General features: G+C 66.7%; 51 protein-coding genes and 3 pseudogenes (2 of these 54 cut by a window edge). 33 read left to right on the forward strand and 21 right to left on the reverse strand.

The genetic code is table 11. From position 1 onward, the window contains the following. Positions 1-140, reverse strand: partial view of a DUF3375 family protein gene (locus ACHMXB_RS16200; protein ID WP_395399942.1) — the beginning only. Its footprint begins 1309 nt before the window's first position; the window shows 140 of its 1449 coding nt (coding positions 1-140); its start codon is at positions 138-140; its stop codon lies off the left edge, out of view. Between the two features lie 320 nt (positions 141-460). On the opposite strand from ACHMXB_RS16200, the gene ACHMXB_RS16205 reads away from it, so the two are divergent. From ACHMXB_RS16205 to ACHMXB_RS16215, 3 genes are all read left to right on the forward strand, one after another. Continuing rightward, complete coding sequence (locus ACHMXB_RS16205; protein ID WP_395399944.1) at positions 461-763, forward strand: hypothetical protein; 303 nt, start codon at positions 461-463, stop codon at positions 761-763. Between the two features lie 178 nt (positions 764-941). Next, positions 942-2915 carry an acyl-CoA dehydrogenase family protein gene (locus tag ACHMXB_RS16210; RefSeq protein ID WP_395405310.1) on the forward strand — a complete coding sequence of 658 codons (1974 nt, stop codon included), beginning with the start codon at positions 942-944 and terminating at the stop codon, positions 2913-2915. A gap of 257 nt (positions 2916-3172) precedes the next feature. Beyond that, positions 3173-4144 (forward strand): TIGR04086 family membrane protein, encoded by a 972-nt coding sequence (locus tag ACHMXB_RS16215; protein WP_395399946.1) that lies wholly within the window; start codon positions 3173-3175, stop codon positions 4142-4144. Between the two features lie 45 nt (positions 4145-4189). Here ACHMXB_RS16215 and ACHMXB_RS16220 read toward each other — a convergent pair whose 3' ends face one another. Then, the gene (locus tag ACHMXB_RS16220; RefSeq protein WP_395399948.1) at positions 4190-4594 is read right to left on the reverse strand and encodes a YchJ family protein; all 405 of its coding nucleotides are present in this window, start codon (positions 4592-4594) and stop codon (positions 4190-4192) included. 218 nt (positions 4595-4812) lie between these two features. On the opposite strand from ACHMXB_RS16220, the gene ACHMXB_RS16225 reads away from it, so the two are divergent. From ACHMXB_RS16225 to ACHMXB_RS16240, 4 genes are all read left to right on the forward strand, one after another. Beyond that, positions 4813-5595: a hypothetical protein gene (locus tag ACHMXB_RS16225; protein ID WP_395399950.1), complete on the forward strand. Its 783-nt coding sequence runs from the start codon at positions 4813-4815 to the stop codon at positions 5593-5595. A 120-nt stretch (positions 5596-5715) separates the two neighbouring features. After that, positions 5716-6720, forward strand: a complete 1005-nt coding sequence (locus ACHMXB_RS16230) for an aldo/keto reductase family protein (RefSeq protein ID WP_395399952.1) — start codon at positions 5716-5718, stop codon at positions 6718-6720. 8 nt (positions 6721-6728) lie between these two features. Further along, positions 6729-7580, forward strand: coding sequence for an SDR family oxidoreductase (locus ACHMXB_RS16235; protein ID WP_395399954.1), 852 nt, complete (start codon positions 6729-6731; stop codon positions 7578-7580). A 118-nt stretch (positions 7581-7698) separates the two neighbouring features. Next, positions 7699-8823, forward strand: coding sequence for a sulfite oxidase (locus ACHMXB_RS16240; RefSeq protein ID WP_395399956.1), 1125 nt, complete (start codon positions 7699-7701; stop codon positions 8821-8823). A gap of 31 nt (positions 8824-8854) precedes the next feature. On the opposite strand, the gene ACHMXB_RS16245 is transcribed toward ACHMXB_RS16240, so the two are convergent. Beyond that, positions 8855-9628, reverse strand: coding sequence for an SDR family NAD(P)-dependent oxidoreductase (locus ACHMXB_RS16245; protein ID WP_395399958.1), 774 nt, complete (start codon positions 9626-9628; stop codon positions 8855-8857). Between the two features lie 92 nt (positions 9629-9720). After that, complete coding sequence (locus ACHMXB_RS16250) at positions 9721-10545, reverse strand: sugar phosphate isomerase/epimerase family protein (protein WP_395399960.1); 825 nt, start codon at positions 10543-10545, stop codon at positions 9721-9723. Positions 10546-10735: 190 nt separating this feature from the next. On the opposite strand from ACHMXB_RS16250, the gene ACHMXB_RS16255 reads away from it, so the two are divergent. The 6 genes from ACHMXB_RS16255 to ACHMXB_RS16280 all read left to right on the forward strand — a co-directional run bounded on the left by ACHMXB_RS16255 (position 10736) and on the right by ACHMXB_RS16280 (position 16249). Beyond that, positions 10736-12073: an MFS transporter gene (locus tag ACHMXB_RS16255; RefSeq protein WP_395399962.1), complete on the forward strand. Its 1338-nt coding sequence runs from the start codon at positions 10736-10738 to the stop codon at positions 12071-12073. Positions 12074-12138: 65 nt separating this feature from the next. Continuing rightward, a complete protein-coding gene (locus tag ACHMXB_RS16260) occupies positions 12139-13005 on the forward strand; it encodes a transketolase (protein WP_395405312.1) in 867 nt (288 codons plus the stop codon). Beyond that, positions 13002-14012: a transketolase family protein gene (locus tag ACHMXB_RS16265; RefSeq protein WP_395399964.1), complete on the forward strand. Its 1011-nt coding sequence runs from the start codon at positions 13002-13004 to the stop codon at positions 14010-14012. Before ACHMXB_RS16260 ends, ACHMXB_RS16265 begins: the two co-directional genes overlap by 4 nt. 135 nt (positions 14013-14147) lie before the next feature. Continuing rightward, complete coding sequence (locus tag ACHMXB_RS16270) at positions 14148-14801, forward strand: GntR family transcriptional regulator (protein WP_395399966.1); 654 nt, start codon at positions 14148-14150, stop codon at positions 14799-14801. Positions 14802-14937: 136 nt separating this feature from the next. Beyond that, a complete protein-coding gene (locus ACHMXB_RS16275) occupies positions 14938-15831 on the forward strand; it encodes a glycosyltransferase family 2 protein (protein WP_395399968.1) in 894 nt (297 codons plus the stop codon). Positions 15832-15865: 34 nt separating this feature from the next. After that, positions 15866-16249: an RNA-binding S4 domain-containing protein gene (locus ACHMXB_RS16280; RefSeq protein WP_395399970.1), complete on the forward strand. Its 384-nt coding sequence runs from the start codon at positions 15866-15868 to the stop codon at positions 16247-16249. A 39-nt stretch (positions 16250-16288) separates the two neighbouring features. On the opposite strand, the gene ACHMXB_RS16285 is transcribed toward ACHMXB_RS16280, so the two are convergent. From ACHMXB_RS16285 to ACHMXB_RS16295, 3 genes are read right to left on the reverse strand one after another with little or no spacing between them, the layout of a single operon-like run. Next, positions 16289-16939 carry a dihydrofolate reductase family protein gene (locus ACHMXB_RS16285; RefSeq protein ID WP_395399972.1) on the reverse strand — a complete coding sequence of 217 codons (651 nt, stop codon included), beginning with the start codon at positions 16937-16939 and terminating at the stop codon, positions 16289-16291. Then, positions 16936-18654 carry a DUF4389 domain-containing protein gene (locus ACHMXB_RS16290; protein WP_395399974.1) on the reverse strand — a complete coding sequence of 573 codons (1719 nt, stop codon included), beginning with the start codon at positions 18652-18654 and terminating at the stop codon, positions 16936-16938. The genes ACHMXB_RS16285 and ACHMXB_RS16290 overlap by 4 nt, the downstream gene beginning before the upstream one ends. After that, positions 18651-19277 (reverse strand): hypothetical protein, encoded by a 627-nt coding sequence (locus tag ACHMXB_RS16295; protein ID WP_395399976.1) that lies wholly within the window; start codon positions 19275-19277, stop codon positions 18651-18653. The genes ACHMXB_RS16290 and ACHMXB_RS16295 overlap by 4 nt, the downstream gene beginning before the upstream one ends. Before the next feature lie 504 nt (positions 19278-19781). On the opposite strand from ACHMXB_RS16295, the pseudogene ACHMXB_RS16300 reads away from it, so the two are divergent. The 3 genes and pseudogenes from ACHMXB_RS16300 to ACHMXB_RS16310 all read left to right on the forward strand — a co-directional run bounded on the left by ACHMXB_RS16300 (position 19782) and on the right by ACHMXB_RS16310 (position 22814). Further along, positions 19782-21076: pseudogene (locus ACHMXB_RS16300) on the forward strand (amidohydrolase). 107 nt (positions 21077-21183) lie between these two features. Further along, the gene (locus tag ACHMXB_RS16305; RefSeq protein ID WP_395399978.1) at positions 21184-21801 is read left to right on the forward strand and encodes a uracil-DNA glycosylase; all 618 of its coding nucleotides are present in this window, start codon (positions 21184-21186) and stop codon (positions 21799-21801) included. Between the two features lie 17 nt (positions 21802-21818). Then, positions 21819-22814, forward strand: a complete 996-nt coding sequence (locus tag ACHMXB_RS16310) for a hypothetical protein (RefSeq protein ID WP_395399980.1) — start codon at positions 21819-21821, stop codon at positions 22812-22814. Here ACHMXB_RS16310 and ACHMXB_RS16315 read toward each other — a convergent pair. Next, positions 22783-24063 (reverse strand): type II toxin-antitoxin system HipA family toxin, encoded by a 1281-nt coding sequence (locus ACHMXB_RS16315; protein ID WP_395399982.1) that lies wholly within the window; start codon positions 24061-24063, stop codon positions 22783-22785. The two genes, ACHMXB_RS16310 and ACHMXB_RS16315, sit on opposite strands and share 32 nt — an antisense overlap. After that, positions 24060-24413: a type II toxin-antitoxin system Y4mF family antitoxin gene (locus ACHMXB_RS16320; RefSeq protein ID WP_395399984.1), complete on the reverse strand. Its 354-nt coding sequence runs from the start codon at positions 24411-24413 to the stop codon at positions 24060-24062. The genes ACHMXB_RS16315 and ACHMXB_RS16320 overlap by 4 nt, the downstream gene beginning before the upstream one ends. 209 nt (positions 24414-24622) lie before the next feature. Between ACHMXB_RS16320 and ACHMXB_RS16325 the strand changes: the two genes are divergently transcribed. The 9 genes and pseudogenes from ACHMXB_RS16325 to ACHMXB_RS16365 all read left to right on the forward strand — a co-directional run bounded on the left by ACHMXB_RS16325 (position 24623) and on the right by ACHMXB_RS16365 (position 34888). Continuing rightward, the gene (locus ACHMXB_RS16325; protein ID WP_395399986.1) at positions 24623-25339 is read left to right on the forward strand and encodes a FadR/GntR family transcriptional regulator; all 717 of its coding nucleotides are present in this window, start codon (positions 24623-24625) and stop codon (positions 25337-25339) included. Positions 25340-25428: 89 nt separating this feature from the next. Next, positions 25429-26487, forward strand: a complete 1059-nt coding sequence (locus tag ACHMXB_RS16330; protein ID WP_395399988.1) for an asparaginase — start codon at positions 25429-25431, stop codon at positions 26485-26487. Positions 26488-26496: 9 nt separating this feature from the next. Further along, entirely contained in the window at positions 26497-27930 is a 1434-nt protein-coding gene (locus ACHMXB_RS16335; RefSeq protein WP_395399990.1) for an aspartate ammonia-lyase, read from the forward strand. A gap of 38 nt (positions 27931-27968) precedes the next feature. After that, positions 27969-29487, forward strand: a pseudogene (locus ACHMXB_RS16340) (amino acid permease). Between the two features lie 208 nt (positions 29488-29695). Next, the gene (locus ACHMXB_RS16345) at positions 29696-29944 is read left to right on the forward strand and encodes an SCO4226 family nickel-binding protein (RefSeq protein WP_395399992.1); all 249 of its coding nucleotides are present in this window, start codon (positions 29696-29698) and stop codon (positions 29942-29944) included. Between the two features lie 233 nt (positions 29945-30177). Beyond that, complete coding sequence (locus tag ACHMXB_RS16350) at positions 30178-31548, forward strand: rhodanese-like domain-containing protein (RefSeq protein WP_395399994.1); 1371 nt, start codon at positions 30178-30180, stop codon at positions 31546-31548. Positions 31549-31588: 40 nt separating this feature from the next. Further along, positions 31589-32101 carry a universal stress protein gene (locus ACHMXB_RS16355; RefSeq protein ID WP_395399996.1) on the forward strand — a complete coding sequence of 171 codons (513 nt, stop codon included), beginning with the start codon at positions 31589-31591 and terminating at the stop codon, positions 32099-32101. 109 nt (positions 32102-32210) lie between these two features. Continuing rightward, positions 32211-33527 carry an ATP-binding protein gene (locus tag ACHMXB_RS16360; protein ID WP_395399998.1) on the forward strand — a complete coding sequence of 439 codons (1317 nt, stop codon included), beginning with the start codon at positions 32211-32213 and terminating at the stop codon, positions 33525-33527. A 110-nt stretch (positions 33528-33637) separates the two neighbouring features. Next, a complete protein-coding gene (locus ACHMXB_RS16365; protein WP_395400000.1) occupies positions 33638-34888 on the forward strand; it encodes a low temperature requirement protein A in 1251 nt (416 codons plus the stop codon). A gap of 9 nt (positions 34889-34897) precedes the next feature. Here the strand turns inward: ACHMXB_RS16365 and gluQRS are convergent, their stop codons facing one another. Further along, positions 34898-35779, reverse strand: coding sequence for a tRNA glutamyl-Q(34) synthetase GluQRS (gene gluQRS, locus ACHMXB_RS16370; RefSeq protein ID WP_395400002.1), 882 nt, complete (start codon positions 35777-35779; stop codon positions 34898-34900). A gap of 371 nt (positions 35780-36150) precedes the next feature. On the opposite strand from gluQRS, the gene ACHMXB_RS16375 reads away from it, so the two are divergent. The 3 genes from ACHMXB_RS16375 to ACHMXB_RS16385 all read left to right on the forward strand — a co-directional run bounded on the left by ACHMXB_RS16375 (position 36151) and on the right by ACHMXB_RS16385 (position 39520). Next, positions 36151-36609: an Lrp/AsnC family transcriptional regulator gene (locus ACHMXB_RS16375; protein ID WP_190243046.1), complete on the forward strand. Its 459-nt coding sequence runs from the start codon at positions 36151-36153 to the stop codon at positions 36607-36609. 186 nt (positions 36610-36795) lie between these two features. Continuing rightward, positions 36796-38730, forward strand: a complete 1935-nt coding sequence (locus ACHMXB_RS16380) for an FG-GAP-like repeat-containing protein (RefSeq protein ID WP_395400004.1) — start codon at positions 36796-36798, stop codon at positions 38728-38730. Continuing rightward, on the forward strand, positions 38708-39520 hold the full coding sequence (locus ACHMXB_RS16385; protein ID WP_395400006.1) for an FG-GAP repeat domain-containing protein: 813 nt from the start codon (positions 38708-38710) through the stop codon (positions 39518-39520). Before ACHMXB_RS16380 ends, ACHMXB_RS16385 begins: the two co-directional genes overlap by 23 nt. Positions 39521-39644: 124 nt before the next feature. Here the strand turns inward: ACHMXB_RS16385 and ACHMXB_RS16390 are convergent, their stop codons facing one another. Further along, complete coding sequence (locus tag ACHMXB_RS16390) at positions 39645-40100, reverse strand: Lrp/AsnC family transcriptional regulator (RefSeq protein ID WP_111903033.1); 456 nt, start codon at positions 40098-40100, stop codon at positions 39645-39647. 104 nt (positions 40101-40204) lie between these two features. Here ACHMXB_RS16390 and ACHMXB_RS16395 point away from each other — a divergent pair, with 104 nt between their 5' ends. Continuing rightward, positions 40205-40852: a LysE family translocator gene (locus ACHMXB_RS16395; protein WP_395400009.1), complete on the forward strand. Its 648-nt coding sequence runs from the start codon at positions 40205-40207 to the stop codon at positions 40850-40852. An 84-nt stretch (positions 40853-40936) separates the two neighbouring features. Here the strand turns inward: ACHMXB_RS16395 and ACHMXB_RS16400 are convergent, their stop codons facing one another. The 6 genes and pseudogenes from ACHMXB_RS16400 to ACHMXB_RS16425 all read right to left on the reverse strand — a co-directional run bounded on the left by ACHMXB_RS16400 (position 40937) and on the right by ACHMXB_RS16425 (position 46495). Further along, complete coding sequence (locus tag ACHMXB_RS16400; RefSeq protein WP_395400011.1) at positions 40937-41296, reverse strand: nuclear transport factor 2 family protein; 360 nt, start codon at positions 41294-41296, stop codon at positions 40937-40939. A gap of 62 nt (positions 41297-41358) precedes the next feature. After that, positions 41359-42321 carry a hypothetical protein gene (locus ACHMXB_RS16405; protein ID WP_395400013.1) on the reverse strand — a complete coding sequence of 321 codons (963 nt, stop codon included), beginning with the start codon at positions 42319-42321 and terminating at the stop codon, positions 41359-41361. 26 nt (positions 42322-42347) lie between these two features. Continuing rightward, positions 42348-42851: a DUF456 domain-containing protein gene (locus ACHMXB_RS16410; protein WP_395400015.1), complete on the reverse strand. Its 504-nt coding sequence runs from the start codon at positions 42849-42851 to the stop codon at positions 42348-42350. Between the two features lie 139 nt (positions 42852-42990). Next, positions 42991-44196 (reverse strand): NADP-dependent malic enzyme, encoded by a 1206-nt coding sequence (locus ACHMXB_RS16415; RefSeq protein ID WP_395400017.1) that lies wholly within the window; start codon positions 44194-44196, stop codon positions 42991-42993. Positions 44197-44484: 288 nt separating this feature from the next. Beyond that, positions 44485-45066 carry a TetR/AcrR family transcriptional regulator gene (locus ACHMXB_RS16420; RefSeq protein ID WP_395400019.1) on the reverse strand — a complete coding sequence of 194 codons (582 nt, stop codon included), beginning with the start codon at positions 45064-45066 and terminating at the stop codon, positions 44485-44487. 128 nt (positions 45067-45194) lie between these two features. Beyond that, positions 45195-46495, reverse strand: a pseudogene (locus ACHMXB_RS16425) (MFS transporter). A gap of 160 nt (positions 46496-46655) precedes the next feature. Here ACHMXB_RS16425 and rraA point away from each other — a divergent pair. The 3 genes from rraA (at position 46656) to ACHMXB_RS16440 (ending at position 50623) form a co-directional block, all read left to right on the forward strand. Continuing rightward, complete coding sequence (rraA, locus tag ACHMXB_RS16430; protein ID WP_395400021.1) at positions 46656-47144, forward strand: ribonuclease E activity regulator RraA; 489 nt, start codon at positions 46656-46658, stop codon at positions 47142-47144. A gap of 120 nt (positions 47145-47264) precedes the next feature. Continuing rightward, positions 47265-48917, forward strand: a complete 1653-nt coding sequence (locus ACHMXB_RS16435) for an MDR family MFS transporter (RefSeq protein ID WP_395400023.1) — start codon at positions 47265-47267, stop codon at positions 48915-48917. Between the two features lie 269 nt (positions 48918-49186). Next, positions 49187-50623: a sugar porter family MFS transporter gene (locus ACHMXB_RS16440; protein ID WP_395400024.1), complete on the forward strand. Its 1437-nt coding sequence runs from the start codon at positions 49187-49189 to the stop codon at positions 50621-50623. 95 nt (positions 50624-50718) lie between these two features. On the opposite strand, the gene ACHMXB_RS16445 is transcribed toward ACHMXB_RS16440, so the two are convergent. After that, on the reverse strand, positions 50719-51099 hold the full coding sequence (locus ACHMXB_RS16445) for a winged helix-turn-helix transcriptional regulator (RefSeq protein WP_395400026.1): 381 nt from the start codon (positions 51097-51099) through the stop codon (positions 50719-50721). A gap of 97 nt (positions 51100-51196) precedes the next feature. Here ACHMXB_RS16445 and ACHMXB_RS16450 point away from each other — a divergent pair, with 97 nt between their 5' ends. Continuing rightward, positions 51197-52069, forward strand: a complete 873-nt coding sequence (locus ACHMXB_RS16450; RefSeq protein WP_395400028.1) for an SDR family oxidoreductase — start codon at positions 51197-51199, stop codon at positions 52067-52069. A 274-nt stretch (positions 52070-52343) separates the two neighbouring features. Here ACHMXB_RS16450 and ACHMXB_RS16455 read toward each other — a convergent pair whose 3' ends face one another. The 3 genes in view from ACHMXB_RS16455 to ACHMXB_RS16465 are tightly spaced (at most 53 nt apart) and all read right to left on the reverse strand, a layout consistent with a single transcriptional unit that may run on beyond the window. Then, the gene (locus tag ACHMXB_RS16455; protein WP_395400030.1) at positions 52344-53507 is read right to left on the reverse strand and encodes a mannitol-1-phosphate 5-dehydrogenase; all 1164 of its coding nucleotides are present in this window, start codon (positions 53505-53507) and stop codon (positions 52344-52346) included. Then, positions 53507-55543 carry a PTS mannitol transporter subunit IICBA gene (locus tag ACHMXB_RS16460; protein ID WP_395400032.1) on the reverse strand — a complete coding sequence of 679 codons (2037 nt, stop codon included), beginning with the start codon at positions 55541-55543 and terminating at the stop codon, positions 53507-53509. Before ACHMXB_RS16460 ends, ACHMXB_RS16455 begins: the two co-directional genes overlap by 1 nt. A gap of 53 nt (positions 55544-55596) precedes the next feature. Next, a protein-coding gene (locus ACHMXB_RS16465; protein ID WP_395400034.1) for a TetR/AcrR family transcriptional regulator crosses the window boundary here: on the reverse strand, positions 55597-56128 show its 3' portion. The gene runs 197 nt beyond the window's last position; 532 of the gene's 729 nt are visible here — the last part of the coding sequence; the start codon falls outside the window, past its right edge — the gene reads right to left on this strand; its stop codon occupies positions 55597-55599.

The following is a 56128-nucleotide window of genomic DNA, read 5'->3' on the forward strand; positions in this document are numbered from 1 at the left end:
CGGGTGAAGGATGCCTGCAGGACCGCGATCACCCACGGGGCGGAACGGGTGAGGGCCCATGCCGGCCCCTTGGTGAGGAGCTCAAGGTCCCTGAGCCTGGCGCTGATCGCGTCAGCGGAGGACGTAGCGGACCGGGGCACACACTCTCCTTCGGCAGCTTGGGGGATGGTCTGGGCAGCGGAAACCCGAAAACTGCCAACTACAAGGTTAACGCAGAGCCCCGGGCGGCCCGCACTGCGGTCCCCCACAACCCCCGAGGGGCTCCACCTGACGGCCAAGCAACGTTACGGGTGTGACTGATGAGGTTTTCGCAATCACTCCGTGACCTACGGCGCAGTATTGTCTCGATCCCGTATCAACGCGGCCACAGCATGGCCGAGGCGCTAGAGGAAGCTCCGCCCATGGCCCTAGTCTCGAGCTACTGATCTGATCCATCCGCAGCAACGGCGCAGGGGGAAGCATGCAGTTCGACTTGAGTGCAGTGGAGACAGGCACCTTGGTGTTCATCGGAACGCTGATGGTTGCCTTGGCACTTGTCCTCTTCGTGGCGGCGGCGGCATTCGCCGCGCTGGTCCTGGTGGGTGTGGGGAGGCTGGCCTGGATTGTCGTTGCCGGTGCCCTGCTCAGGACCGTCCACGGGATCAACCACGCCTGGGACAGTCTGGTGCACCACGCGTCTGCAGTCGAGTTTCCCTCCGAGTTTCAGGGGCAGCCGTCCCCTAGCACCGGAACCTACCCGCGGGTAGCATTGAGGGACAGCTGAAGGGTTCTCCACCCGCGGCGGACCCAGGGCTTTGAGCCGGTGATCCGGTCAGAGGAGATGCCCCGTGAGCTCCGCCACTGACAGCCAGGCTACTGAACGCCAGGCCCCTGACAGCAGGGCTGGTCGCAGCACAGCCACCGCCAACACGGCTGCGGACGGCACTGGCGCCATCCCGCCCGTGGACAGTCCCGCGTCCGAAACACCCGTCGCTCCGGAGAAGATCGGCGCGGGCGCATCCGCAGAGGACGCCCGTGCCATTGCCGAGGCAGCGCGCGAAACCGAGTGGGCCAGGCCCAGCTTCGCCAAGGGCCTGTATCTCGGCAGCTTTGACCTGGCCCTCATCCATCCCTGGCCGGCCGCCAAACCCGATGATGTGGAACGCGGCGAGGCCTTCATGGCACGGTTGACGGAGTTCTGCCGCACCATGTCCGGACGGACCATCGAACGCGACGCGAAAATTCCCGACGAGTACCTCCGCGGCCTGGCAGAGCTGGGCGTGTTCGGCATGAAAATTCCGCAGGAGTACGGCGGCCTGGGCCTCTCCCTGGTCTACTACGGGCGGGCGCTGGCGCTGCTGGGATCGGTGCACCCGAGCCTGGGCGCCCTGCTCTCGGCCCACCAGTCCATCGGCGTGCCGGAACCGGTGAAGGTTTTCGGTACCCCCGAGCAGAAACGCAGGTACCTGCCGCGCTGCGCGGAGGGGGCGGTTACCGCGTTCCTGCTGACCGAGCCCGACGTCGGCAGCGACCCCGCGCGGATGGGCAGCACCGCTGTCCCCGATGCCGACGGTGGGTCCTACGTTCTGGACGGCGTCAAACTCTGGACCACCAACGGCGTCATCGCCGAGCTCGTGGTGGTGATGGCAGTGGTGCCGCAGCATACCGACGCGGACGGCGCCGTCCACAAGGGCGGCATTACAGCGTTCGTAGTGGAAATGGACTCCCCGGGAATCACAGTGGAGAACCGGAACACCTTCATGGGCCTGCGTGGCATCGAGAACGGCGTGACCCGGTTCCATCAGGTCCGGGTGCCGGCCGCCAACAGGCTCGGCCGCGAAGGCCAGGGGCTGAAGATAGCGCTCACCACGCTGAACACCGGCAGGCTTTCGCTGCCCGCGCTGTGCGTGGCGACAGGCCGCTGGAGCCTCAAGATCGCACGCGAATGGTCCAACGCGCGCACTCAGTGGGGCCGCCCGGTGGGCAAGCACGAGGCAGTCAGCAAGAAGATCGCATTCATCGCCGCCACCGCCTTCGCCCTGGACGCCGTGTTCGAGCTCTCCGCCGAAATGGCCGACGCCGGGCAGAAGGACGTCCGCATTGAGGCGGCGCTGGCTAAGCTGTGGTCCACCGAGATCAGCTACCGGATCGCGGACGAACTTGTGCAGATCCGCGGCGGCCGCGGCTTCGAAACGGCCGAGTCACTGGAGGCCCGCGGCGAGCGGGCCGTCCCCGCCGAGCAGCAGCTGCGCGACCTGCGGATCAACCGCATCTTCGAGGGCTCGTCCGAGATCATGCGCTTGCTGATAGCCCGCGAGGCCGTGGACGCGCACCTCGCGGCGGCCGGGGACCTGGCCTCCGCGGAAGCGAGCCTTTCGGACAAGGCGCGGGCCGCCGTCGGAGCCTCCGGCTTCTACGCAAAATGGCTACCTAAACTGGTGGCCGGCGCCGGCATGGATCCGCGGTCCTACAGCGGTTTCGGGCGGCTGGCCAAGCACCTCCGTTTCGTGGAGCGGTCCTCGCGGCGGCTGGCACGGCAGACCTTCTATGGCATGGGCCGCTGGCAGGCCAGACTGGAACACAAGCAAGCCTTCCTTGGCCGGATCGTCGATATCGGAGCCGAACTGTTCGCCATGGCGGCCTGCTGCTCGCGCGCCGAGATGCTGCTCCGGACCGCACCTGAACGAGGCGCCACCGCGTTTGAACTGGCCGACGCCTTCTGCGAGCAGGCACGCGTGCGGGTGGACGAATATTTCGACCAGCTGTGGCGCAACACCGACGACGGCGACCGCGACCTCGCGCGCAAGGTGCTGGCCGGCGACTACACGTGGCTGGAGGCCGGCGTGCTGGACCAGTCCGAAGGGACCGGCCCGTGGATCGCCGATGCCTCCGCCCGCGAGTCGACCAAGGAGAACCTGCACCGCGCCTACCGCTGACCGCACCAGCCGCCGGACTCCTGATGCCGGACTCCTGATGCCGGACACCCGAACACCGGGGACACCCGAACACCAGCTCTGACCGCCCACACCGCTGTGACAAGGGGAGACGCGCCAAAACCAAGATACTAAGCATCCTTGCTAATGCCCATTGAACGGAGTTAGCTAGAAACTGAGGCCAGTGCCTTGGCCTCAGGCATTGCGTTGCCCGGCTTAGGCCCCTGAGTCCGGGTCCGTTCAATGAAAGCGAGTCGCTGATGAGCAGCCCAACCGGCTCCGGGGACAGGCGCCCCCGGCGCACTTCCCCTGAATCAGGCACGTCCGAACCCAACAGGCCCGAACGCAGCAGGCCTGAACACAGCGCGGCAGAGCCTTACCCTGCCAACTACGGCACCGCAGAGCGTAGTTCAACAGACGCTCCCACGGAGGCAACTCCGGTCTACGATGCCACCCAGACCCGGCGTTCCGCCGTCCGCCCCAGCGCCACAAGCACTGGCGCCACCAGCACCAGTGCCTCGACTGACACGCACACCCGGGCCCTCAACACCACGGAAGCAGACGCCCCGTACGCAGAGCGCGATTACACCCCGGACAACGAACGGGACGACCGCACGGACACGGCACGCTCCGACGACCCGGCCTTTGCTACCCGGGAAATGGCCGCGGCACGCCAAAAGGAGGCGTTCGGCGGCGTCAAGATTGGCTCGGCGTTCTTTGGCTGGCTGGCCGCCACGGGCATGGCCGTGCTGCTGACTGCCCTGGTCGCCGCAGCCGGCACGGCCGTTGGACTTGCCACGAACGCCGATGTGAACGCCGCAGTGGGCCGGGCAGCCTCGAACCAGACAGTGGGAATCGTGGGCATCATCGTCCTGCTGGTCATCCTCTTCGCGTCCTACTACAGCGGCGGCTACGTCGCCGGCAGAATGGCCCGGTTCAATGGCGCGAAGCAGGGGTTCGCCGTGTGGATCTGGGCCCTGATCGCAGCTGTGCTGGTGGCCGTGCTCGGCATGATAGCCGGCGAGCAGTTCAATATCCTGGCCCAGCTGAACAGCTTCCCGCGGATTCCAGTCAATGAAGGCCAGGTGACCACCACCGGCATCATTGCCGCCGTCGTGGTCGCCCTGGTGGCGCTGGTGGGTGCCGTCCTGGGCGGCATGGCCGGCATGCACTTCCACCGCAAGGTGGACCGCGCCGGTTTCACTCCCACGGCGGATTACGAGGAGCACTGAACCAGGAAGGCAAGTGACCTGTGGCCGGCGCGGCCCCCGGTTCTGCTACCGGTAGAGCGCGACGGCGTCCACGTAGAACCAGCGCCGGTCCACCCTGAGGAAGCGGCTGGTTTCGTGGTGGACGCCCCGCTCGCCGTCCTGGCGGAAGTGCGCCTTAAATTCCACGGTGCCTTCGGTGTCGAGCGGGCCGCCCCGCTCGACGGACAGGATGTCCAGCCGCCGCCATTCCAGGCCCGGATCAAAATCCAGCCCGGAGGGCCGGGTGCTGGGATGCCATGTTTTCAGGAGGTATTCGGGATGGAGCAGGACGAAGGCGGAGTAACGGGAACGCATCAGCTGCTCGGCGGTGGCTGCGTCTGCCGAACCGGAGTGGAACCGGCCGCAGCAGTCCGTGTACTGCTCGCCCGAAAGGCACGGGCAGTTACCGGAAAAGGGTTCTGGCTCGGTCATGGCATCCCTGGGAACGTGGCGGTCGCTTGCTGGATCAGCCTATCGGCGCCTGCGGGAGGCCGCCTCCTATAACAGCTTTGAAACAACAGTTGCCGCTACTTGCCATGCGGGCATGTCGGCAGTAAATAGTCCGTATGGTGGTTAGGGGCTGTTTTCCGGCGTAATCACCGGCTCGATTACTGGGGGACGAGCCGGGCGCCGATGGTAAGGAGGGTGAAGTGGAAGATCCGACAACGATTGCACTGAACCTGACATTTTTTGGCACCCTGGGCGTTGCCTTCCTCATGTTCATCGGCCTGTGCATCAGTGTCATGCTCACGCTGGTGATTGCAGGGCTGGGACGCCTTGTAGCGCTGATCGTGATGGCGCTGTTCGGCCGCCTCCCCAAGAACGAAACCATCGAGATCGTGCGGCTCGCCGCGGACGGCAGCCCGCTGCCCGCCGAGACGGAAACGGTGCCGGCAAAAGCCAAGGCGAAAAAGGCCCCCAAGGCCCTTAAGGTCCCCCGCCCGGTCCGCGAGCCCCGCGCGCCCATCGACTGGAACAAGCTCCGGACCCGCACCGGCATCCAGGAGGCGCTCCGCAACGCCGTCGTCCATCACCCCCTGGTGACCGCCGCCCGGCCGGTACCGCCGGTTCTCTCGAAAGGCTGGGCCGACGCCGTGGCTGCCGCTGACGCCCGCGCGGTGGCGCGCGCCCGGGCCGCGGCGCCGGATATAAAGGTCACCGCGCGGGACCTGCCGCCGCCTGACGTGGCCGCGGCCAGCGTGACGGAGGTGGCGCCGCTCGTAGAGTCCGCCCTGCGCCACGATGCAGTGCCGGCCGAACCGGCCAGCACGGGCGCCACCAGCAAGGGTGAAACGGTCCGGTCCGCACTGGCCTTGTCCGCCCAGCCGCCACGGCCCGCGCGGAAACCGGCCGTTGCCGGACGTGTCACCGTCCTGGACACCGGTTCCATGACCTCGCTCGCGCAGCACCCGGACGCCCGCACCCGCGCCTGACCACGCTGGTTCCCGAGACCGCCAGGCGCCTGGCGCCCTCCGTTCGGCGGTGAGCACCGGCTGCGGATTAGCCGCCGGCATCCCTTACCCTGAGCAACCATCTCCGCTAGCGTGAAACCCATGGAATTCAGATACCTCGGAAACAGCGGCTTCAAGATTTCGGAAATCACGTTCGGCAACTGGCTCACGCATGGCTCCCAGGTGGAGAATGACGTCGCCACGCAGTGCGTGCGGGCGGCGCTGGACGCCGGCATCAGCACCTTCGACACGGCAGACGTCTACGCCAACACCGCGGCGGAAACCGTTCTGGGCGAAGCGCTCAAGGGTGAACGCCGGCAGTCCATCGAGATCTTCACCAAGGTGTTCGGTCCCACCGGCCCCAAGGGAAAGAACGACCTCGGCCTGTCCCGCAAGCACATCATGGAATCCATCGACGGGTCCCTGAGCCGGCTGCAGACGGACTATGTGGACCTCTACCAGGCGCACCGCTACGACTTTGAGACGCCGCTCGAAGAGACGATGCAGGCCTTCGCGGACATCGTCCGCCAGGGAAAGGCCTTGTACATCGGGGTCAGCGAGTGGACCGCTGACCAGCTCCGCAACGGCCACGCCCTGGCCAAGGAACTGGGCTTCCAACTGATCTCCAACCAGCCCCAGTACTCCATGCTGTGGCGCGTCATCGAGGAGGAAGTGGTTCCGGCATCGGAGGAACTGGGCGTCTCCCAGATCGTCTGGTCACCTATGGCGCAGGGCGTGCTGAGCGGCAAGTACCTGCCCGGCCAGCCGTTGCCGGAGGGCAGCCGCGCCACCGACGACAAGGGCGGCGCGAGGATGATCCAGCGCTGGATGCGCGACGACGTCCTGGCCGCCGTGCAGGAGCTGCGGCCGGTCGCTGAAGAAACTGGGCTGACGATGCCCCAGCTGGCAGTGGCCTGGGTGCTGCAGAACCCGAACGTCGCCTCGGCCATCGTGGGCGCCTCCCGGCCGGAACAGGTGGCCGACAGCGCCGCTGCCGCCGGCGTCCGCCTTGAACCGGACGTCCTGAAGAAGATCGACGCCGCCGTCGGCTCCCTCGCTGAGCGGGACCCGGCCCAGACAAAGTCCCCTGCAACCCGCGAGGCCTAGGAGCGCAAATGACTGATCTTCCAGACCTTGCCGTCACCGGCGCCACGGGGGTCCTGGGCGGCATGGTGGCCCGGCAGCTGTCCGACGCCGGGTTCTCCCAGCGCCTGCTGGTGCGCGACCCCCGGCGGGCGCCGGACCTAAAGGACGCCCCGACTGTGGCGGTTAGCTACGGGGACCCCGTACTGTCACGCCCGGCACTGGAAGGGGTCAAGGTCCTGTTCATGGTGTCGGCGGCGGAGGCCGAGGACCGGCTGCAGCAGCATTACGCCTTCGTGGACGCCGCCGCGGATGCCGGCGTGCGCCACATTGTGTACACGTCCTTCTTCGGTGCGGCGCCGGACTGCACCTTCACGCTGGGCCGCGACCACTACGCCACGGAGGAGCGGATCAGGACGTCCGGCATGGGCTTTACGTTCCTGCGGGACAACTTCTACCTGGACTTCCTGCCCATACTGGCCGGGGCGGACGGCGTCATCCGGGGCCCGGCGGGCGACGGCGTGATGGCCGCCGTCGCCCGGGAGGACATTGCCCGGTCTGCCGTGGCGGTACTTCGTGACCCGGCGGTCCACGCCGGGGCAACCTACGACCTGACCGGCCCAGAGGATATCTCACTGGCGCACGCCGCCGAGGTGCTTTCGCGTTCCACAGGCCGGACCGTCACGTACCACCACGAAACTGTGGAGGAGGCGTTTGCCTCCCGCGCCTCCTACGGCGCGCCGCCGTGGCAAGTCGAGGCCTGGGTCAGCACGTACACGGCGATCGCCGCCGGCGAGCTAGCAGGGGCGACGTCTGACGTGCACGGCCTCACGGGCCAGGACCCGATGGCACTCGAGGATCTGGTGAAGCTGCCGCAGCTATAGGGCCCCGGCTGTTGACGGTCATCTGAGCCCGGCGTAAACCTGTGAGGAGGAGCACGCCTATTCGCAGCTGCATCCCGCAGCCCAGAGAAACCGCAGCACCGAGCAGAATCGCAAGGCCATGTCCAAGCTGATCTACCGACGCCGACCGTCCGCCCGCCCCGCACCCCACACGGGTGTAGCAGCGCATTCCGGTGAACCGACGCATGGCCCGCTCACCAGCGAAGAGCTGCAGCTTGCCGTGCGGAACCACTCCATGCCGCTTGAGGCCCTGCGCGAGGACGTGACTCCTCCCGGGCTGCATTACGTGCTGACCCACTTCGACATTCCGCAGGTCAGCGGCGCGTGGCACCTGCGGATCGGCGGCGCCGTGGAGCGGGCAATGGAACTGAGCCTTGCGGCGCTGAAGCGGGATCCGGCCATCAGCGTCCAGGTGACCCTGGAATGCGCCGGCAACGGGCGTTCGCTGCTGAGGCCGCGGCCGCTCAGCCAGCCCTGGACGCTGGAGGGCGTGGGAACGGCCGTGTGGACGGGTGTTCCGCTCGCGTACCTGCTGGCCCAGGCCGGCGTCGAGCCCGAAGCCGTCGAGGTGGTTTTCACCGGCCTGGATGCCGGAGTCCAGGGCGGCGTCCGCCAACAGTACGCCCGGAGCCTGCCGATTGCGGAAGCCTCCCGGGCCGACGTCGTCCTTGCCTACAAGATGAACGGCACCGAACTGCCGCCCCAGCACGGCTACCCGCTACGGCTCGTCGTCCCGGGCTGGTACGGCATGGCCAGCGTCAAGTGGCTGCAGTCGATCCAGGTGGTCACGACGCCGTTCACCGGGTTCCAGCAGTCGGTCGCCTACCGCTACCAGCACAACGCGGACGACGCCGGCACGCCGGTTTCGCGGATCAGGGTGCGGTCCCTGATGCTTCCGCCGGGCATTCCTGACTTCTTCACCCGCCGCAGGTACCTGTCCCGCGGGCCCGTCATGCTCCAGGGCCGGGCGTGGTCCGGTGAGGGCGCCGTGACGAAGGTGGAGGTCGGCATCGACGGCAAGTGGGCTCCGGCGCAGCTGGACAAGCCTGCCGGTGCCTTCGCCTGGCGCGGCTGGAGCATGCCATGGGTGGCCGACCCCGGCCACCACGAACTGGCGTGCCGGGCAACCGACGCGACCGGCTCCACCCAGCCGCTGGAGCAGCACTGGAATTACCAGGGCATGGGCAACAACACGGTGCAGCGGGTCCGGGTCATCGTCGAGTAGCCCGCTGTGAGCTTGTTTGGCCGGCGTCCTCCTAGTGCATGTGGCTTCCGCCGTTGATGTCGATGGTGGTGCCGGTCAGGTAGGCGGACTCCTCGGAGGACAGGAAGGTGATGACGGCGGCGACTTCTTCCGTGGTGGCGTTGCGACCCAGCGGGATGCCGGCGTTGATGGCGGCCTCCTGCTCCTCGGTGCTGCCGACGCGGATGTTGGTGTCCACGGCGCCCGGGGTGATGGCGTTGATGGTCACACCGGAGTCACCGAGCTCACGGGCGAGGGCCTTGGTGAAGCCGAGGATGGCGGCCTTGGCAGCGGAGTAGGGGACCTTGCCGAAGACGCCGCCGCCGCGCTGCGCGGAAACGGAGGACATGTTGACGATCCGGCCCCAGCCGTTGTCGATCATGTCCGGCAGGAAGGCCTTGGTGACGAGGTAGGTGCCGGTGGAGTTCACGGCCATAACCTTGTTCCAGAGGTCAAGCGTGGTTTCCAGGAAAGGCACCGGCGAAGTGATGCCCGCGATGTTGGCCAGGGCGCCGACGGCCGGAAGGGCGCCGCTCTTGACCTCGGCTGAAACTGCGGTGTACGCGGCGTTGACGGAGTCCTCGTTGGCGACGTCGATCTCGTAGCCGAACGCAGGAACGTTGAATTCGTTGCCGATTTCGGTGGCAACCTTCGCTGACTTCTCGCCGTCGAGGTCCAGGATCACCACGCCCCAGCCCTGGCTGGCGTAGCGGCGGGCGGTGGTCATGCCGATGCCCCGTTCCGAGGTGGCTCCGGTGAGGACGGCGGTGCGCTGAATGGCGGTCATGATGGTGCTCCTTGGGTGTGTGTTATGTGGATCGAGTGCTCCGTAGGCGCCGTTGTGAAGGGTCAAAACGGCAGTTACGGAACAACCGATGGTCAGATGAGGTCGGTGATGAAGCTGGCTGCCTTGGCGGCGGCCGCCGGGCGTTCGTCGTGGGTGATGTCCCGGGTTTCCAGTTCCAGGCTGAAGTGCCCGGTGTAGCCCTGCCCGGCCAGCCCGCGCAGCCCGGCGGCGAAATCGGCCTGGCCGTTGCCGATGCTGAGGTTGATGTTTCCGGGCACCGCATCACGCAGGTGCACGTGGGCTATCCGGCCCTCATGGCGTGCCAGGTATTCCAGCGGGTCCTCGCCGGCGGCGACAATATGGCTGAAGTCCATGACAATCCCGACGCCGGAGCCCGCCAGTCGCTGCGCCAGCAGTTCCGCGCGTTCCAGGTTCCAGCAGAACCGCAGGAAGTGCAGCGATTCGGTCCAGAGTTCGACGCCGAATTCAGCCGCACGACCCTGGGCTTTAATCAGCTGTGCCGCGACGGTGTCCAGGTCCTCTTCGAGGCTCTTGACCGGCTCGTGGCTGAGCGCACCGCAGGGCAGGACCAGCGCCTTGGCCCCAGTCTTAGCGGTGAGGGTGAGCAGGGCATCAAGGTGCCTGTCCCGCTCAGCCTGCCGGCTGGCGTCGAGCACTGCGTTGAGATCCCCGATGTCCCCGTTGACGGAACGCACCCGCAGTCCCGATGCCGCCACATCACCGGCCACAGCTGAAACGGCGCCCGCGTCGAGCTCATACGGAACGTGATCGCAGACGCCGGGAAGGGCGCCCAGGTCGATATCGGCGAAACCCAGCCCGGCAATGGCACGCAGGGCTGTCGGCAGGTCCTGGTGGCGGAAGCTGATGGATGAGCACCCGAGTCGGGAATGGAACATCGTTGTTGATCCTCTGGTCGTACCCGGCAGGCTGTAGTGATGGACACCACACTAACGCTGGCGACTGTTAACAGTCAACTCCTGACGGCGACTGTTGACAGTCAGCATGACGTCGGTCACACTGGGACACATCTTGTTAACAGTCGACAGCGCTGGAGCTTCTTCAGCCGCTCTTCGAAAGGGAACCACCATGAGCAACGATGCTCTGAACATGCGGGGGCCGGTCCACGGCACCAAGGATGCCCGTCGGGTCGCCATCGGCTCGGGCGTCGGTGCCGTGATCGAGACGTACGACTTCATCGGCTTTGGTACAGCGGCCGCCCTCTACTTCGGAACTGCGTTCTTCCCCACCGGTGACCCGGTAACCGGAACGCTGGCCGCCTTCGCCACCCTCGGTGTCGGCTTCGCCGCCCGCCCGCTGGGCGGCATCATCGGCGGCCACCTGGGCGACAAGGTGGGACGCAAGCCCGTCTTGGTCACGTCACTGATCCTCATGGGCATCGCCACCTTCTTCATCGGCCTGCTGCCCACCTACAGCCAGGTGGGCCTGCTGGCTCCGGCGCTGCTGGTCTTCGTCCGCATCGTCCAGGGCCTGGCCTTCGGCGCGGAATGGGGCGGAGCCATCCTGATGAGCTACGAGCACGCGCCGTGGAAGTCCAAGGGCAAGTACACGGGCATCGTTCAGGCCGGCTTCCCGGTGGGCCTGCTGCTGGCCAACCTGGTGTTCCTGGTCAGCGTGAACCTCGGCGGCGAGCTCGCCTGGCGCATCCCCTTCCTTGCCAGCATCGTGCTCGTTGTGGTGGGCCTGATCATCCGCTCCAAGGTCCCCGAGTCCCCCGTCTTCGACGAGGTCAAGGGCCACGGCGAGATCGTCAAGTCCCCGATCGTTGAGGTGATCAAGACCGACTGGCGCAACATCGTGAAGGGCATCGGCCTGCGCATCGCCGAGACCGCCGGCTACGCCGTGTCCATCACCTACATGATTTCCTACCTCAACAGCCAGCACCTGGCCGACAAGACCCAGACCCTGGTGGCCCTCTGCATTGCGTCCGCCATTGGCATCTTCGCCACCCAGGCCTGGGGCCGCCTGACCGACCGGATCGGCCGCCGTCCCCTGTACATCTGGTCCACTGCCTTCGCCGCACTGTTCGCCATTCCCATGTTCCTGCTGGTCAACACCGGCCTGTTCGTCTTCATCATCGCCACGATCGTGATCTCCTACGCGGTCTGCCAGAACTCCCTCGCCGGTTCCCAGGGCGCTTGGTTCCCCGAGCTCTTCCAGGCCAAGACCCGCGCCTCGGGCGCCTCACTGGCCTACCAGATCTCGGCCATGGTCTCGGGCTTCACCCCGTTCATCACCACCCTGCTGTTCGTCAGCTTCGGCTGGATGGGCCCGGCCCTGCTGTTCGGCGCCTACGCCCTGATCGGCCTCTGGGCAGCGGTCGCCACCCGGGAAACCTGGGGCAAGCGGGAGCGCCAGCTGGCTGATGAAATCACCAAAAGCACCCCCCAGTCGGTGAACGCCTGATGACCGCCGTCAAGGAAGCAGGCCCGCAGGAACTGCAGGCCACAACACTGCCCAAGAAGGAACGCATGACCCAGGAAACAGCAGCAGAACGACTCGCACGTGTCAGCGCCGCCGCCTACCGGATCCGGCACCACGCCCTGAACATGGGCGAAGTCCAGGGCCAGGGCTACGTGGGCCAGGCTCTCGGCGCGGCGGACATGCTCGCCGTCGTGTACGCCGACCAGCTCCGGTTCCGCGCCGAGGATCCGCACTGGGAGGCCCGTGACCGGTTCCTGCTCTCCACTGGTCACTACGCCATCGGCCACTACGCCGCCCTGGCCGAGGCCGGCATCGTCCCCGTCGAGGAGCTTGAGACCTACGGCTCGGACGACTCCCGGCTCCCGATGTCCGGCATGTCCACCTACACCCCCGGCATGGAAATCTCCGGCGGGTCGCTGGGCCACGGGCTGACCATCGCCGTCGGCATGGCCCTGGGCCTGCGCTACCAGGGTTCCGACGCCAGGATCTACAACTTCCTCTCCGACGGGGAACTGGACGAGGGCTCCACCTGGGAGGCCGCAATGGGCGCGCACCACCACCAGCTCGGCAACCTCACGGCCATGGTGGACATCAACGCCCTTCAGGCGGACGGCAAGACCGACACCGTGCTCCGCACCGAACCGATCACTGAGAAATGGGAAGCCGCCGGCTGGTACACCCAGCGGGTGGACGGAAACGACGTCGCGGCGCTGCTCGCCGCGTTCGACAATGCTGCAGAGCAGTCCGGCACCAGCGGCCGCCCCTCGGTGATCCTCTGCGACACCAAGGTGGGCCGCGGTGTGACGCTGCTGGAGGAACGGGAAAAGGCGCACTTCATGCGCATCGAAGAACACGAATGGCAGACCTGCCGCGAGCAGCTGACCGCTGGATACGAAGGAAAGGCTGCCCGATGAGCACCACAGCAGTGAAGGCCCCCGGCACCGCACCCAAGCTCAAGACCTCGGCCATGATCGCGTCCTTCGCCGATCCGGGCCAGAAGACCGCCTCCGCCCCGTTCGGGCACGCCCTGGTCAAGGCCGCGCAGGAAAACGACAGGATCGTTGGCCTCACCGCGGACCTGGGCAAGTACACGGACATGCACATCTTCGCCCAGGCTTTCCCGGAGCGGTTCTTCCAGATGGGCATGGCCGAGCAGCTCCTCTTCGGCGCTGCAGCAGGCCTCGCCGAAACCGGACTGGTGCCGTTCGCCTCCACCTACTCCGTGTTCGCCGCCCGCCGCGCCTACGACTTCCTCTGCCTGGACGCGGCCGAGCCGAACCTGAACGTCAACATCGTGGGCGGCCTGCCCGGCCTCACCACCGGCTACGGCCCCAGCCACCAGGCCACCGAGGACATGGCGATCTTCCGCGGCATGCCCAACCTGACCATCGTGGATCCCTGCGACTCCATCGACATCGAACAGGCCGTCCCGCAGCTCGCCGCCAGCGAAGGACCCACCTACCTGCGCCTGCTCCGCGGCAACGTGCCCACCGTCCTGGACGAGTACGACTACACGTTCGAACTCGGCAAGGCCAAGGTCCTGCGCGGGGGCAACGACGTCGTCTTCGTTTCCAGCGGCCTGATGACCATGCGTGCCCTGCAGGCAGCCAAGGCGCTGGCGGAACACAACGTGGACGTCGCCGTCGTCCATACGCCCACCATCAAACCGTTCGACGCAGCAACCGTCCTGGCCGAGATCAACACCGACCGCCTCGCGGTCACTTTGGAAAACCACTCCGTGGTGGGCGGGCTGTTCGAAACCGTCGCCTCCGCCGTCGTGACCGCAGGACTCGGCAAGCGCGTGGTACCGGTGGCACTGCCGGATGAATTCCTCGACGCGGGCGCCCTGCCCACGCTGCATGAACGCTATGGCCTGACCGTCCAGCGCATCGTGGCCAAGGTCCTCGCCGAACTCGGCTAGAAGAGGGCTTCGGCTCCGCTGGAGCACAGCCACGGCAGGAATGCGGGGACAACGCCTGGATCCGCGCTCCTGCCGTGGCATCATTGTTAACACGGCGACTGTAGACAGTCGACCTCCGACGTTGGGGAGAAACCGATGGCCACAGTAGCCCTTCTGGGACTGGAAAAGAAAAGCCTCCGCGAGCAGGCACTGGCGGCGCTTCGCACCGCCATCACCAGCGGAGCGCTCGAACCCGGCCGCCACTTGGTGGAAACCGAGCTGTCCGAGATGCTGCAGATCAGCCGCGGTACGCTCCGGGAGGCCCTGCGGCAGCTCCAGCAGGAAGGCCTGGTGTCCGCGGGCGCCCGCGGCAGGCTCTCCGTACGTCACCTCGATGCCAAGGAAATCCGCGACATTTACTCCGTCCGCGCGGCCCTGGAATCCCTGGCTGCCCGCACGCTGTGCGAACTGCCGGACCGCCAGCACGTCATTGGGTCGCTCCGCGCAGCCATCCAGGCCATGGAGGCGGCAACCCAGGGCACGCTGGAGGAGCGTGTCGAATCCGATCTCGACTTCCACCGCACCATGTGCCGCATCACTGGCAACGAGACCCTGCTCCACTCGTGGGAATCCCTGGAAGGCTCCATCAGGATGTCCATCATGTTCGCCGGGCTCGAAAAGGGCGTGCGGAACATGAGCGTGGACCGGCACAACGACATCGTCGCCGCCATCGAAACCGGCGACGCCTCCCTCGCCCGCAACACCATCCGCGAGCACATGGACTCCGCCGCAGCCGTCCTCGTCGCGTAGCCCCCCACCGTGCGGTCCTGAACACGAAGGTCGGCGAGTCCGGTCCGCCACGCCTTCAGCGCGTTTAGGCGGGAAAAGCCCTGGGTACCTGAACCAGTGCACCGTACGACTCATCGGTCCCTGAAAGGGAGGGATCATGCATCGCCACACATCCGCGAACTGGGCCTCGGGCCACACCATTGAGGACGCCGCCCTGGACATCCTCATCCCCACGTGCGACCGGCCGGCCGAGCTTGCCGTCACGCTCGCCGGGCTTGCGGCGCAGGAGGGCCCGGTCTTCCGCCTGGTGCTTAGCGACCAGTCGGAAGGGCCGCCGGCCTGGGAGCATCCGCCGGCAGCCAGCCTGCTCCGGGTTCTTCGTGCGCAGGGCACCGCCGTCGAGCTGCATCGGCACATGCCGCGCCGCGGACTTGCCGAGCACCGCCACTTTGTCCTGGGGCGGGCACGGGCGGACAAAGTGCTGTTCCTCGATGACGACATCTGGCTGGAGCCGGGCGCTCTGGCGAGGATGAGCGATGCCCTCGATGACCTGGGCTGCGGCTTTGTGGGAATGGCCCCTCAGGGTCTTTCCTTTTTGGACGACCGCCGCCCCGACCAGACCGGAACCTTCACGCCATGGCAGGGACCCGTGACCCCCGAGCGCATCCGTCCCGGCGAGGAGGGTTTTGAGCGCTGGCCGCTGCACAGCGCTGCCAACCTGAGCCACCTGAGCACGGAACTGGGACTGAAATCGGGGCAGTGGATTCCGTACAAGGTGGCTTGGCTGGGCGGGTGCACCATGTTCCGCCGCCAAGCGCTGGAGGACGCGGGCGGTTTCCGGTTCTGGACTCAGCTCCCGCCCGAGCACTGCGGTGAGGACGTGGTGGCCCAGTGGCGGGTGATGGAAAAGTTCGGCGGCGCCGGCATCCTGCCCACCGGCGCCGTCCACTTGGAGTCTCCCACCACGGTCACGGACCGCCGGGTGGAGGCCTTCGACATCGTGCTGGCGGACGGCCCGGCGGCGGCAGGTTCCGCCGTCCCGGAGGCCTGAGTCCGCGGCGGCCCGGCTATACTCGGCTGCAATCATGAGCAGCCTTCCCTCAGCCCCCGCCACCGTCCGCGTCGACGCTTGGCTATGGGCGATCCGCGCCTACAAGACCAGGTCTGCAGCCACCGCCGCATGCCGTGCCGGGCACGTGCGCCTCAATGGGAACCCGGCCAAGGCCTCGCAGTCACTCGTCCCCGGCGACACCGTGCGCGTCCGACAACCCGGCTATGAACGCATCCTCGAGGTGCGCCGGCTAATCAGCAAGCGGGTGGGGGCGGAGGCAGCGTCGCACTGTTTCACGGACCATACGCCACCCCGGCCCGTGGCGCCGGCGCTCGGTCTGCCGCAGCGGGACCGCGGGACCGGCCGGCCCACCAAGAAAGACCGCCGCGAAATGGAGCGCCTGCGCGGACCTGGCTGACAGCGGACCGGCCTGACAGCCGCTTGGGGTGACTGGCCTTCAGTCCTTAACCTGCTCCTTACCTTCCCGCACCTCGAACTCCCCTATCTCCAGGTCAGCCGCGCCAAAGGCGGCGGGCAGGAGCGTCAGGTGGACGGCACCTGACGACGTCGCTTTGCTCCCGGCCAGGGTGAAGGCCGACGGCGTGACGCCGGGTTCGAAGAGCCGCTTGCCCTGGCCGAGGACCACCGGGAAGATGATCAGCCGGTACTCGTCCACCAGGCCGGCATCGTGCAGGGCCCGAACCAGCCGGTAGCTGCCGTGGACCTGGAGCTCCCGGCCCGGGCCCGATTTGAGGTCGTCAACGGCTTCGAGGAAGTTCGCGGGAAGGATGGAGGTGTTGTTCCAGGTCGCCTCGGTCAGCGTTGAGGACACCACGTACTTGGGCAGGCTGTTGAGCGCCTTGGCTACGGCGTCGTCCGGGTCCGTGACCTGCTCCCAGTAAGGCTGGAACATCTGGTAGGTGGTGCGGCCCAGCAGAATGGCGTCGGCTTCGGCGAACCACCCGTTCACGATCCTGCCCATGTCCTCGTCGAAGAGCGGCACCAGCCAGCCGCCGAATTCGAAACCGCCGCTGGTGTCCTCGTCCCTGCCGCCTGGGCCCTGCATGACGCCGTCGAGGCTCACGAAGGTGTGAACGGTGAGCTTCATGACGGGCCTCTTGGTGGACTGGTTTGTGGACTCACGACCGGGCGTTCGTTCGGATCGGCAGGCCCCATATCGAGCCGGAACGGAGGATATTCGTCCCGCATCAGCGCCACGTATGCCGCGACGCGGTAAACCCAGCGGTTGAGGCCGATCAGCAGGTCGAACAGGGTCCGGAGGTACCTGCCGGTGAACAGCAGAATGACGCCGGCGATGAAAGCCAGCAGCGTGAGCAGGGAAACCGCGCTGCCTGACGTGTAGCGGCCGGCGCCGCCGGCAAAGTCGTCGTCGGAGGAGGCCACCCAGGTACGCGAGGATCCCGCGAGCACGCCCACAATCAGGAGGTGAGGAATGGCGAGCAGCCAGGACTTCACCAGCACCAGTCCGCGCGAGAGGTGGTCCGGGTAATCGACGTCAAAGTCGGCCGGGTAGTCGGTGCGGGCCAGGGTGAAGGGCGGGTAGCGGTCTGTTCCGATCGCCGTGAAGGCGTAGAAGGACACCCGCCAGCTCCAACGCAGCACGCCCACGTTGAAGTTGAACAGCGAATGCGGGTAGCGGGCGGTGAAGAGGATCGCGAACCACGCCACGATGCTGGTGATGATCAGTGCGAACCAGAGGAAGAACAGGACGATCAGGTGCGGGATGGCCAGGAACCATTTGACCAGCCACATCCACCGGGACAGGGCGGGGTCGATGTGTCCGGTCAGGCGGGCCGGGTACCTCGGGTTCTCAAATTGGTCGACGACGGCGGGCGGTGGCGGGGCACCCGCCCCGCCGCCGGGGGCGGGATAGCCGGGCGCCGGATAACCCGGGGCCGGGTAGCCGGCGGCCGGGTACGCAGCTGCGGGGTACTCAGCTGCGGGGTACGGGCCCGGCTGCATGCCGGGAGTGCCTGCGCTGCCGGGAACACCGGCCGCGGCGGGAGGTCCTTGCGTCGGGGTTTCCAGTGGTGGGGCATGACCCGCGAGCGGCTGGCCTGCGGGATAGTGGCCGGGTTGGTGCTGGCCTGGTGGGTAGTGGGCCGGGAGAAGATGCGGCGGTGGCCCGTGCCGTCCGAGCCCCATTGCACCTGCAACGATCAGCGGCACTCCGATCACCAGCAGCACGATTCCGGCAATCAGCAGCCACAGGAACAGCGGCCAGAGCAGGTCGGAGCGCACGCCTGCCTGCAGATCCACCGAAACCGGGGCGGTGGCATCGGCGTTCATGACCACCACGGTCCAGCTGCCGGGAAGGACGTTCCATCTGAGTTCCTGCGTTCCGGTGCCTTCGGCGGATGCGGCCCAGAAGTTCTGGGCACCCGGGCGGGCCGGGGTCCGCGTTCCAGGCACTTCGGTGTAATCGACCCTGAAGGGCCGCAGATTCAATTCGCGGATCTCGGAACGCTTGACTCCCTCGAGATAGCGCGCCGCGTCCTGCTGCGGTGCGATGCCAACGAAAATCCCCTTGCCGGGGGTGGCCGCCGCGCCGCGGAGCAGGATGCTGCCTGCCGTTTCCGAAGGAATGACGTCCGGCAGCCTGCCTTGGACCATGACGTCCAGCCCTGCCGTGGTGATGGCGGAGGACGCGGCGTCGAACCGGTGCGATTGGGTGGTGAAGTAGCCTTCGTCGCGTTGCTGGAAGTTGAGCCAGCCCACCCCGGCTGCGCCTGCCAGCAGCCCCAATCCGAGGAGCGCGGCGAGTGTTCCGAGGACGAGCATCACCATGCGGCCAGGTTTCATGCCGGTTCCTTATCTCGGGCCCTGCGGCGGGCTGCCACGCGTGGTTCGGCATCGCTGTGTTGGGCGGTGCCCGCTTCCACGGCGGTTGCTTGCACGGCAGTTGCTTGGACGGCGCTTGCTCGGGTGGTGCGTGACCGGGCGGTGGATGGTGCGGCGTTGCGGTCCTGGGTTCTGCTGGCCTTGTCGCTGTGCTTGCCGTTCGGGTGCTTGTGGTCGCCGTGTTGATGGTCGGGGTGCTTGTGGCCGCCGTGTTGATGGTCGGGGTGCTTGTGATCGCCGCGGCCGTGGGTGAAGGAGGGGTGCGCGTGGATGCCCGGCCGGGGGTCCAGAATGCTCAGCCGGCACGGTTTCTCGGACGTGCCTTCGCCGCTGAGTTGCGTGAGCTGGGCGGGATCATGGAGCGCGGCGATGGTGTCCATGGCGGCACGGGCCATCGACAGGTCCAGAACGATTTCCTTGCCCGGCAGCAGGGTCCGGGCACGCCGGGCAACAACGTACAGCGCCCGGATGTTGGCCGGCGTCAGGGTTCCGCGGACCTCGATGCAGGCCCGCTCCATGTTCGCGTCGATGTGGACCACGACCTTGAGGCGGTGATGATTCGTGGTGATGTCCACGGCACTCACGTCCCCCGCGCAGGCAACCGCTGCCCAAGTTGACTCGGCCGGAACGCATCAAGGGACCGGATATTAAAGTTCATGTGGCCTACGCCTCCCCGACTTCGTTGTCGGAACCGTGTCCGTCCAGAATGCACCTTGTTGCCAGCACAGGGAAGAGGCGTTCGGTGGAGCCCTGGCCGCGCAGGTCAACGAGCGAGCGGCGTGGCGCGGATTGGTGCTGACCCGCTACCCGCCTAGCCTGTCCCTATGCCTTCCAGCCAGGACCGCCCAGCAGGTTACGCCCCAGCAGCCCAAGACCCAGCAGCTCAACACCCGCCACAGGACCTGGTGCTCGCGTCCGTGAGGCTGCCCGGCGGCACGGAGTGCTCCGACCTCCATATTCGCGATGGCCGGGTGTCCGCAATCACCGCAGCGGGGGCGCGCCCCGGAGGTTTCAGGGCAGCGGATGCCCAGGTGCTGGATCTCGAGGGACGCTTCGTCATCCCCGGGCTGTGGGACGAGCACGTCCACATGACGCAGTGGGCCTTGGCCGCCAACCGGATCGACCTGTCCGGTGCCGCTTCGGCGAGCGCCGCCGTCGAGCTTGTCCGGCAGCGGATGACCGCGACGGACCCGGGGCTGAACCGACCGGCACGGTGGTGGGTGCGGGCTTCCGCGACGCCATTTGGGACGACGTCACGAGCGCGCAAATGCTCGACGACGCCACCCGGGGAGTCCCCGCCGCCCTGATCAGCCATGACCTGCACTGTGTGTGGCTGAATTCGGCGGCCGCGCGCCGGTACGGAGTTCAGCTCCCGCCAGACGGCCTGCTCCGTGAGGAACCGGCATTCGCCCTCACGCGCGAACTCGGAAAGCTGCCCGACGACGTCGTGGACGGCTGGGTGGGCACGGCAGGCCAGGAAGCCGCCGCCCGCGGGGTGGTGGGCGTGGTGGACCTGGAGATGACGTGGAACCGTGACGTCTGGCTGCGCCGGATCGCCGGTGGATTCAGCTCGTTGCGCGTTGACGCGGGGGTGTACCCGGAGGATCTGGAGCGGGCGGCCGCTGCCGGGATGCGGACGGGACAAAGGGTCGACGGCGGTGCCGGCCTTCTGCGGGTGGGGCCGCTGAAGGTGCTCATCGACGGTTCCCTCAACACGCGTACCGCCTTTTGCGTTGAGCCGTACCCGCACGGCGGGCACGGCATCCTGACCGTGAGCAAACCCGAGCTGGTTGCCCTGCTCGCCATGGCCCGGGAGGCGGGCTTCGTCCCGGCGGTCCATGCCATTGGCGACGGCGCCAATAAGGTTGCGCTGGATGCCTTCGCCGAAGTTGGGGTCGGCGGCCGGATCGAGCACGCCCAGTTTGTCCGGCAGGAGGACTTCGCGCGGTTCGGTGAGCTTGGCCTGACGGCCAGCGTCCAGCCCGCCCATGCACTCGACGACCGCGACGCTGCTGACGCTAACTGGGCCGGGCGCACTGACCGGGCCTTCCCGCTGCGCTCGCTGCTGGACGGCGGGGCGCGGCTGGCGCTGGGGTCCGATGCGCCCGTGGCGGCCCTGGATCCGTGGCTGGCGATGTCCGCCGCGACCGCGCGCGCACGTGAAGACGGCCGCGGCCCCTGGCACCCGGAGCAGGCCCTGACCCGCGGGGAAGCGCTGCTCGCCTCAACGCGCGGGCGCAGCCGGATCCGGGCCGGGGATGTGGCGGATGTTGCCGTGCTGGATGCTGATCCCCTTGCCGTATCGGATGCTGTGTTTGCCGGAATGCCCGTCGCTGCAACGCTTTTGGCTGGCCAGTTCACGTTCCGGGCCGAAGGGGTTTAGGAGTCCTCTCGGGTCGGCGGAAACTGCCCCACCCACCCTTACCGTCAAAAGCGTAGAGTGGCCTAAGACGCCTGATTCTTGGACGCCATGCAGCTAAGGGAGAAATCGTGACGATTGACTGGGACGAAAAGAAAGCCCTGCTACAGGAACCGAACATCGCAGCAGTGACGCAACTGTGCGATGAACTTATGGAGAAGAAGCCGGGATCGACCGTTCCTTATATCGACCCCGTCCATGACGAGGACGAATGCCGGATTGTCAGCCTCCAGGTCAGCCCGGGCAAGGGCACCGAGTCCGGTTTCGTGTCTCATTTCAACGACGACGAGGCCGCGCGCCGGGCCACCCAGATCTACGAGCTCGCCGAGCTGGATCCGCGCTACGTCATGCCGTGGAACGCCTACCCCTGGGTGCGTGACCCGGACATGCCCTCGGCCCTCAGCATCCAGGAGAAGACCGACGGCCTGCGCCCCTTCCGGCAGTTCATGAAGATCAACAAGCGCGTCTCGGCCATCATTGCCCACGGGACCGACGCCGCCACCTTCCTGACACTCTTCGAGAAGACCTACCACTACTCACTTAAGAACAACGGCATCAAAATCTACAAGGCCAGCGCGCTCGGCGGGCGGGCCTTTGCTGTTTCCGAGGCCAAGCAGGAAGAACTCCTGACCAAGAGCGTGGACGTCTATAAAGACGCCATGCAGCGCGCAGGCATCCAGCACCTTTAGCTCCCGGTTTCCGCCCGGTGAGAGACGTACTCGACTGGTTGCTCGATTCCGACCCCTCGATCCGGTGGCAGGTCCTGCGCGACCTGACGGATGCGCCTGCCGAAGAGGTTCGCGCCGAACGTACCCGCGTGGCCGCCGAGGGCTGGGGTGCGCGGCTGCTCGCCCTGCAGGGCGGCGACGGCCAGTGGGACGGCGGCACGTTCTTCCCTGTGCCGTATGACGGCTCCGAGGCGGGCCAGCCGTGGACGGCCACGACCTACAGCCTCCTGCTCCTGCGGGACCTCGGGCTCGATCCGGGCAGTGAGGAGGCCCGTGCCGCGGTCCGGAAGGTGAGGGAGAACAGCCGCTGGGAGGAGGGCGGCCAGCCGTTCTTCGACGGCGAGGTTGAGCCCTGCATCAACGGCAAGGCCGTGGCCCTCGGAGCGTACTTCGGCGAAAATGTCGACGGGATCGTCCGGCGGCTCCTCGGCGAACAGCTCGACGACGGCGGCTGGAACTGCGAAGCGGAGCGGGGGTCGGTGCGCTCGTCCTTCGCAACCACCATCAACGTTCTGGAAGGGCTGCTGGAACACGAGCGGGCCACGGACGGAATCCCGGAATCGGTTGCTGCGCGGAAGCGGGGCGAGGAGTATCTGCTGGAACGTGCGCTGCTGCGGCGCAAAAGCACCAGAGAGCTGGTGGACCCGGACTGGCTGCAGTTTTCCTATCCAACCCGCTGGTTCTACGATGCGCTCCGCGGCCTGGACTATTTCCGGGACGCTTCCTTCCTGGACGCGGCCCTCAACGGCACGGGCGGAGTCCCGGACTGCCGGCTTGCCGAGGCCGTCGGCCTGCTCCGCTCAAAACGGCAGCCCGACGGAACCTGGCTGCTTGAGAACACCCACCCCGGACGCATCCACTTCGCCATGGAGGACGGCGACGGACGCCCCAGCCGCTGGAACACACTTCGGGCCCTGCGCGTCCTTAGCTGGTACGACCGCTTCACCCCTCCAACAGCCGCCGCCGGTGCTTGAGCTCCTTGACCCACGCCCTGGTGACCATGTCCGGAAAAGGCGAGGCGCCGCCGTCGTCCACTGAAACGGTGGCCGTTGCTGTAAACGCCGTTGAAGTGAAAGCCGTCCCGGCCTCCAAATCAGCCAGTAGCGGGCCGGCGGCCTTCAGGGCCAGATCCACCGCCTGCACGGCTGTACGATCCGGCAACCCGAGTCCCGTGGCCCAGGCCAGGAAGTGCTTGCGCGAGATGCCGCTGCGCTTGCCGCCGAGCGTCAGGGCGAGCGTCTTGTCACCATAGACCACTGTGGAGGGGATGTCGTAGACGGGCGCGATGGACCATTCCCCGTGCGGCTGCTGCACCATGGATACGTTTTTCGCGTGCAGGTCACCGTTGCCGCTGAGCAGTGCGAAGGCGGCCTGGATGGCGAGGTTCCGGAGCGCCGGCAGCGGTGCCGCGCAGTATTCGGCGAGCGCGTGGCACACCGTTCCGAACCCCACGTTGTACTTGTCCGCCGGGTACAGCTTCAGGACCTGCGCGCCGTCCTCGACGGCGAGTCGCTGCACCGCGTCCGGCCCGCCAGCCGCGCCGGCTGCTGTCCCGCCGGCCAGCGGCACGCGGTCGAACCGCTCCACCAGCAGCCCCGGCCGGCCGGCGACGTCGCGCATCAGCTGCACCCGGCTCAGCGGAATCCGCAGCTTCGCCGCGTAGCGGAACATGATGAACTCGTTCTCCACCACGTGCGGGAACTCGGGGGCGTTGAGCTTGAGGATGAACCGGCGCCCCGCGCTGGCCACGGGCATGGAAATCATTCCGGCGGAGAGCTTGTCCTGTACGCCGGCGAGCGCCACCGGGTCGATCAGGCCTGAATCGCCCAGCAGCTCGTCGAAGTCCACGGGCCTGCGCGGATCCACCTCGACGGCGTGCTCCTCCGGGTCCAGCGGTTCCCCGTGGCCCACGATCTGCACGTCACCCACCGGGTTGCCGCCGGCGGCAATGAGCAGCGAGAGGTCATCGTCCGCGCTGGTCTTGATGGATCGGCGCAGTGCGTTCAGCCGCCGGCCCTCCGGGAGCAGGCCGGTGAAGTACGGCGGTGCCGCCCCTGCCCCGGAGAGCACAGGTTCCGGTGACAGCGGAAGGGAACTGGCGACGGCGGGGCGGCCGCTTTGCAGGTAGGCGGGCAGATAGCTGAACCTGGTGCCGCCGTCGTGCCGTTCCAGCCGGGCGGCCAGGACACCCCGCTTGTAGATGTCCGCGATGCGGTGCGTCACGGCCCGTTCTCCCCTTCGCCGGGCAAGTTGCCTTCCAACGGAACGGACGACGGCGGAACGGACGACGGCGGTTGTGCCACCGGCAGCTGCGTCACCGTCAGCTCCGACGGCTGGGTCACCAGTGCGCGGGCGGCGGCGCTGGTCCGGGTGCCCAGCCCCAGCTCAAGCCCCAGTGTGTCCAGCAGTGCCAGCAGGGTGTCCAGCCGGAGGCTCGGCTTGCCCTGTTCCACGAAGCGGACAAAGCGCTCGGAGACTCCTGCCATGTCGGCGAGATCCTGCTGGCTCAGGCGAAGTTCGGCGCGCCGGGCACGGACGGCCGCGGCGAGGCCATCATGGAATGATTCACCCAAGACACACCTCCGCAGCAATTAGGAACGATCGTGCCGGTTTGTTCGCAGGTCCCACGCTACGCCGGACCACTGCACGTGCACAAGAGTGGAATCGGAACGGACGTACCGATCAGGAATTGCGCCACCCTCCCGGGCGCGCGTCCTTAATGTCTGGACCCGTTCAAGCTTCTGGTTGACACCTACCTGTGACCCGTGCCATATTCTTAATCGTGAACCTGTCAGACAGCCGGACAGCCGGACCGCAAAGCGGCGCAAGCTCCTTTCCGCTGGCGCGCCTCAGCGCAGCCGAAGCTGTCTTCAACGCCATCCGCGGGGACATCCAAAGCGGAGCGCTGGGTGTTGGCGCGAAGCTCAGCTCCGAAGCATCTTTGGCCTCGCAGTACGGCGTCAGCCGCTCGGTGATCCGGGAGGCCCTGCGTTCCTGCACCGCCCTCGGCCTGACCGTAACCAAGACCGGCCGCGGCACGTTCGTCGTCGCCGACCAGGTGGCCAACGACCTCGTCCTGGGCCAGTTCTCGGCACGGGACCTGACCGAGGCCCGGCCCCACATCGAAGTCCCCGCCGCCGGCCTCGCCGCCGAGCGCCGCACCGCCGAGGACCTGGAAACCCTCCGCGGCGTGATGGCGTCCATGGCTGCGGAAAACGATCCAGAAGCCTGGGTCGCCCTCGATTCCAGCTTCCATGCAGCCATCGCCCGCGCCAGCGGCAACAAAGTGTTCGAAAGCGTCGTGGCGGATATCCGCGACGCCCTCGCCCACCAGTCCGAAACCCTCAACATGGTGGCCGACCGCCAGCACGCCTCCGACGTCGAACACCGCCTCATCCTCAATGCCATCGAAGCCGGCTCCGCAGCAGACGCCAGTGCCGCCATGGCCGAACACCTGCGCGCAGTCGGCGAAGCTCTCGACTCCATCCTTAGCCAGTAAGCGCCCGAGCCCTGCTCGGCACCAGCCCCACCCACTTCCTGCACGGACACACCCAACTCAACAGATCAACACCCAACGTAGAGGACACCATGCCTTCCCCCGCCATGCCGGCAAGCCACCCCCTTTCCGCGCCTCCCGCAGCAGCGATCCTGCCGCGGCACGAGCCCCTTGCCTTCCAGACCCGCGACGGGCTGGTCGAAAGCGTCCACTACGGCTCCCTGATCGCCACCGCGCCCGACGGCCGCACCCTGCTCTCCGCCGGTGAACCCCACGCCGCGTTCTACCCCCGGTCCTCCCTCAAGCCCCTGCAGTCCGTGGCCATGGTCCGGGCCGGGCTGGACCTGCCCGCCGACCTGCTGGCCCTCACCGCAGCGAGCCACTCCGGCGCAGCGCGGCACCTTGACGGCGCCAGCCGCATCCTGGAACTCCACGGACTCACGCCCGCAGCCCTCGAAAACAGCTCCGACCTCCCCTACGGCGTCCGCGAGCGCGAGGATTACCTGCGTGATGGCGGCCAGCCCACGCAACTGGCCCAGAACTGCTCCGGCAAGCACGCTGCCATGGCTGCCACCTGCGTGATCAACGGCTGGCCGGTGCAGGGCTACCTGGACCCCTCCCACCCGCTGCAGAGGCTCGTCGCCGAAACCGTCACCGACCTGACCGGCGAGGAACCCGCCGGCGTCAGCACCGACGGCTGCGGCACCCCGCTGTTCGCCCTCACCCTTGCCGGCATGGCCCGCGCCTTCGGCCGCCTCGCCTCCGCCGAATTGGCCGACGGTGCGTCCGCCCCCGAAAGCCCGGAAGCCGCCGTCGCGCATTCCATGCGCCGCCATCCGGAAATGGTGGCGGGCGAGGGCCGCGACGTCACGGACCTCATGCGCCTGCTGCCCGGCGCCCTGGCGAAGGACGGCTTCGAAGGCATCCAGCTGGTGGGGCTGCCGGACGGACGCGCCATCGCCGTCAAAATTTCCGACGGGGGTGACCGGGCCCGCATGCCCGTCACCGTCCGCGCGCTGGAAGCGCTCGACGTCGACACCTCCGCCCTTGCGGGCATCGCCACCGGTGCGGTCCTCGGCGGCGGCCGCCAAGTGGGCCTGCTGCAGGCCGCAGACTTTTCCTCCCTGTCCCCGACCGACGACGTTCTCTAAGGACTCCAGATGACCGAAATCCAAACCCTGCCGGATTCCCCTTCCCTGGCCGGCGTGCGCTCCGAGCATGACCTGCTCGGTGACCGCGACATCCCCGCCGCCGCTTACTGGGGTGTCCACACGCTCCGTGCTGTGGAGAACTTCCCCATCACCGGCCAGCCGCTCTCCAGCAACATGCACCTGGTCCGCGGCCTCGCCGCCGTGAAGCTGGCCGCAGCCCGCACCAACCTGGAATTAGGGCTCCTGGACGCCGAACGAGCCGCGGCAATCGAACAGGCCTGCACAGACGTGATGAACGGGGAACTCAGCGAGCAGTTCGTCGTCGATGTGATCCAGGGCGGCGCGGGAACGTCGTCGAACATGAACGCCAACGAGGTGATCGCCAACCGGGCGCTGGAAATCCTTGGCCACCCCAAGGGCGACTACGCCCGGCTGCACCCCAACGACCACGTGAACCTCAGCCAGTCCACCAACGACGTCTACCCGACAGCGGTGAAGCTCGGCACCATCTTCGCCGCCCGCCAACTGCTCTCCGCACTGGCGGAACTCGAGGAAGCGTTCGCGGAAAAGGCCATGGAGTTCCGCACAGTGGTAAAAATGGGCCGCACCCAGCTCCAGGACGCCGTGCCCATGACGCTGGGCCAGGAATTCGGTACCTACGCCGTGACCATTGGCGAGGACCGGCAGCGGCTGGCCGAGGCGGACCTGCTCATCCACGAGATCAACCTCGGCGCCACAGCGATCGGCACCGGCCTGAACGCCCCCGCCGGCTACGCTGAGGCCGCCTGCCGGCACCTGGCGGAGATCACCGGACTGCCCCTGGTCACCGCCGTCGACCTCATCGAGGCCACCCAGGACGTGGGCGCGTTCGTCCACCTGTCCGGCGTGCTTAAGCGTGTGGCCGTCAAACTGTCCAAGATCTGCAACGACCTCCGCCTGCTGTCCTCCGGACCGCGCGCCGGCCTCGGCGAGATCAACCTTCCCGCCGTCCAGTCCGGATCGTCCATCATGCCCGGCAAGATCAACCCGGTGATCCCGGAAGTGGTCAGCCAGGTGGCCTACGAAGTCATCGGCAACGACGTCACCATCACCATGGCCGCCGAAGCCGGGCAGCTCCAGCTCAACGCCTTCGAACCCATCATCGTGCACAGCCTGCACAAGAGCATCTCGCACCTCGAAGCAGCCTGCCGCACGCTCACGGCCCGCTGCGTCCGCGGCATCACCGCCAACACCGAACGGCTGCGCCTCACCGTGGAACAGTCCATCGGCCTGGTGACAGCCCTCAACCCGCACCTCGGGTACGCCAGCGCCACCGCCATCGCGCAGGAAGCCCTCGCCACCGGCAAGGGCGTGGCCGAACTGGTCCTTGAACACGGCCTGCTCACCGAAACCCAACTGCAGGAGCTGCTCAGCCCCGAGCGCCTGGCGAACCTCAGCAAGTAGCAAGATTCCTTCCCCCAACAGGAAATCAAAGGACTCCCATGAGTAACCAACCCATCACTGACCATACGGTTCCGGCCCAGGCGCATGCCACGGAGAACCTTCTTCATGCCGAGGACAAGGGCTATCACAAGAGCCTGAAGCCGCGGCAGATCCAGATGATCGCCATCGGCGGCGCGATCGGCACCGGCCTGTTCCTCGGCGCCGGCGGCCGGCTCAACGCCGCCGGCCCGTCCCTGGTCATCGCCTACGCCGTCTGCGGCTTCTTCGCCTTCCTGATCCTGCGCGCCCTCGGCGAACTGGTCCTGCACCGGCCCTCGTCCGGCTCGTTCGTCTCCTACGCCCGCGAATTCTTCGGCGAAAAAGCAGCCTTCGTCTCCGGCTGGTTCTACTGGATCAACTGGGCCACCACCACCATCGTGGACATCACCGCCGCCGCCCTCTACATGAACTTCTTCGGCAACTACATCCCCTGGATGGCCGACGTACCCCAGTGGGTCTGGGCCCTGACAGCCCTCGTCGTCGTCCTCTGCCTGAACCTCGTCTCCGTCAAGGTCTTCGGCGAAATGGAATTCTGGTTCGCCATCATCAAGGTCGCCGCCCTCGTCGCCTTCCTCCTCATCGGCACCTACTTCGTCATCTTCGGCACCCCCGTCCCCGGCCAGGAAACCGGCTTCAGCCTCATCACCGACAACGGCGGCATCTTCCCCAACGGCATCCTGCCCATGATCATCCTCATGCAGGGCGTCCTGTTCGCCTACGCCTCCATCGAACTCGTCGGCACCGCCGCCGGCGAAACCGAAAACCCCGAAAAAATCATGCCCAAGGCCATCAACTCCGTGGTCTTCCGCATCGCCGTGTTCTACGTCGGCTCCGTCATCCTGCTGGCCCTGCTCCTGCCCTTCACCTCCTACCAAAAGGGCGTCAGCCCCTTCGTGACGTTCTTCGGCTCCATCGGCATCCAGGGCGTGGACGTCATCATGAACCTCGTGGTCCTCACCGCCGCCCTGTCCTCCCTCAACGCCGGCCTCTACTCCACCGGCCGGATCCTGCGCTCCATGTCCGTGGCCGGCTCCGCCCCCCAAGTTCGCCCAGCGCATGAACAAAGCCGGCGTCCCCTACGGCGGCATCGCCATCACCGCCGGCGTCTCCCTGCTCGGCGTCCCGCTGAACTACCTCGTCCCCTCCCAGGCCTTCGAGATCGTCCTGAACATCGCCTCCGTGGGCATCATCGTCACCTGGGCCACCATCGTCCTGTGCCAGATCCAACTCAAACGCTGGGCAGACAAAGGCTGGCTCAAACGCCCCTCCTTCCGGATGTTCGGCGCCCCCTACACCGGCTACCTCTCCCTGCTGTTCCTCACCGGCGTACTGGTCATGGTCTTCATCGACTCACCCCTCACGCTCCTGGTCACCCTCATCGCCATCGCCCTCATGACCGCCGGCTGGTACGCCTGCCGCAAACGCATCCACGAGATCGCCGAAGCCCGCGAAGGCTTCACCGGCATGTCCCCCGTCATCGCCAACCGCCCCACCCCGGGCTCAGCTGACCGGATCTAAACCCGCAGCTCACCCTCGCGGCAACAGCAGCGCGCCGCTGAGCGCGAACGGACATTTGAGGCCCCAGTCCGAGGGCCTCAAGTGTCCGTTCGCGGTTAAGCAAGTGCAGCCTTTCCCGGATCCTATTGACGCCCGGTTGGGGCAGGTCTAGTCTCATGCGCATCCCCGGGCTCACATCGAAATCAAAGAAGATCAAGGGAGAGTCACCATGCCAGAATTCATGGACGTCCACCGGAACATGAAAGGCATTACCAAGGAGGATCTGCTGGCGGCCCACAATGCCGACCTTGCAATCCAGGACGACGAAAAGGTCAACTTCAAGTCAGCTTGGGCGGACCCCGAGTCAGGGCACGTCTACTGCCTCTCGGAAGCGCCCTCGGCTGAGGCTGTGCAGCGCATTCACGAGCGGGCCGGGCACCGCGCAGACGAGGTGCACCCCGTTCCGCTGAGGGTCTGAGCCCCGGGGCGCCCCCTGCCACGCATTTTTGTACCGCTTTCCCGTGTCGGCTGAACCTTTGGCCGCGGCAACGCGGGCGCGCACACTCGGGGGGCACGGTGAAAGTGGTGCAGAAATGCCAGGCGTCCTGCGCCGGGCAGGTTCCTTCTGCTGCCATTCGGCCTACCATGGAGGCATCCGGGGCGAGGCCCGCGATGAGCGCTGCCTCCACGGTGCGTCGAAGGGCCGGACGAATGGACGTCGTTGTCATCGAAACCCCGCAGCTCGGGGACCGCAGCTACCTGGTCCATGACGGCCGCGTGGCGCTGGTGGTTGATGCCCAGCGGGACACGGACCGCATCGAGGAGGCCGCGAGGAACGCCGGCGTGCGGATCACCCACGTCGCCGAAACCCATGTCCACAACGACTACATCACCGGCGGCCTGATCCTCGCCCGCGCCCACGGCGCCACGTACCTGGTGAACGCCGCGGACCAGGTGGCCTACGAGCGCGAGCCGGTTGAGGACGGCCAAACGGTCCAGATCGGCCGGCTCACGCTCCGGGCAGTGGCCACTCCGGGGCACACCCACACGCACCTGTCTTACGTTGTCACGGACGGTCCGGACCGGGCCGTGTTTTCCGGCGGCAGTTTGCTCTTCGGATCCGTGGGCCGCACCGATCTTCTCGGTCCCGGAGACACCGCCGGGCTGACACAGGACCAGTACACATCCGTCCACCGGCTCGCGGACGAGGCCGGACCCGATGCCGCCCTCTACCCAACCCACGGGTTCGGCTCGTTCTGCTCGGTCGGACCCGCCGCGCGTGCTGAGATGTCGACCATTGCGGAGCAGCGCGACACCAACCACGCGTTGGCGGACCCGGATCCCGAGCACTTCGCGTCCGAGCTCATGGCCAACCTCTCCGCGTACCCCTCCTATTACGCCCACATGGCCCCCATCAACATGACCGGCCCAGAGCCCCCGGTTCTGGGCCTGCCGGAGCCACTCGGCGCCGCTGAGCTGACGGAGCGGCTGGCGAAAGGCGAATGGGTGGTGGACCTGCGCCACCGCGTGCTGTTCGCCAGCAACCACCTGCGGGGCACCGTCAGCTTCGAATACGGCTCGGGGCGAAGCTTCAGTTCCTACCTCGGCTGGGTTCTCCCTTGGGGCGAAAAGCTGACGCTCGTCGGCGGCCGCGAGGATCTGCAAAACGCCATCCGTGACCTTTCCCGCATCGGCATCGATCGCCCCGACGCGGCGGTGGGAACTGAACCGGGCGAACTCGCGCCGGGAGCCCCCGTCGCCTCCTATCCACGGGCTGGCTGGCCCGCCGTCGTTCATGAAAAGCCCGACGGCGACCCCGTACTGGACGTGCGGCGCAGCGACGAGTTTGCCACCTCGCACGTGGCGGGCGCCGTTAACGTGCCGCTGCATGAACTGCTGGACCGCCTAAGCGAACTGCCCGTGGGCTGCCTGTGGGTGCACTGCGCCACGGGCTACCGCGCCGGCGTTGCGGCCAGCCTGCTGCAGCGGGCCGGACGGGACGTGGTGCAGATCGATGCCCGCTTCCGGGACGCCGCGGCCGCCGGGGTGGCCTTGCAGATGCAGCCGCTGCAGCGGCGGTGAAGTCCAAAGTTCAAAGTCGAGGTTGCAAAGGAGAACAACGATGGATGCTGAACGCAAAGTGGTTGTGGGCGTGGACGGCTCGGACTCCTCAGTGGAGGCCCTCCGTCTGGCGGCGCGGCTGGCACCGGGCCTGGATGCTCATGTCCATGCCGTGGCCTGCTGGCATTTCCCGGAGATGTATGCCGGATACATCCCCCCGGATTTCGAGGCGTTCGGGGCTTCGGCTGCCAAGATCCTGGCCCAGTCCATCGAGAAGGCGTTCGGTCCGGACGTGCCGGAGACCCTGACCAGTGAACTGGTGCGGGGTCCGGCTCCGGCCACACTGGTGGAGGCGGCCACCGGAGCGGCGATGCTGGTGGTGGGGCGCAGGGGTCACGGCGGATTCATGGGCCTGCATCTCGGCTCGGTGAGCACCGCCTGCGTAGCGCACGCCGAATGCCCGGTCCTGGTGGTGCACACCAAGGATGACCAGGAGCGCACGCACCATTTCCGCAGGGGCGCCGCTTCCAAGGACGCACACAGGGACGCCTCCGTGGACACAGCCACGCGCTGACCCCTCCGCGTAACGCAACGCACATGCAACCCCGTGCCGGCGCGCGATCGCCTATGCTCGGCTGAGCAGCTCAGAACTGGCTCAACGTCGAACCACGGGAGACAACCTCATGACCAACTGGCGGATCCGGGACTTCCACTCCGCGGACCTGGACGGAATCCTGCACCTCTGGGAGTCGCTGAAGGCCACCAACGTCGAGCCTGTCTACGCGCTCTCGGAGGTGCTGGCATCGTGCGAGAAGGACCATGCCGTGGTGGCCGTCCTCGGCGACCAGGTCGTGGGCGCTGCCGTCGGCCGTGCAGCGCATGATCAGGGCTGGGTCGTTTTCCTGGCCACCCTGCCGGAATTCCGCGGCCGGGGCATCGGCACTTCCCTGCTGGCCGCCGTCGAAAACCGGATGGCGCCGCACGGACTGAACAAGCTTTCGGCCCTGATGCCCGAGTCCGAGACCCGGGTGGAAGCCTTCCTGAGCCGCGGCTTCGTGCTCAAGAAAAACCTGCGCTACTTCGAGCGCACCATCCCCGTGCAGCGCCAGGAACTCGAGCCACTGGGCCTGCTGGGCGGGCGCATCCTGGCGCGGGACTTGTGGGAGAACGTGGCGGGCATGCGCCGGGAGAAGGAACTCCTGGAGCGCCGCCTTGTTCTGCCGCTGGCCGAGGCGGACCTCGCCGACGAATTCGGTGTGGTGCCGCCACGGGCCGTCGTGCTGTTCGGGCCCCCGGGTACCGGCAAGACCACCTTCGCCAAAGCCATCGCCTCCCGTCTTGAGTGGCCCTTCGTAGAAGTCTTTCCCTCCCGGCTGGCCTCCGACCCCAAGGGACTGGCAGGCGCACTGCGGGAGACGTTCCTGGAGATCTCGGAACTCGAGCACGCCGTCGTATTCATCGACGAGGTGGAGGAGATCGCCTCCCAGCGCGCCGGGGACCCGCCGTCTCCCCTGCAGGGCGTCACCAACGAACTGCTCAAGATCATCCCGGCCTTCCGCGAACAGCCCGGCCGCATCCTGGTCTGCGCCACCAACTTCATCCGCGCCCTCGACTCCGCCTTCCTGCGGCACGGCCGGTTCGACTACGTGATTCCCATCGGCCTCCCGGACCGGCAGGCCCGACAAGCCATGTGGCAGCGCTTCATCCCCGCCGCCGTCGTGGACGACGTGGACGTGGAGCAGCTGGTGGACCGCACCCAGGGCTTCTCCCCCGCGGACATCGAGTTTGCGGCGCGCAGCGCCTCCCAGCGTGCGCTGGAAAAGGCAGTCTACGACGACGGCGGGCTGGCGTCCGGGGGCGGCGTGTCCGTCCGCGAGGCGGTCCGGAAGGGTCCCGCCACGCAGGACTACCTCGACGCCATCGCGGACACCCGCACTACCGTCAGCGATGAGGTGCATCAGGAGTTCCTCGAGGACATCGACGCCCTCGGCCGCGTGTAGCCAAAGCGCTGCGGGCAAAGCAACGCGGGGTCAGATACAGCCCAATTCCGGGCCCGGATTGGGCGCTATGTGACCCCGCGTTGCAATCGGGGGACGCTACTGTTTGATTCATGCCCTCTAATCCGCTTCGGCACGCCGTGGCCCGCATGGGCGGCCGGGATCCGCACCAGCCGCACCGGACAGCCACCCCACTGGAACTCTTCTTCGACCTGACCTTCGTGATCGCCTTCGGTGTGGCCGGCAGCCAGTTCGCCCACGAGATCGCGGAAGGACACTTCGGCGCCGGGCTGCTCGGCTTTTCCTTCGCGATGTTTGCCGTGATCTGGGCGTGGATCAATTTCACATGGTTCGCCAGCGCCTACGACACCGACGACTGGGTGTTCCGGGTGGTCACCATGGTTCAGCTGCTCGGTGTACTGATCCTGGCGATGGGCATCGAACCCATGTTCCACTCCCTGGTGGAGGGGCGGAACGTGGAGAACACGGCCATCGTCGGCGGCTATGTCGTCATGCGGCTGGCTTTGGTCTTTCAGTGGCTGCGCGCTGCCCGGCAGGATCCGGCCCGCAGGCAGACGTGCCTGCGCTACGCGGGCTACCTGGCGGTGGTCCAGCTTGGGTGGATCGCTGTGCTATTCATCCAGGCGGACGTCGCCACCACCTTCCTGATGATTGCACCGCTGTATGTCCTGGAGCTGGCCACTCCGTACGCCGCCGAGCGGAACGCCGCCACGCCCTGGCACGCCCACCACATCGCCGAACGCTACGGCCTGCTGGCCATCATCGCGCTCGGCGAATGCCTGATCGGTGCGGTCGAGACACTCCGGGCCATCGTGGCCAACCATGGCTGGTCGGTTGATGCCGCCCTGGTGGGTTTCGGCGGCACCGCGCTGGCCTTCAGCATGTGGTGGATTTACTTCATCCTGCCCGCCGGCCGGGCACTGCACCTGCAGCGGCACCGTTCCTACTTTTTCGGTTACGGCCACATCCCAGTTTTCGCCGCAATCGCCGCCACGGGCGCTGGCCTGCACGTCGCCGCGTACTACATCGACCACGCAGCCCACATAAGCGCCGTCGTCGCAGTCGCCAGCGTCGCCCTTCCCGTGGCGCTGTTCAAGGTCTCGCTCACGGCACTCTTCAGCGTCATGACGTGCCTCGACCGCACCCTCATCGCCGTCACCACCGGGGTGGTGGTTGTGCTCGCGGGAAGCGTGGCACTGGCGGCCGCTGGCGTCTCGGTTCCCGTCTGCCTGCTTGTCATTGTTGCGGCGCTCGGTGCCTCGATCGTCATCGATGAGCGGCGGAGCACGGATCTCCTGCACGCGGCTCTGGCGAAGCTGGAGCAGCGGTCCAAGACCGCCTGACGCGCTCCGCTACGCCCCCGGCCAGACCCACGGATCGCGCGGAAGGCCGGCGGGCGAAAACCCCTGGAGGGCGGTCTCCAGAGACCCAGCAGGGAGGCCCAGCGATTCCAAAATGATGCTCTGCACCGCTTCTGCGGGGATTCCGACGGCGGCAAGGTCGGCCATGGTTACGGCGCCGTCCCGCTTTGCCAGGCGGGCGCCGTCGGCGTTCACCACCAGCGGCACGTGGGCATATTCCGGAACTGGCATACTCAACAGCGAGGCGAGATATGCCTGCCGGGGTGTGGACGGCAGAAGGTCGTCGCCGCGAACCACCTGGTCTATGCCCTGCTCGGCATCATCCACGACGACGGCCAGGTTGTACGCCGTCACACCGTCGTTCCGGCGCAGGACAAAGTCGTCCACGACGCCCGTGAACGTCCCGTGCAGCACGTCCTCCACCGTCCATTCGGCCACGGAGGAACGCAGCCGGATCGCGGCCGGACGGGTGGACCGCTTGAACTCGAGCTCCGCTGCCGACAATCTTCTGCATGTGCCGGGATAGGCCCCCTGCGGCGCATGCGGCGCGGAGGGTGCCTCCAGGATCTCACGGCGGGTGCAGAAGCATTCGTACGTCAGCCCTGCCGCGGCCAGCCGTCCGATGGCCGCCGTGTACAGCGGTTCGCGGTCCGTCTGGCGCACCACCGCACCGTCCCAGGTCACACCGACGGCCGCCAGGTCCCGAAGTTGCACGGCCTCAGCCCCTGCCCGCGCGCGGTCGAGGTCCTCGACGCGCAGCAGAAACCGCCGCCCGGTGGAACGGGCAAAGAGCCAGGCAAGGATTGCCGTCCGGAGGTTTCCCACATGGAGCTCACCGGACGGGCTCGGCGCGAAGCGGCCAGCGCAAGTCATGCCATCCACCCTATGCCGAACACCACAAGAGCCCCTCAGCTACCGCGCTCCGGGCGTTGGCCGGGGATCGGTGGCTCAGGGGCTCTTGCCGTGCCTGTCCTGAACGGAACTGCGTTCCGGAATTCGAGGCACTTCCTGCGGAAAGACGAATGCGTGAACAAGTGTCAATCAGCGGCTGCCTCTTTGCGGGAAGCGTGGTCCAGGGGGCCGGGTGGTGTGCCGGGAGCCTGTAGCCTGCTGGCTGCGGGGGGTAACCGTTGCCTGCGTTGCCACTATCTGAGCAGAAGACTTACAGTAGGCGCAACGGGCACTCAACCGACTGATCAATCTGACCAGTTGTACGCGCCTTAACCGGACAGGAAGTGATCAGATTGCAGGAGCTCGACGCCACCGACCGGAGGATCCTTTCGGCCTTGGACGAGGATCCGCGCCTGCCCATCATGGTCCTGTCGCAGCGGCTGGGCCTGGCCCGCGGAACTGTACAGTCGCGCCTGGAGCGGATGACGGCGTCGGGCGCCCTCCGGCCTAACAGCAGCCGTGTGCTGCCTGCAGCGCTGGGCCGCGGCGTTGCCGCCGCGGTCAGCGCCGAACTGGACCAGAGCCACCTCAATGAGGCCATCGCTGCGCTGCGCGAAATCCCTGAAGTGCTGGAGTGCCACGCCCCTGCCGGCGACACGGACCTGCTGATCCGGGTGGTGGCCACCAGCCCTGATGACCTGTACCGGGTCTCCGAGGAGATACGGCTATGCCCGGGAATCGTGCGGACGTCCACCAGCATGTTCCTGCGCGAGGTGATTCCCTACCGGACTACGGGCCTCCTAGAGCACTGACTAAACCCCCCTCTGAGTGGCGCTCCGATACTGCGCAAATCAGTGGGGAAAACTGCGGATATTCCGGGGGCTGTCCTGCGGTGGCAGCTATAACCTGATTCAGCATCTGCCGCAGCGCTGGGCACGCAGCGGGTGCATTGTTCACTCAGGGTCTCCGCCGGGGGGTCGGTCTCAATAAGGAACTCAATGCGCTCTTTTTCCCGTTCAATCGCGTCGGTCACCGGCTTGCTGGTTCTCGCCGCGGGCCTCGTCTCGCTTCCTGCCGCTGCCTCGGTGGCTGCCACAGATCCTGCCGCGGGCAGCACCGCCTTGCCGGTGGAGTCCCCGACAGAACAGGAGCACCACGGATACGAATCCGCGCCAGGTGTGCCGATGGACGGGCTGCCTTCCGGACTGGCCCTGCAGACCGAGGCGGGGGTGACCGCTCCCGTTCCAATCACGGTCAAACTCGTCGTGGCCACCCTCGTCGATAACAAGTCCGTCGTTCCGATGGCCCAGGCCGAATCGGCTGTGACGGCCTCCAGCAACTACTGGAAGGCGATGTCCGCCGGCCGCATCTCCATGACCGTCACCGAGCGGGCCACTTGGGACTCCAAGACGGCGAGGTCGACTGACTCGTACTACGACATGATCAACAAGATCACGAGCGAGCTGAAGTGGACCTACAGCGCCAACAAGGCGCTCGTGATCTTTGTGCCCAGCGCCACGCTCGGCGGCGGCGCCCTAGGCGCCGGCTACAGCAGCAACGGCAACAGCGGCCGGGTGCTGATGCCGAAGATCAGCGGCTTCACCAGCAGCGTGATCGCACACGAGTTCGGGCACGTCCTGGGATCCATGCACGCCGACGCCCTGCAGTGCAGCAGCGGCGTTTCGGACGTGGGCGTCACCAGCACCGGGCAGTTCACCGATTCCTCCTGCTATATCCGGGAATACGGCGACAGCACCGACCTGATGGGGCTGTCCAGCTACAACATGCCGGTGATCAGTTCGCCGTTCTGGGAAGCCAGGGGCCTGGGCAATGGCGCTGACGTCCGCGACCTCGGTGTGGCTTCCGGCGTGAAGAGCTACACGCTGAAGCCCTGGGGCGATACGAAGCTGGCCTACCGCGCAGTGAAATTCACAGATCCGGTCAGCCGGGAGATCTACTACCTTGAGCTCCGCCAGCCGGTCGGCTACGACACCTACTTGGCCAGCGGGCCCGCGGGCAACCGGGGCGTCAAGGTGGTCCAGCGCGGCGGTGCCACCCCCTCCTCCTCGCTGGACCTGATGCCGTCCACCGTTCCCTTCAGCGGGTACTACGCCACCAATCACACCTGGCAAGCCGGCCAGACCTTTGTAACGCACGCGGGAACACGGGTCAGCATCAAATCCGTGACAACAACGTCCGCCATCGTTACCATCGACGCCGACCCCTCCCTGCACACCAAGTTCCAGTTCTCGGCCGGTGATTTCAACGGGGACGGCCGGGCGGATGTCTTGTCCCGCGAAACCGACGGTTCGCTGCAACTGCTGCCCGGCCTGGCGGGAAACAAAATCGGGCCGGCAGCAAGGCTGGCCGGTGGCTGGAACATCTTCAACACTGTTATCGGGGATGCTGACTACACAGGAGACGGACACGCGGACGTACTCGGGCGCACCTCCGAAGGTGTCCTATGGCTATACCCCGGCAACGGGCAGAATGGCTTCCTTCCCCGCATTCGGATTGGTGCTGGCTGGCAGATATTTGAGCGCATCGTTGCACCCGGGGACCTGACGGGCGATGGGAAACGCGATCTGGCTGGCATCAAGCCAGACGGCACGCTCTGGCTGTACCCGGGAACGGGTACCGGCGGCTTTCCCACAACAAAGCAGGCGGGATCCGGTTGGAACGCCTTCACGGCAGTTGCCCCAGCGAGTGGATTTGGCGGTGACCGGGGAGGACTGATGGCCCGCACCAAGGACGGGACGCTTTACTTCTATCCCGGCAACGCCATGGGAGGATTCCTCGCGCCCACGCGGCTCGGGGGGCGGATGGGCCGCATTCAAGGACTTCATCGGAGGCCACGACTTCAATGGGGACGCGAAGACGGACCTTCTGGTTACGACCTCAGCGGGTGCCATGACCGTGTATCCGGGCAATGAAACGGGCCGTTTTGCCACCAGAATTTCTGTGGGTACCGGCTGGGATAAGTTCCGGCAGGTGTGGGAGGCCGGCGACGCCACTGGTGACGGCATTCCCGATGTCTTCGCCCTGACGACGCAGGGCACCTTGTGGCTTCACCCAGGCAACGGTTCCGGGAGCTTCCAGCCGGCCAGGCAGCTGAATTCCGGGTGGCAGACTTACGACCAGATTTTTACTGCCGGAAACTTTGACGGAGCAGGCGGTCCCGACCTGATTGCCAGGGCGGCCGACGGGGTGCTCTGGACCTATCCCACCGATGGGAAAGGAAAACTCCTTCCGAGAAAATTGCTGGCGACGTCTTTGAAGGGATTCACCAGGTTTCTTTCGCCCGGTGATTTCACGGGCGACGGCAGGAGCGATCTGCTCGCGCAGTCAGCTGACGGCCGGCTTTCGCTCTACCCGGGCAACGGCATCGGAGGCCTCCAGGCTCCCCGGTCACTCGGGATGGGGTGGGACGCCTTCAACCAGATCGCTGCCGCCGGCGACTTTACCGGAGATGGGAAGAACGACATAATGGCCCGAACCACCGACGGTGTCCTGTGGCTCTATCCGGGTAATGGCACCGGCGGCCTCCTTCCGCGCACGCAGCTCGGCAGTGCCTGGAACATGTACAAAGCGATAGCTAACGTTGGCCGCCTGGCGGGAACCAGCAGCCCCGGCATGATCGCCGTTGCACCGGACGGACTCCTGTGGCTTTACTCGGGCAACAGAGGTGGAAACTTCCAAGCGTCCACCCTGAATCCCCGCTGAGCACGGGAGACAGTTAGGCGCGAACGGACACTTAGGGCCCCGGATCCACTCGGATCCGGGGCCTCAAGTGTTAGTTCGCGCCAGCGGAATGTTCGCGTTCGGGGACGACGGCGGGCACGCCTCCTCAGACGGGCGGGCCTGCGTTGGATTTCAGGTTCTTCATCACCAGGGTTGAGGTCAGCCGTTCGACGCCCGGAAGGACCGTCAACTCGCTGTCGTAGAAGCGCTGGTACGAGGGCAGGTCCGCCGCGATCACCTTGAGCAGGTAGTCCGGGGAACCGAACAGCCGCTGCGCCTCCACAATGTTCGGGTTTTCAGCCACCCGACTCTCGAAGATCTCCATGGTGGGGCGGTCCACCTGCCGGAGCGTCACGAACACAATCGCCTCAAAACCGAGCCCGACGGCGGCCGGGTCGATGTCCGCTTTATAGCCGCGGATCACGCCGGACTGCTCGAGGTCCCGGAGCCGGCGATGGCACGGGGCCACTGTGAGCCCCACCTTGGCGGCCAGCGCCGTGGCAGTCATTCTGCCGTCTTCCTTGAGGTGACGCAAAATGTTTCTGTCGATATGGTCGATCACGCAAAAATCTTACTCCCCGGACCGCGATCCGGGCGAAATGGGCGAGCACTTCTGGTTGCGTTTTGCCTAGGCTTTTCTTACAGCCCAACACGCAGGAGCCCGCCATGAATCCCCAGCTTTTCCTCGCCTTCATCGTGGTCGCAGCCGCCCTCGCCTGCACCCCCGGGGTGGACTGGGCCTACTCCATCACTGCGGGCCTGGGCCGCCGCAGCTTCGTGCCCGCCGTGGCGGGGCTGTGCAGCGGTTACGTACTGCACACCCTGCTGATGGTCGCCGGACTCGCGGCAGTCCTGGCCAGCATGCCGGGCCTGCTGGGCTGGATCACTGTGGCCGGTGCCGTCTACCTGCTCTGGCTGGGGACGGTCACCATCAGGTCATGGCGAGGTGCGAGCTTCACGGCAGCTGCCGCCGTCGGGAATCCGGGGCAGAACCAGGTCCGGTCCTTCTTCCAAGGCATGGGGACCAGCGGCATCAATCCCAAGGGCCTGCTGTTCTTCCTGGCCCTCGTGCCGCAGTTCGTCAGTGCCGACGCGCCGCTGCCCGTGCCGGTACAGTCCGGACTGCTGGGACTGACCTTCGTGCTGCTCGCGGCCCTCGTGTACACCTGCGTTGCCCTGCTGTCGCGGAAACTGCTGCAGTCCCGGCCGAACGCGGCCCGCCGCGTGACGCTGACCAGCGGCATCATCATGGTGCTCCTGGGCGCCGCTCTGCTCTCGGAGCAGCTGCTGCCAGCCCTGGACAGGTTCGTATAGAGGCAAATTCGTATAGGAGCAGGTTCGTACAGAGCCAGCTCCGCAGAGGACCCGGGCCGCCCAGAAGCCGGCCCGGCGGCAGTCTCAGACCTTCTGCTCCATGAACCACTCGGCAAAGCTCGAGGCCCGACCGTCGGAATCGAGCCGGATCACCCAGAGGTTTTCGTAGTTGGGGCGGTCATCAAGGTACGTGGTGCGGCCCTGCACGAAGGCGAGGTCGCCGTCGGACGCCAGCAGAGACCATTCGAACGTCCAGTCCTCAGGCTGGTCCGCCGACCGGATCCAGCGCTCCACGATCTGTTCGCGGCCGCGCCACGGGTCGGGGTCGTAGGGCCGCGTGGCGTACACGGCATCCTCGGTGAAGAGGGCCCCGATGTCTTCGGGGTCATTCGTGGTCCATGCCGCGACGTATTTGTCCATCCACTGCCTGATTGCGTCAGTCATGGGTCCGTTGTATCGCGGCCCCGCACTGCCCACAAGGGCCCACTGCCCCACCGGGTCTCGCCTCAGTCCCCGCCGAACTGCTTCCACTTCTGTTCCCACGCCCGGCGCGCTTCGATGTCCTTCCGGATGATCTCGAAGGTTTCGAGCTCCGGCTGTTTGCTTCGCTGCCAGTCCCTCGGATTGAGGGACTTCCGCCCGTTGTCCAGCAATATCAGGGCGCGGTCGGTCAGGGCGTCATTGCGCAGGGACAGGCTGGTCTTCTGCCGCCGCAAAACTTCCTTGAGTGCCTGCTGAGCCTGGCTGTGGGCGCCGAGCCGGCGGAGGGAGCGCGCCCGCACCAGGAGCAGCGCCGCGGAGAGGTCGTCGGCATTCAGCAGGCCTTCCGTCCAGACCACCACCTCCTGGTCCCGGCCCAGGGCGGCGGCAAGCGCACATCTCGCCAGCGCGGTGGGCAACGACGGCGGCAACCTGACCAGCGTTTCAAGTGCCGCCTCGGTCTGTCCCGTTTCCCGGAGGGAATGGGAGAGCGCAAGGAAAACCGACTCCTCGCTGAACAGCACCGGCACCACGACGCGTTCGGCCACCTCTACCCGGGTGACCACGTGCGTGAGGTAACTGGCGGCGAACTGGTTCGCCTCGTCGTCGTTCCTGATGGATAGCCCGCGCTGCAGGAGCTCAGCGGCGCGCAAGTAACCGCCCTGCTTATAGGCGAGCAGACCGGCCATCACGGAGCAGAGCCCTGCCCAGCCGGGATAGGCGCGGCCAGCGGCGATAAGCCTGTTGGGGTCGGTGTTGGAGAAGATGGCGTCGTACACGGTCCTGGCCGCTTTGCCGGGCAGCAGCTTGAGGCGCGGAACGCTGCCGTCCACACTGATCCGGGAGTCCCCTCCCCCGAGGACGCCGTGGATCAGCCCGCCCATGCCCTCGGCTATTTCGCGCACCGGGGTGCGGACCTTGCCGCCGCCGAACGGTGTGAGGTCGCGCGTGTCGCGGTAGATCGGTCCTGGAAACTCCCCCGCGCTCATTCCACCATGCTAATAGCGGGACGGAACTAAGCCGAGGCGGCGCCCACCCAGACGCCTACCACCCAGGTGCTGGCCGCGAGGCAGGCCAGGCCGAACTCAGCGAGCATTCCCAGGCCCGTGGCCTTCAGGGCGGCCCAGCTGGAGGTCAGGGCGGCCCGGAAGTTGCGGGTGCGCAGGACTTCGCTGAGCAGCAGCCCGGCGGCAAAGCCCACGAACAGGCCCACCACGGGAATGATGAACATGCCGGCAATGCCCAGCACAAACCCGACGGCGACGCTCCGGTTGGGAATCCGGTGCTCCTTCAGCTTGCGGCCGGCGAGGACGGCGCTGGCCGCCATGCCTGCCAGCACAAACACCATGCCCACGGCGAAAACCACCCAGCCGGTCACGCCCTCGCCGCCCCAGATTGCCCACGCCAGCAGGCTGAGGCCGATCAGGAAACTGCCGGGCAGGACAGGGATGACGGTGCCGGCAACGCCAACCAGGATGGCCAGGCCGCACAGGACGGTCACGAGGGTTTGGGCGTTCATGCCCCCAGTCTAGGGCGGGGCAGCCTGGGGCTTGGTCCGCGGAGCGCGGACATGCCGGGAACGACGACGGCGGCGCCTCCCCAGCACGGGAGGCACCGCCGTCGGGCTTCAGTCAGCCCTTTTCAGTCCGCTTTTGGTGTCAGACTGCGTCCGCTTCGACGGCCGCGGCGACCGCGGCCGTGACGGCCGGCGCCACGCGCGGGTCCAGCGGGCTGGGCACAATGTAGGACGCGGACAGCTTGTCATCGGCCAGTTCGGCAATGGCGCGGGCTGCGGCAACCTTCATCGCCGGCGTGATGCGGCGCGCGCCGGCGTCCAGGGCGCCGCGGAAGATGCCGGGGAACGCCAGGACGTTGTTGATCTGGTTGGGGAAGTCGCTGCGGCCGGTGGCCACCACAGCGGCGTACTTGGAGGCGACCTCAGGCAGGACTTCGGGGTCCGGGTTGGACAGCGCGAACACGATCGAGCTGTGGTTCATCAGCTTCAGGTGCTCCTCGTCCAGCTTGGACGAGGACACGCCGACGAAGACGTCAGCACCCAGCAGGGCCTCCCCGGGGCCGCCTGAAATGCCGCGCGGGTTGCTGCGCTGCGCCATCTGGGCCTTCTTGCTGGCGGGATCGGCGGCGATGTCGGCCCGCTCGGAGTTGATCACGCCGCGGGAATCCAGCAGCACCACGTCCTCGATGCCCGCGGTGAGCAGGATCTCCGCGATGGCGATGCCTGCGGCGCCGGCACCCGAAATCACCACACGGAGCTCCTCGAGCCCGCGGCCGGTGACCTTGGCGGCACCGGTCAGTGCGGCGAGGACCACGACGGCGGTGCCGTGCTGGTCGTCGTGCATGACCGGGCAGTCCAGGGCTTCGATGAGCTTTTCTTCCAACTCGAAGCAGCGCGGGGCGGCGATGTCCTCGAGGTTGACGGCGCCAAAGCTGGGGCGCAGCCGGACGAGGGTCTCCACGATCTCGTCCACGTCGGTGGTGTCGAGGACCAGCGGGATGGAGTCCAGCTCGCCGAAGGCCTTGAAGAGGGCGGACTTGCCTTCCATGACGGGCAGCGAGGCGCTGGGGCCGATGTTGCCCAGGCCGAGGACGGCCGTGCCGTCGCTGACGACGGCCACGAGGCGCTGGGCCCAGGTGTGGCTCTTGGCGAGTTCCGGGTCAGCGTGGATGGCGCGGCTGACCTGCGCGACGCCTGGCGTGTAGGCGATGGAGAGGTCCCGCTTGTTGCTGAGGGGAACGGTGCTGGCGATGGAAAGTTTGCCGCCCTCGTGGGCAGCGAAGATCTCCTGGTCAGTCAGCTCTGCGGCTGCGCTGGTGTCATTCGGAGCGATGGTTTCAGTGGACACGTCGTTGTCTCCTGTGGCTAGCCGTGGGCGCACGGCACAGTATGGCTCGAGCATCGGGGCTCAAGATGGTCAGGTACGCGCTTTGCTGGCGGCCCAAGGGTGCGGGTTCCGCCGGAAAGCCTGGGGAGGTGCGGGGTACTGGCCACTCCGGTAGTGCCATGTTAGACAGGACAAAGGCCCACTTCCTGCCAAATCCGGCCTATTGGAGGAAATAGGGCGCGTTTAAAACTGATTTGTGGCTTAATTCACCGCTTTTCCGGCCTTTTATGACCTGCCGGTCTAGACCGGTTACGCGCTATTCCGCGCCAAGCGGAATGCCGGCATCAGCAGCGTGCAGGCCTTCTTCAGGTCTTCCTCGGCCTCGAACAGCGAAAGCCTGCGGCAGCGCACCGACTGGACTAGACCGGTGACCGTCAGCAGCAGAACCCGGGCGATGGCCGGATCGCCGCACACAGCCGTGACGGCGCGTTCCGCCAGGGAATCGGTCTCGCGGAGCAGGCCGGTGGTGTCGCGGTCCTTGAGGTACACGCCTTGGCTCAGGCACTGTTCCACGGCGGGTTGCATGACGCGCATGTGGAAGATCTCCATGGCCACGCCGGAGAGGGCGTGGATGCGGACGGGCCCCGGCCCGGTCCCGGTCTTCAGCTCGCCGAGCTGGTGCCGGTAAAGGGCCAGCATCAGGTGTGTGGCGGAGGGGAAGTAACGGTACAGCGTGCCGAGCGGAACGTTTGCCTGCGCGGCTACCTCCGAGAGGGTAACGGCCTTGAGGCCCTTCCGCGCAAAGCCGGCGGCAACCTCCAGGATCCGGTTATAGCGGCGCTGCTGCCGGGGAAGGGTGGGCGGGGCGGCCATGGGCGGAAGATCAGGCATAGAGTCAAGCATCATCAGTCCGGAGGTTGGGATTCCTGGTGCAGTCAGGAAGAGCCCCATTCCCGGTCCTGCCGCGAGTCGCACTCCACTATACGGCACCCATCCTTTGGGTTCCCTGGGAGCGGTAGCTAGGCGACGCCCTTGATCTTCACCACGAACACGGCGCCCAGGGCGCCGATGACGGCGGCTGCTACGTAGAGAGATACGTAACCTCCCCACATGGTGACGAACGGCCACGCGAGTACCGGGGCGATGACCTGCGGCAGCGAGCTGGCGATGTTGATGACGCCCAGGTCCTTGCCCCGGTCGGCAGCGTTGGGGAGCACCTGGGTGATAAGCGCGAAGTCCACGGCGAGGAACGCGCCGAACCCGATGCCCAGCACGCATGCGCCGATGATGCCGCCCGTCCAAGTGGGCGCGAAGGCGAGGATCAGCGATGCCAACGCAATGATCGCGGAGGATGCGATCACCAGGGGCTTGCGTTTGCCCGTCCTGTCGCTGAGCCTGCCGCCCACCACGCTGGTGATGATCACGAACACTGCGTAGAGGCCGGTCAGCACCAGCACGCCGAAGGCAGGTTCGAGGCCCGTGGTCTCCTTCAGGTGCACTGCATCGGCCAGGAAGAAGATCAGGTACATGGTGACCATGTGGTTGCCGATGTTGACCAGCAGCCGGGTGGTCCATGCCCAGGCGAAGTCAGGGTGCCTGAGCGGCGTGATGAATTCGAGCAGGAAGTTGCGCCAGGCTATTGGCCGGGCAGCCCCTGCCGGGAGCGGGTCGTCGTCACTCTTGATCAGGTACAGCACGACGCCCGCCACGAGGGCCGCCGCACAGACGATGTAGCCCAGCGCAAAGTTTCCGCTGACGACCGCGGCAATCACCGCGCCCACCAGGATCCCGACCGTTTGTCCCATGGCCGCCAGCCCGCCCACAGTCGCGCGCTGCGGGACGGGGACGCGGTCCGGAATGGCGGCGAAGATCGCGGCATAGGCGCCGTTGCAGCCGGCTTGGACCAGGCACCACAGCAGCGTCATCACGGCGACGTTCGGCGCCCCCGCCAGGCCCACCAGCGCGGCGGCACCAAGGACGGCGCCTGCCAGCACCCACGGCACGCGCCGGCCGAAGCGGGACACCGTGCGATCGCTGAAGGCGCCAAAGAGCGGATTGGCCACCAGCGACACCGCCGCGCCGGCACCTGTCACCAGCGCGAGGATGGCTTCCTTCTGCCCTGGATCGAAGTGTTCCGCCTGCTGGGCGAGGAGCACCTGGATGGGGCCGAAAAGGCCGCGTTGATGCCCAGGTTGACCAGCACTACGCCCGTGATCCACAGGGACCTGACTCGCTCCGTCGGTTCAGCGATCGCGGCGGAGCGCTGGGTGCCCACCAGGCCAGGATCGGGTACCGCACCGGGTGTGTCGGACAGGCTCATAGCGGTCTCCCCCTGGAACTTCGTGATGATGGAATCAGACTATCGTGGGAGCCAACAGCAACGCGGGGTCACTTACGGCCCAATCCGGGCATGACATCGGGCGTTAAGTAACCCCGCGTTGGTTTGGACCGAGGCCAAAAAGACTGCCCGAGGAGAACCAATGACCGCTTCGCCTGCCAATGCCGCCGTCAACACCGCCGATCTCTACGATGAGCGCGGCGACGAGCTGGACTCCATCTCCCTGCAGTTCCAGTCCCTGGGCAGCCACTCCCATTTCAGTGGCCCCGTCCGGACCGTGCGCTGCTTCGAGGACAACGCCCTCGTCAAGTCCGTCCTCGCCACACCCGGGAACGGCGCTGTGCTCGTTGTCGACGGTGCCGGTTCCCTGCGGACCGCGCTGATGGGGGACCTGATCGCCGCGAGCGCCGTGGCGAACGGCTGGGCCGGCGTCGTAATCAACGGCGCCATCCGCGACCGTGAGGCTATCGCGGAATTGCCCCTCGGCGTTAAAGCCCTGGGCAGCAACCCGCGCAAGAGCGCCAAGGCCGGGGCGGGAGAGACTGACGTGGACCTGCTCATCGACGGCGTGACCATCCGCACCGGTGCCACGATCTGGTGCGATCCGGACGGAATCCTCATCGAGCGCTGAGGAACGAGAAGAGCCTGCGGGAAAATTTCCGTTGCTCCGGGGAACAAAGCAGGAAGTAACATAGTTACTGAAAGCAACTATCAGTTGCGATCCCCCTTTTCTCTTGACCCTGGAGCAGCCATGTCCAAAACCACCGCAGGACCCGCGCCCGGAGAGGCCCTGACGCAGCGGCAGACCATCACCGTCATGGTGGGGCTGATGCTCGGCATGTTCCTGTCCTCGCTGGACCAGACCATCGTGTCCACCTCCATCTACACCATCGCCAACGACCTCGACGGGCTCTCCCTCCAGGCGTGGGCCACCACGGCGTACCTGATCACCTCCACGGTCACCACCCCGCTGTACGGCAAGCTCAGCGACATCTTCGGCCGCCGCCCGCTCTACCTCGCGGCGATCATCATCTTCCTGGCCGGCTCGCTGTATGCCGGCTCGGTGCACTCGATGACCGAACTGGCCGTCGCCCGCGGCATCCAGGGCATGGGCGCCGGCGGCCTCCTGGCCTTGGCGCTGACCATCATCGGCGACATCGTCCCGCTCAAGGACCGGGCCAAGTTCCAGGGCTACTTCATGTCCGTGTTCGGCATCTCCTCGGTCCTCGGCCCGGTGGTGGGCGGCGCCTTCGCCGGGTCCGCAAGCATCCTGGGCTTCGACGGCTGGCGCTGGGTCTTCTTCATTAACCTGCCCATCGGTCTGGCCGCGCTGGCCGTGGTGTTCCTCTACCTGCACCTGCCCGCCAAGCACGTCAAGCAGCGCATCGACTACTGGGGCGCCGCAGCCATCACGCTGGCCATCGTCCCGCTGCTGCTCGTCGCCGAACAGGGCCGCAGCTGGGGCTGGACCTCGGCCAACTCCTTCATCTGCTATGGCCTGGGCGTCCTCGGCATCATCGCCTTCCTGCTGGCCGAGCGCCGCGCCGGGGACTACGCGCTCATCCCGCTGCGCCTCTTCCGGAACGTCACCTTCGGGCTGTCATCACTGCTGAACTTCATCATCGGCATCGGCATGTTCGGCGCCATCGCGATGCTGCCCATGTACCTGCAGCTGGTCAAGGGCCTCACACCCACTGAGGCCGGCCTGATGATGATCACCTTCACCATCGGCATCCTGACCGGCTCCATCACCGCCGGACGCACCATTTCGTCGTCGGGCACCTTCCGGATCTTCCCCATCCTGGGCACCGCCATCCTGACCACGGCCGCCATCGTCATGGGGCTGTCCCTCGGCGCTGACACCGACCTCTGGGTCCCCGGCCTGATCGCCGTCTTCTTCGGCCTGGGCCTGGGCTTCTGCATGCAGCCCCTCACACTCGCGATGCAGGTCTCGGTGCCCTCGAAGGACATGGGCGTTGGCACCTCCACCGCCGCGTTCTTCCGCTCCATGGGCGGCGCCGTCGGCACGGCTGTGTTCATCTCCATGCTCTTCAGCCTGGCCGCGGACAAGATCGCCAACAACATGAAGGCCGCCGCGCAGAACGCCGATTACCTCAAGGTCCTGAAGGACCCCGCCGTCGCCGCCGATCCCGCGAACGCCAAGCTCTATGACTTTTTCAAGAACGGCGCCAGCAACGATTCCCTCAATGACACCAGCTGGCTGCATTCGGCAAACCCCGTGCTCACCCGGCCCATCACCGAGGGCTTTGCCCAGTCGATCGACACCGTCATGCTCACCGCTGCCGTCCTCACCGGCATCGCCTTCCTCATCAGCTTCGCGCTGCCGAAGAAGAAGCTCACGGATCCGAAGGCAGTGATGAAGGAACCCGCGGCCGCCCACTAGGCACCGCTTACGCCAATTCCGCAGCTGCGTTACGGCAGGCACCCTCCGGGGTGCCTGCCGTTTCATTTTTCCGCGGAAAGCCGCCGCATGCGGTACCAAACGGACGACGCCGGCGGGACCTCCCGCCGTCGTCGTCCTCCGTCCCGGAGTGGATCAGCGCCCGGTGACGTGGCACACTGTTAGGCGCGTGTGCGCCGGCCGATAGGGCCGGTTTCCGCAGCCGACGACGTTTGCACCGCATCCACCCACCCCCGAACCAAGGGAGAACCATGTCCACCGACAAGCAGACAACCGCCAAGATCCCCAAGCGGGTGATCTGGCTGGCGCTTGCCGGCGCCGTGGGCGGCTTCCTGTTCGGCTTTGACTCCTCCGTGGTCAACGGCGCCGTGGACGCCATGAAGGACGAATTCGCGCTCGGCGAGGCGGTCACCGGTTTCGCCGTGGCCGTAGCGCTGTTGGGCTGCGCGGCCGGCGCGTACATGGCCGGCAAGGTGGCGGACCGCTACGGCCGCATCCCTGCCATGAAGCTGGGGGCACTGCTGTTCCTCATCAGCGCCATCGGCACCGGCTTCTGCTTCAGCGTCTGGGACCTCATTTTCTGGCGCCTGGTGGGCGGGCTGGGCATCGGCCTGGCTTCGGTGATTGCACCGGCGTACATCTCTGAAATTTCGCCCCGCCACGTCCGCGGCCGGCTCGCGTCGCTGCAGCAGCTGGCCATCACCACGGGTATCTTCGCTGCCCTGCTGTCCGACGCCCTGTTCGCCACGTCTGCCGGCGGTGCGCACCAGGCATTCTGGCTGGGCATCGAGGCATGGCGCTGGATGTTCCTGGCCGCCGCTGTTCCGGCCGTGCTCTACGGCGTGGTCGCCTACACGCTCCCCGAGTCCCCGCGCTTCCTGGTGGTCCAAGGCAAGGAGGACCTGGCCCGGAAGGTCTTCGACTCCATTGCCCCGGATGAGGACACCGACCGTCACCTGCGGGAAATCCGCGAGGCGATCGAAGAGGACCAGCTCGCGGGCAGGAAGGGCTCGCTGCGCGGCAAGGCCTTCGGCCTGCAGGCAGTGGTCTGGATCGGCATCACCCTGTCCGTCCTGCAGCAGTTCGTGGGCATCAACGTGATCTTCTACTACTCCACCACGCTCTGGAAGGCCGTTGGCTTCCAGGAGAAGGACTCGCTGACCATCTCGGTGGCCACTTCCATCACCAACATCCTGGTCACGCTGGTGGCCATCGCCCTCGTGGACAGGATCGGCCGCCGCCCCATCCTGCTGGCCGGCTCCATCGGCATGGCCGTTTCCCTCGGCGCCATGGCCCTGGCCTTCGCATCGGCCACGGGCAGGGGTTCTGACATCACACTGCCGGGCGCCTGGGGCCCTGTTGCCCTCGTGGCCGCGAACGTGTTCGTGATCAGCTTTGGCGCATCCTGGGGACCGCTGGTGTGGGTGCTCCTGGGCGAGATCTTCCCGGCCCGGATCCGCGCCCGTGCCCTGGGCCTCGCCGCCGCCGCTCAGTGGATCGCCAACTTTGCCATCACGCTGAGCTTCCCCGTGATGGCCGCCGGCTCGCTGCCGCTGACGTACGCCATGTACGCACTCTTCGCGGCGGCTTCATTCTTCTTCGTCATGTACAAGGTGCCGGAGACGAACGGCATGTCGCTGGAACAGGCTGAGACCCTGTTTGTTCCGAAGGGGTCCGTCAAGGTCTGATCGGCACTTGGCTCCTCCGGCATGAAACGGAAGGCGCCCACGTTCCCTGCTTAGATTTGGGAACGTGGGCGTCTTTGTTTCTTGAGGACGGCTGCTTAGGATTCGGATCGGTTCACGATCGCCTCGGCGTGCTCGGCCACCCACGCAACCAGGGGCAGCAGCAGGGCGGCCAGTTCCTCCCCGCGCCCGGTCAGGCTGTAGTCCACCCGGGGCGGGATAACGGGCTGGGCGTCACGGCGGACGAACCCATCGGCTTCGAGGGTCTTCAGTGTCTGGGCGAGCATCTTCTCGCTGATGCCTTGCGCACGGCGGCGGAGTTCGCTCCAGCGCTGGGGACCCTCGGACAGGGCCACCAGGAGCAGTACACCCCACTTGCTCGTGACATGGTCCAGCACTGTCCGGCTGGGGCAGCCCGCGGGAAAGATCCCATCGGCGAAGGGGAAAGCGGGGACCATGGCTGGGGTACTTACCTTCATGACAGTACCTTACCTCAAAGTGCGTACTCTCTTTTGGGAAGCATTTGAAAACGAACCGGGTTGGCACCACTGACAGTCATCTCAGAAGGGACCAATCATGACCATCCTCATCACCGGAGCCACCGGCAAGCTCGGCCGCCTCGTCGTCGAAGCGCTGCTTGAAAGCGGCCTGCCCGCGGAGCAGATCGTTGCCGCAGGCCGGACTGTGGACAGGATCGCCGACCTCCGCGAGCGCGGCGTCCAGGTCCGCACCATCGACTACAGCCAGCCGGAGTCCCTGCGGCAGGCCTTCGCCGGCGCTGACAAGGTGCTGCTGGTTTCGGGCAGCGAGGTGGGCCAGCGCGTCGAGCAGCACCGGAACGCGATCCATGCGGCCAAGGAGGCCGGCGTCGGCCTGATTGGCTACACGAGCATTGCCAACGCGGACACCACCGGCATGCAGCTGGCCGCCGAGCACATCGCCACTGAAGAGATCCTCCGGGACTCCGGGATCCCGTTCTTCCTGCTCCGCAACGGCTGGTACCTGGAGAACTACACCGGCCAGCTCCCGGTACAGGTCCAGCACGGCACTGTGTTTGGAAGCGCCGGCGACGGCCGCGTGAGCGCCGCGGCCCGGGCAGACTACGCGGCAGCGGCAGCGGCTGTGCTGCTCCGGGAAAACCAGGGCGGCAAGGTCTACGAGCTGGGCGGCGACAACGCTTTCACCCTCGATGAGCTGGCCGGAGAAGTCAGTGCGGCGTCCGGCAAGCCCGTCGAGTACAAGGACCTGCCCGCGGAAAAGTACACCGAGGTCCTGGTGAACGCCGGACTGCCGGAGCCCTACGCGGCCATCCTGGCTGACAGCGACCTCGGCATCGCCCGCGGCGATCTCCTTGTCACCAGCGGAGACCTCAGCGCCGTGCTCGGCCGCCCCACCACGCCGCTGCGCGAGGCGGTCCAGGCGGCCGCCGAGGGCCTGCCGGCGAGCTAACCCAAGCCAAACGCTCCATCACATCCCGCAGGTTTTAGGGCAACCCCTCCTCACCTCCTGCAGGTTTTCGGGCAACCCTTCTTCACGTCCTGCAGGTTTTCGGCGAACGCTTCCGCACTTGGCGTCAGCAGGATTCCCCCGGACCGGTCTCAGGTGAGGAAGCGTTTGAAGAAAAGCAGCAGGACCTGAGGACGCGTCTGATTTTCGCCGTTAAACCCCCGACGCCGGAACTCACCTTGAGTTCCGGCGTCGCGGGTTTTGTTGCGGGGACAGGCTACGCCGGGGCGGCGACGTCCTCTGCCTTGCGATCCTCCACGAGGCCGCAGACCGCCGCGAAGAGCGGGTGGTCCTGTCCCAGACCGGTGATGCGCTCCGTGGCCGCGGCCGGTTCGGACGAGGCCAGGATCTGGCCGAGCTCAACGGCCTCGGCATCGGCGGGGTCGTTGAAGCGCAGGGCGGCGGCGATGGCCCCGAGCAGCGCCTCAGGGACAATGCCGCGTTCGGCCAGTTCCGCCGCCGGGCCGATGAACCGCTCGTGCCGGCTGAGCTTGCGCAGCGGCGCGCGCCCCACGCGGTGCACGGTGTCCGGCAGGTGCGGGTTGGTGAAGCGGCCCAGGATCTTCTGGACGTAGGCCTCCTGCTCGTCGTAGCTGAAGCCGTGCTTGGACACGAGCAGCTGCTTGGTCTCGTCGAGCACGGCGCGCACGTCCGCGGCGACGTCCTCGTCCGCCATGGCGTCGGAGATCTTCTCCAGCCCGGCCTCGAAGCCGAAGTAGGCCGCGGAGGCGTGTCCCGTGTTCACGGTAAACAGCTTGCGCTCGATGTAGGGGCCCAGCTCGTCCACGAAGGTGGCACCCGGAATCACCGGGGCGGCACCCCCGAACGGCGTGCGGTCGATGACCCATTCGTAGAACGTCTCCACGGTGACGTCCAGGCCCTGCCCTGGTTCCTGGTTGGGTACGATCCGGTCCACGGCCGTGTTGGCGAACACCGCCGAGTCCGCCAAGGATCCGGCGGCCTCGTCCCAGGACGAGACGATGGACTCGCGCAGGATGTCCGTGGCGTTGATGGCGTTCTCACACGCCATCACCTGCAGCGGCGGCAGCCCCGCGGCACGGGCGGCGATTCCCTTGGCGATCGCAGGGGCCACGAACTTCAGGATGTGCGGCCCCACCGCCGTGGTGACGATGTCCGCCGTCGCGATTTCCTCGATGAGCTGCGCCTCCTGGGTGCCGGAGTTCAGCGCCCGGAAGTTGTCCACCGTGCGCACGGCGGGGTTCTCCCCCACCTCGTGCACGCTGTAGCTGTCCGCCCCGGCGAGCTCGGAGATCAGGGCATCCGCAACGTCAGCGAACACCACCTCATACCCGGCCTCGTGCAGCAGCAGGCCGACAAACCCCCGGCCGATGTTGCCGGCCCCAAAATGTACAGCCTTCACTATGCGTTGACCTTTCCAAACAGATCCAGGACTTCGTCCACAGATGTTGCCGCCTCAAGCTGCGCCACCTGCGCCTTGTTCGTGAAGACTTTGGCGATCGAGGACAGGATGTGCAGGTGCTCGTTATTGACACCGGCCACTCCCACCACGAACTTGACCTGCTTGCCGTTCCAGTCGATGCCGTCGGGATAGCGGATCACCGAGACAGCCGACTTCCGGATGTGGTCCTTGGCGGCGTTGGTGCCGTGCGGGATGGCCAGGAAGCTGCCCATGTACGTGGAGACGGACTCCTCGCGCTCGTGCATCGCGCGGATGTAGTCCTCGTCCACGGCCCCGCGCGCCAGCAGCAGCTGGCCCGCCTCGTCGATCGCGCCATCCCTGGTGGATGCGGAGCCGGTCAGGACCACGCTCTCCGGCACCAGGATGTCCGACGGCGCCGCGGCAGTTTCGGGGGACGCGTCAGCTCCGTCGCCGGTTCCGGCAGTTGCGGAAGTCCCGGCGGCGGCTGCGCCGGCGCTGGTACCGGCTTCGGCAGGAGCCTCCGCACCTTCGGCATTGCTGCGCTGGACCATTTCCACGATCTCGTCATAGCGCGGGCTATTCATGAAGTTGTCCACGGAGACGTGGACGGCGCTGGCCGTGGCCGGCTTGGCACGTTCGGTCAGGTCCTGGTGCGTGACCACCACGTCGTACGTGTCGTTGAGGTTGGCGATGGACGCATTGGTGACCTTGACGTCAGGGAAGCCGGCCGCCTTGATCTTGTTGCGCAGCACGGAGGCGCCCATGGCGCTGGAGCCCATGCCGGCGTCGCACGCGAACACGATGTTGCTGATGGGGCCGGTCAGAACGCCCACGCCGCCACCGGCACCCGCGCCGGTGAGCACAGAGGAAACCGAGCTCTTCTTGCCCTTCATGGCTTCCATCTTCGCGGTGGCATCTCCGAGGTCAGTCTCGTCACTGTGGCGGGTTGTGCGCAGGATCAGCGAGGCCACGAGGAAGGAAACCGTGGCTGCAAGGAGCACGGAGAGGATCACGCCGAGGTAGCTGTCGCGGGACGTCTGCGCGATGACGGCGATGATGGACCCCGGGGCCGCCGGGGCTACGAGACCGGAGTTGGTGACCGCCAGTGTGGCGATGCCCGTCATGCCGCCGGCAATGGCAGCCAGGATCAGCAGCGGGCGCATGAGGACGTACGGGAAGTAGATCTCGTGGATGCCGCCGAAGAAATGGATGAGCGCGGCTCCGGGAGCAGAAGCCTTGGCGGCGCCACGGCCGAAGAACATGTAGGCCAGCAGGATGCCCAGGCCCGGGCCGGGGTTCGCCTCCAGCAGGAACAGGATGGACTTGCCCTGGTCCAGCGACTGCTGGATACCCAGAGGGGTCAGTACCCCGTGGTTGATGGCGTTGTTGAGGAACAGAACCTTGGCCGGTTCGATGAAGATGCTGGTCAGGGGCAGCAGGCCGTTGTTCACGAGGAACTGGACCACGTTACCGGCGGCCGTGCTGAACGCCTGGACCAGCGGGGAGATGCCGTAGAAGCCAAGCATGGCGAGCAGTGCGCCCCAGATGCCGGCGGAGAAGTTATTCACCAGCATCTCGAAGCCGGGCCGGATCTTGCCGTCCCAAATGGCGTCGATCTTCTTCATGGTCCAGCCGCCGAGGGGACCCATGATCATGGCACCGATGAACATCGGGATGCCGGCACCGACGATCACACCCATGGTGCCGATGGCACCAACGACGCCGCCACGGACGTCATAGACCATCTTGCCGCCGGTGTAGGCGATCAGGAGAGGCAGCAGGTAGGTGATCATGGGACCCACAAGGCCCGTGTTCGGAACTCCTTCGGCATTCGTGCCAAAGCCGCCGAGCTGCGGTACCGGGATCCATCCTTTTTCGATGAACAGGGCGGTGATGATGCCCCAGGCGATGAATGCACCGATGTTGGGCATGATCATGCCGGACAGGAACGTCCCGAACCGCTGGACGTGCACCCGCGCACTGGTTTTGGGTTTTGCAACTGTCTCTGTTGCCATGTGATTTCCTAACGTGGTCCCTGCGGCACCGCAGGATGGTCCGATAGTTTCGTCTAGCTGGTGGAACTGGTGGAGATCCGGTGGAGCCATTCGAGAAAAAGCTTGAGTTCCGAGCTGGTGAGCTGGTCCGAGTGGGATGCCTGCAGCGCCGCGTTCAGCGCGATGGCAGCCACCACCACCGATGACTTACCGGAGTCCTCCGGTCCCGCGTCCCGCCCCTGGTCCCTGGACACCGCAAAGATCATGGCGTCCCGGGTCATCGTGGACAGCTCCAGATTCCGCTCCGCGGCCGGTTCTGCGATCAGCATGAGCGTCACACCCACGTTGGCGGCCAGGATGCTCCTGGCGGCCTCCCGTGGCTGGACGTTCAGCTGTCCGGCCGCAGCGGCCTTGTTCAGCATTTCCTCCAGGAGTACCTCCGCATCGGCAACGATGGCGGGGCGGCTCTCGGGGCGGATGTTACCGAACATGACCAGATAAAGTTCGGGCTGCTTGAGCCCGAACTGCACGTGGTTGTCCCACATCCGCCGGATGTCCACCAGCGGCTGTCCGGACGGGGCGAAGTCCCTCTCGCCCGCCACATAC

It is taken from the genome of Arthrobacter sp. UC242_113 (assembly GCF_044054585.1).
Taxonomy (GTDB): Bacteria; Actinomycetota; Actinomycetes; order Actinomycetales; family Micrococcaceae; genus Arthrobacter.

What these genes read in the sequence shown, in the direction of transcription:
- ACHMXB_RS16205 (WP_395399944.1), top strand. Translation starts at nt 461, where the DNA reads ATGCAGTTCGACTTGAGTGCAGTGGAGACAGGCACCTTGGTGTTCATC.
- ACHMXB_RS16215 (WP_395399946.1), top strand. Translation starts at nt 3,173, where the DNA reads ATGAGCAGCCCAACCGGCTCCGGGGACAGGCGCCCCCGGCGCACTTCC.
- ACHMXB_RS16220 (WP_395399948.1), bottom strand. Translation starts at nt 4,594, where the DNA reads ATGACCGAGCCAGAACCCTTTTCCGGTAACTGCCCGTGCCTTTCGGGC.
- ACHMXB_RS16230 (WP_395399952.1), top strand. Translation starts at nt 5,716, where the DNA reads ATGGAATTCAGATACCTCGGAAACAGCGGCTTCAAGATTTCGGAAATC.
- ACHMXB_RS16235 (WP_395399954.1), top strand. Translation starts at nt 6,729, where the DNA reads ATGACTGATCTTCCAGACCTTGCCGTCACCGGCGCCACGGGGGTCCTG.
- ACHMXB_RS16240 (WP_395399956.1), top strand. Translation starts at nt 7,699, where the DNA reads ATGTCCAAGCTGATCTACCGACGCCGACCGTCCGCCCGCCCCGCACCC.
- ACHMXB_RS16245 (WP_395399958.1), bottom strand. Translation starts at nt 9,628, where the DNA reads ATGACCGCCATTCAGCGCACCGCCGTCCTCACCGGAGCCACCTCGGAA.
- ACHMXB_RS16250 (WP_395399960.1), bottom strand. Translation starts at nt 10,545, where the DNA reads ATGTTCCATTCCCGACTCGGGTGCTCATCCATCAGCTTCCGCCACCAG.
- ACHMXB_RS16255 (WP_395399962.1), top strand. Translation starts at nt 10,736, where the DNA reads ATGAGCAACGATGCTCTGAACATGCGGGGGCCGGTCCACGGCACCAAG.
- ACHMXB_RS16260 (WP_395405312.1), top strand. Translation starts at nt 12,139, where the DNA reads ATGACCCAGGAAACAGCAGCAGAACGACTCGCACGTGTCAGCGCCGCC.
- ACHMXB_RS16265 (WP_395399964.1), top strand. Translation starts at nt 13,002, where the DNA reads ATGAGCACCACAGCAGTGAAGGCCCCCGGCACCGCACCCAAGCTCAAG.
- ACHMXB_RS16270 (WP_395399966.1), top strand. Translation starts at nt 14,148, where the DNA reads ATGGCCACAGTAGCCCTTCTGGGACTGGAAAAGAAAAGCCTCCGCGAG.
- ACHMXB_RS16275 (WP_395399968.1), top strand. Translation starts at nt 14,938, where the DNA reads ATGCATCGCCACACATCCGCGAACTGGGCCTCGGGCCACACCATTGAG.
- ACHMXB_RS16280 (WP_395399970.1), top strand. Translation starts at nt 15,866, where the DNA reads ATGAGCAGCCTTCCCTCAGCCCCCGCCACCGTCCGCGTCGACGCTTGG.
- ACHMXB_RS16285 (WP_395399972.1), bottom strand. Translation starts at nt 16,939, where the DNA reads ATGAAGCTCACCGTTCACACCTTCGTGAGCCTCGACGGCGTCATGCAG.
- ACHMXB_RS16290 (WP_395399974.1), bottom strand. Translation starts at nt 18,654, where the DNA reads ATGAAACCTGGCCGCATGGTGATGCTCGTCCTCGGAACACTCGCCGCG.
- ACHMXB_RS16330 (WP_395399988.1), top strand. Translation starts at nt 25,429, where the DNA reads ATGCCTTCCCCCGCCATGCCGGCAAGCCACCCCCTTTCCGCGCCTCCC.
- ACHMXB_RS16335 (WP_395399990.1), top strand. Translation starts at nt 26,497, where the DNA reads ATGACCGAAATCCAAACCCTGCCGGATTCCCCTTCCCTGGCCGGCGTG.
- ACHMXB_RS16345 (WP_395399992.1), top strand. Translation starts at nt 29,696, where the DNA reads ATGCCAGAATTCATGGACGTCCACCGGAACATGAAAGGCATTACCAAG.
- ACHMXB_RS16350 (WP_395399994.1), top strand. Translation starts at nt 30,178, where the DNA reads ATGGACGTCGTTGTCATCGAAACCCCGCAGCTCGGGGACCGCAGCTAC.
- ACHMXB_RS16355 (WP_395399996.1), top strand. Translation starts at nt 31,589, where the DNA reads ATGGATGCTGAACGCAAAGTGGTTGTGGGCGTGGACGGCTCGGACTCC.
- ACHMXB_RS16360 (WP_395399998.1), top strand. Translation starts at nt 32,211, where the DNA reads ATGACCAACTGGCGGATCCGGGACTTCCACTCCGCGGACCTGGACGGA.
- ACHMXB_RS16365 (WP_395400000.1), top strand. Translation starts at nt 33,638, where the DNA reads ATGCCCTCTAATCCGCTTCGGCACGCCGTGGCCCGCATGGGCGGCCGG.
- gluQRS (WP_395400002.1), bottom strand. Translation starts at nt 35,779, where the DNA reads ATGACTTGCGCTGGCCGCTTCGCGCCGAGCCCGTCCGGTGAGCTCCAT.
- ACHMXB_RS16380 (WP_395400004.1), top strand. Translation starts at nt 36,796, where the DNA reads ATGCGCTCTTTTTCCCGTTCAATCGCGTCGGTCACCGGCTTGCTGGTT.
- ACHMXB_RS16385 (WP_395400006.1), top strand. Translation starts at nt 38,708, where the DNA reads ATGACCGTGTATCCGGGCAATGAAACGGGCCGTTTTGCCACCAGAATT.
- ACHMXB_RS16395 (WP_395400009.1), top strand. Translation starts at nt 40,205, where the DNA reads ATGAATCCCCAGCTTTTCCTCGCCTTCATCGTGGTCGCAGCCGCCCTC.
- ACHMXB_RS16400 (WP_395400011.1), bottom strand. Translation starts at nt 41,296, where the DNA reads ATGACTGACGCAATCAGGCAGTGGATGGACAAATACGTCGCGGCATGG.
- ACHMXB_RS16405 (WP_395400013.1), bottom strand. Translation starts at nt 42,321, where the DNA reads ATGAGCGCGGGGGAGTTTCCAGGACCGATCTACCGCGACACGCGCGAC.
- ACHMXB_RS16410 (WP_395400015.1), bottom strand. Translation starts at nt 42,851, where the DNA reads ATGAACGCCCAAACCCTCGTGACCGTCCTGTGCGGCCTGGCCATCCTG.
- ACHMXB_RS16420 (WP_395400019.1), bottom strand. Translation starts at nt 45,066, where the DNA reads ATGCCTGATCTTCCGCCCATGGCCGCCCCGCCCACCCTTCCCCGGCAG.
- rraA (WP_395400021.1), top strand. Translation starts at nt 46,656, where the DNA reads ATGACCGCTTCGCCTGCCAATGCCGCCGTCAACACCGCCGATCTCTAC.
- ACHMXB_RS16435 (WP_395400023.1), top strand. Translation starts at nt 47,265, where the DNA reads ATGTCCAAAACCACCGCAGGACCCGCGCCCGGAGAGGCCCTGACGCAG.
- ACHMXB_RS16440 (WP_395400024.1), top strand. Translation starts at nt 49,187, where the DNA reads ATGTCCACCGACAAGCAGACAACCGCCAAGATCCCCAAGCGGGTGATC.
- ACHMXB_RS16445 (WP_395400026.1), bottom strand. Translation starts at nt 51,099, where the DNA reads ATGAAGGTAAGTACCCCAGCCATGGTCCCCGCTTTCCCCTTCGCCGAT.
- ACHMXB_RS16450 (WP_395400028.1), top strand. Translation starts at nt 51,197, where the DNA reads ATGACCATCCTCATCACCGGAGCCACCGGCAAGCTCGGCCGCCTCGTC.
- ACHMXB_RS16460 (WP_395400032.1), bottom strand. Translation starts at nt 55,543, where the DNA reads ATGGCAACAGAGACAGTTGCAAAACCCAAAACCAGTGCGCGGGTGCAC.